The sequence below is a fragment of the Dyella halodurans genome (genome assembly GCF_026283925.1).
Classification (GTDB): Bacteria; Pseudomonadota; Gammaproteobacteria; order Xanthomonadales; family Rhodanobacteraceae; genus Dyella; species Dyella halodurans.
Genome location: NZ_JAPDPF010000004.1, coordinates 229,564 through 287,234, shown reverse-complemented (window position 1 = coordinate 287,234; position 57,671 = coordinate 229,564). Strand labels below are relative to the sequence as shown.

At 63.4% G+C, this 57,671-nt stretch carries 26 protein-coding genes (1 of these 26 running past the window's edge); 15 read left to right on the top strand and 11 right to left on the bottom strand.

Going from position 1 to position 57,671, the window contains the following annotated elements:
- Nucleotides 1-148: 148 nt before the first annotated feature.
- From OUZ49_RS10245 to OUZ49_RS10220, 6 genes are all read right to left on the bottom strand, one after another.
- Nucleotides 149-2,482 (bottom strand): Orn/Lys/Arg family decarboxylase, encoded by a 2,334-nt coding sequence (locus tag OUZ49_RS10245; RefSeq protein ID WP_266150287.1) that lies wholly within the window; start codon nucleotides 2,480-2,482, stop codon nucleotides 149-151.
- A 117-nt stretch (nucleotides 2,483-2,599) separates the two neighbouring features.
- Nucleotides 2,600-4,915, bottom strand: coding sequence for an Orn/Lys/Arg family decarboxylase (locus OUZ49_RS10240; RefSeq protein WP_266150286.1), 2,316 nt, complete (start codon nucleotides 4,913-4,915; stop codon nucleotides 2,600-2,602).
- A 111-nt stretch (nucleotides 4,916-5,026) separates the two neighbouring features.
- Nucleotides 5,027-6,427, bottom strand: coding sequence for a DcaP family trimeric outer membrane transporter (locus tag OUZ49_RS10235; protein ID WP_266150285.1), 1,401 nt, complete (start codon nucleotides 6,425-6,427; stop codon nucleotides 5,027-5,029).
- Between the two features lie 147 nt (nucleotides 6,428-6,574).
- The gene (locus OUZ49_RS10230) at nucleotides 6,575-7,525 is read right to left on the bottom strand and encodes an amino acid ABC transporter substrate-binding protein (protein ID WP_266150284.1); all 951 of its coding nucleotides are present in this window, start codon (nucleotides 7,523-7,525) and stop codon (nucleotides 6,575-6,577) included.
- Nucleotides 7,526-7,556: 31 nt separating this feature from the next.
- A complete protein-coding gene (potE, locus tag OUZ49_RS10225) occupies nucleotides 7,557-8,888 on the bottom strand; it encodes a putrescine-ornithine antiporter (protein WP_266150283.1) in 1,332 nt (443 codons plus the stop codon).
- 391 nt (nucleotides 8,889-9,279) lie between these two features.
- Nucleotides 9,280-11,031 (bottom strand): SulP family inorganic anion transporter, encoded by a 1,752-nt coding sequence (locus OUZ49_RS10220; protein WP_266150282.1) that lies wholly within the window; start codon nucleotides 11,029-11,031, stop codon nucleotides 9,280-9,282.
- A 469-nt stretch (nucleotides 11,032-11,500) separates the two neighbouring features.
- Between OUZ49_RS10220 and OUZ49_RS10215 the strand changes: the two genes are divergently transcribed.
- From OUZ49_RS10215 to tkt, 10 genes are all read left to right on the top strand, one after another.
- A complete protein-coding gene (locus OUZ49_RS10215; protein ID WP_266150281.1) occupies nucleotides 11,501-12,952 on the top strand; it encodes an efflux RND transporter periplasmic adaptor subunit in 1,452 nt (483 codons plus the stop codon).
- A complete protein-coding gene (locus OUZ49_RS10210) occupies nucleotides 12,949-16,134 on the top strand; it encodes an efflux RND transporter permease subunit (RefSeq protein ID WP_266150280.1) in 3,186 nt (1,061 codons plus the stop codon). The genes OUZ49_RS10215 and OUZ49_RS10210 overlap by 4 nt, the downstream gene beginning before the upstream one ends.
- A gap of 1 nt (nucleotide 16,135) precedes the next feature.
- Entirely contained in the window at nucleotides 16,136-17,596 is a 1,461-nt protein-coding gene (locus OUZ49_RS10205) for an efflux transporter outer membrane subunit (RefSeq protein WP_266150279.1), read from the top strand.
- 486 nt (nucleotides 17,597-18,082) lie between these two features.
- Nucleotides 18,083-26,737: a glycoside hydrolase family 94 protein gene (locus tag OUZ49_RS10200; RefSeq protein WP_380004355.1), complete on the top strand. Its 8,655-nt coding sequence runs from the start codon at nucleotides 18,083-18,085 to the stop codon at nucleotides 26,735-26,737.
- A gap of 119 nt (nucleotides 26,738-26,856) precedes the next feature.
- On the top strand, nucleotides 26,857-28,242 hold the full coding sequence (gene zwf / locus OUZ49_RS10195; RefSeq protein ID WP_266150277.1) for a glucose-6-phosphate dehydrogenase: 1,386 nt from the start codon (nucleotides 26,857-26,859) through the stop codon (nucleotides 28,240-28,242).
- Nucleotides 28,236-28,931 carry an HAD family hydrolase gene (locus OUZ49_RS10190; protein WP_266150276.1) on the top strand — a complete coding sequence of 232 codons (696 nt, stop codon included), beginning with the start codon at nucleotides 28,236-28,238 and terminating at the stop codon, nucleotides 28,929-28,931. The genes zwf and OUZ49_RS10190 overlap by 7 nt, the downstream gene beginning before the upstream one ends.
- Nucleotides 28,932-28,933: 2 nt before the next feature.
- The gene (gene tal, locus OUZ49_RS10185; protein WP_266150275.1) at nucleotides 28,934-30,022 is read left to right on the top strand and encodes a transaldolase; all 1,089 of its coding nucleotides are present in this window, start codon (nucleotides 28,934-28,936) and stop codon (nucleotides 30,020-30,022) included.
- Nucleotides 30,019-31,707 carry a glucose-6-phosphate isomerase gene (pgi, locus tag OUZ49_RS10180; protein ID WP_266150273.1) on the top strand — a complete coding sequence of 563 codons (1,689 nt, stop codon included), beginning with the start codon at nucleotides 30,019-30,021 and terminating at the stop codon, nucleotides 31,705-31,707. The genes tal and pgi overlap by 4 nt, the downstream gene beginning before the upstream one ends.
- Complete coding sequence (gene pgm, locus OUZ49_RS10175; protein ID WP_266150272.1) at nucleotides 31,704-33,356, top strand: phosphoglucomutase (alpha-D-glucose-1,6-bisphosphate-dependent); 1,653 nt, start codon at nucleotides 31,704-31,706, stop codon at nucleotides 33,354-33,356. Before pgi ends, pgm begins: the two co-directional genes overlap by 4 nt.
- Before the next feature lie 33 nt (nucleotides 33,357-33,389).
- Nucleotides 33,390-35,438 (top strand): transketolase, encoded by a 2,049-nt coding sequence (gene tkt, locus OUZ49_RS10170; RefSeq protein ID WP_266150271.1) that lies wholly within the window; start codon nucleotides 33,390-33,392, stop codon nucleotides 35,436-35,438.
- Nucleotides 35,439-35,466: 28 nt separating this feature from the next.
- Here the strand turns inward: tkt and gnd are convergent, their stop codons facing one another.
- Genes gnd through OUZ49_RS10155 form a run of 3 tightly spaced genes read right to left on the bottom strand, consistent with a single transcriptional unit; the run spans nucleotide 35,467 to nucleotide 39,309 of the window.
- The gene (gene gnd, locus OUZ49_RS10165) at nucleotides 35,467-36,414 is read right to left on the bottom strand and encodes a phosphogluconate dehydrogenase (NAD(+)-dependent, decarboxylating) (RefSeq protein ID WP_380004653.1); all 948 of its coding nucleotides are present in this window, start codon (nucleotides 36,412-36,414) and stop codon (nucleotides 35,467-35,469) included.
- Between the two features lie 28 nt (nucleotides 36,415-36,442).
- Entirely contained in the window at nucleotides 36,443-37,966 is a 1,524-nt protein-coding gene (locus OUZ49_RS10160; protein ID WP_266150269.1) for a mercuric reductase, read from the bottom strand.
- Complete coding sequence (locus OUZ49_RS10155) at nucleotides 37,966-39,309, bottom strand: glucoamylase family protein (RefSeq protein ID WP_266150268.1); 1,344 nt, start codon at nucleotides 39,307-39,309, stop codon at nucleotides 37,966-37,968. The genes OUZ49_RS10160 and OUZ49_RS10155 overlap by 1 nt, the downstream gene beginning before the upstream one ends.
- A 333-nt stretch (nucleotides 39,310-39,642) precedes the next feature.
- Between OUZ49_RS10155 and OUZ49_RS10150 the strand changes: the two genes are divergently transcribed.
- From OUZ49_RS10150 to OUZ49_RS10135, 4 genes are all read left to right on the top strand, one after another.
- A complete protein-coding gene (locus OUZ49_RS10150) occupies nucleotides 39,643-43,560 on the top strand; it encodes a GH36-type glycosyl hydrolase domain-containing protein (protein WP_266150266.1) in 3,918 nt (1,305 codons plus the stop codon).
- Nucleotides 43,561-43,964: 404 nt separating this feature from the next.
- Nucleotides 43,965-45,530, top strand: a complete 1,566-nt coding sequence (locus OUZ49_RS10145) for a DHA2 family efflux MFS transporter permease subunit (RefSeq protein ID WP_266150265.1) — start codon at nucleotides 43,965-43,967, stop codon at nucleotides 45,528-45,530.
- Nucleotides 45,531-45,612: 82 nt separating this feature from the next.
- Nucleotides 45,613-47,097: an efflux transporter outer membrane subunit gene (locus tag OUZ49_RS10140; protein ID WP_266150264.1), complete on the top strand. Its 1,485-nt coding sequence runs from the start codon at nucleotides 45,613-45,615 to the stop codon at nucleotides 47,095-47,097.
- Nucleotides 47,098-47,104: 7 nt separating this feature from the next.
- A complete protein-coding gene (locus tag OUZ49_RS10135; RefSeq protein WP_380004650.1) occupies nucleotides 47,105-48,292 on the top strand; it encodes an efflux RND transporter periplasmic adaptor subunit in 1,188 nt (395 codons plus the stop codon).
- Between the two features lie 64 nt (nucleotides 48,293-48,356).
- Here the strand turns inward: OUZ49_RS10135 and OUZ49_RS10130 are convergent, their stop codons facing one another.
- Nucleotides 48,357-49,841, bottom strand: coding sequence for a CoA-acylating methylmalonate-semialdehyde dehydrogenase (locus OUZ49_RS10130; RefSeq protein ID WP_266150262.1), 1,485 nt, complete (start codon nucleotides 49,839-49,841; stop codon nucleotides 48,357-48,359).
- Nucleotides 49,842-50,008: 167 nt separating this feature from the next.
- The gene (locus OUZ49_RS10125) at nucleotides 50,009-50,392 is read right to left on the bottom strand and encodes a nuclear transport factor 2 family protein (protein WP_266150261.1); all 384 of its coding nucleotides are present in this window, start codon (nucleotides 50,390-50,392) and stop codon (nucleotides 50,009-50,011) included.
- 673 nt (nucleotides 50,393-51,065) lie between these two features.
- Between OUZ49_RS10125 and OUZ49_RS10120 the strand changes: the two genes are divergently transcribed.
- Nucleotides 51,066-57,671: the start of a putative Ig domain-containing protein gene (locus OUZ49_RS10120; RefSeq protein ID WP_266150260.1), read on the top strand. It continues 7,536 nt past the right edge of the window; 6,606 of the gene's 14,142 nt are visible here — the first part of the coding sequence; it begins with the start codon at nucleotides 51,066-51,068; its stop codon lies off the right edge, out of view.

Genomic DNA, 57,671 nt, shown 5'->3' with positions numbered 1-57,671 from the left:
ACTCCGTGCAGATTCCCGCTCATGCATCTGCTGGCAGCGGATCGAGCGTCACGCCTCCGGTAACGCCATGAGCCCCAACTTCCTGCGCGAGGCAACCTCGCCCGATGTCTCGATCAAGTTACGTCCGTGATGGCGGGTACGGCGGTGTTCACTTCTTCTTGGGCGTCTTGGCTACCTTGGCGGGCGCCGTCTTCTCCACAATGACACGCACCCACATATCGCCCTGGGCATCGGCGTGGACGTTTTGGACTTCGCGGCCAAAACCGGGGAAACGCCTGCCGTACTCCTCCACCGATGTCAGGAATTTCAGGATCGGCCCGCCCTTGGCGTCGACGCGCTCGCCAGGCATCAGCACGGGAATGCCCGGTGGATACGGCACGATCATCAAGGCGGCCAGGCGGCCCGGCAGGTCACCAATGCGGATCTCTTCGGTGTCGCCATGGATGAGTTTCTGGTAAGCCTCGGACGGCGTCAGCACCTGTTCGGAAAGCACTTCGCCAGCCTCGTTGGCCATCGCCTGCAGATCGAGATCCGTCATGACCTTGTGCATCTCGTCGCACAGCTGCGGCAGCGTGACCCCGTGGTAGCGCTCGGGATGCGCCTGCACGAGGTCGGGCAAGGCTTCTTCCAGGCTGGCGTCGCGATCGTAAAGTCGCTTGAAGGCGAGCAGGGTCTCGAGCAGGGTGCCCCATTTGCCCTGCGTGGTGCCTACCGAGAACAGCACCAGCACGGTGTAGTCACCGGTGCGGGCAATCGCCTGCCTACGCGCATCCAGGAACTTGCTGAGAATCGCCCCTGGAATGCCACGCTTGGCGAGCTTGCCCTGCGCATCGGTGCCAGGGCAGACGATGGTGACCTTGGTCGGATCCAGCATGCAGAAATCATTCGCCACGACATCATCCGGCAGGCCGTGCCAGGACTCGCCAACGCGCAGCGTCCAGCATTTGGGATCGTTCGCCAGGGCATCCACCGGTGCGGATGAGAACTCCACGTTCTTGCCGCCGACCTTGACCGTGTCGGGCTGGAACAACGAAAAGAACCATTCGTTATCCTTCTTCAGGCGCTTGGCCACCGACGCCACAGCCTGGCGGAACTCCACGGCATAGCCGATGGTTTCGCGCAGCAGGGCGCTGCCGGAAGGCTCGTCCATCATCGCCGTGGCGATATCCAGCGATGCGATCAAGGGATAGAACGGCGACGTCGTCCCGTGCATCATGAACGCTTCCTTGAGTGGCGACCACGCCAGCTCGCCACGCTTGCTATTGCTTACGTGAATATAGGAAGCCATGGAAAACGCAGGCAGCATCTTGTGCGTCGACTGCACCGCCAGCACGGTCGGGCGGTTCTTCATGTCTTTCGGGATGCCCATCGCATAGCGATGCTTGTAGATAGGGTGAAACTTGCCGTAGGCATACCATGCCTCGTCGAAGTGGACGCGAGGCACGCTTTCCGCCAGCCATTCCGCCACCTTGTCCACGTTGTACATGATGCCGTCGTAGGTCGGGTTGGTGACCACGGCGTAGACCGGCTCCTTGGAATTCGCACCCGCGGTCAGCGGGGATGCGGCGATCAGGGAGCGGATGTGTTCCTTGGTGAAGCGCTTGGGTGGAATCAGGCCGATCATGCCGAGGCCATTGCGGCTCGGCTGAAAATACACCGGTCGCGCTCCGGACAGCGTCATCGCGTGATTGAGCGACTTGTGGCAGTTACGGTCGGCGATGACCATGTCGTTCGCGCCGATCGACGCCTGCACGACGATGCGGTTGGATGCCGATGATCCGGCAAGCACGTAGAGCGTCCAGTCGGCGCCGAAGATGCGGGCGGCCATGCGCTGCGAATCCGCCGGTGGACCTTCGATGTCGAGCCAGGAGCCAAGCTCGGCATTGGAGATGCCGATATCCGCGCGCATGATGTTTTCGCCAAAAAAGTGATGGAACTCGGCGCCCGCGGGATGCTTGAGGTAGGCGGCGCCGCCCATGTGACCGGGCGCATCCCACTGGTAGGTGCCTTCTTCGGTCAGCTTCTTCAACGCCTTGAAGTAAGGCGGAAGCAGGTCTGAGTGGTAATTGTCGATGGCGAACTGTATGCGGCGCGCGAGAAAGTCCGGCGTCTCGCCGACCAGGTTCACGTATTCACGCACCTCGCGGATCACGCTCAACGGGATGTCCTGGATCGTCGAGCCGCGGCTGAGCAGGAAGATCGGAATCCTGAGTGATTTCTCTCGCACCGCGCGGATGATCTTCAGCACCGCGCTTTCGCTCATTTCCGCGGTCTCGCCGAGATCCCAGTCGACGGCAACGCAGGAGTAGGTGGCTGAGCCTTGCGCAATGGCAAGTCCATCCTCGCAGGTCAGTGCGCGCAATACCTCGATGCCACGGGCCTGGATGGCCTTGCCGATGCGTTCCAGCGCAAGCCGGAAGGCGGAGCCTTCATCCGGCGGATCGCTCGTGATGTAAAGCAACCAGGGATTGTTCATCGACATGATGTCTATCCTCGATAGCGGAAGATCCGTCGCGAAGCGGCGATGGGTAAGCCTCGCGGGCGGCGGCCGTTTGGCCACCGCGCGACCGATGCGTTGCCTTGCCGGGCATGCACGCCATCAAGGCGTTTTCAGGCATTGCACGTAATACTCGCCATCCTCTGCTTCGACGCCGTGGGTGTCGTGGCCAAACCCGGGGAAGCGCTTGTCCCAGCCCTGCAGGGATTTCAGATAGCCGATGTGTGGCCCATTCGCCGCGCCGGCCGACTCACCCGGCATGACCATCGGAATGCCCGGAGGATAGGGCACGATGCTGGTGGCGAGTATGCGTCCCGCAAGATCAGGCAGCGCCACCCTTTCCACTTGCCCGCGTATCAGCAACTGGTACGCATCGGCCGGGGACATCTTGATCGCGGGCAGCTGCGAATAGGCTTTCTGCAGGTGGGCGGTCTGGCCGCCCTTCTTCAGCTCGGTGAACATCTGATCGCCGAGGCCGCGCAGGCCCAGCCCTTCGTAGCGATCCGGATGACTCTTGACCAGGGAGGGCATGATCCGCGACAGCGGGGCGTCCCGGTCATAATCGCGCTTGAAGTCCAGCATGGCCGTCAGCAAGGTGCTCCACTTGGCCTTGGTGATGCCGATGGAGAACAGGAACAGCACGGCGAAGTCGCTGGTCTTCTCCACTTCGATGCCGCGCGCATCCAGGTAGGCCGTGAGCAGCGAGGCCGGGAAACCGGTCTTGGCCAGCGAGCCGTCGTCGTCGACGCCGGGTGTCAGGACCGACACCTTGATCGGGTCGAGCATGCAATAGCCGTCTTCGAGCTTGTCGAAGCCATGCCAGGTATCACCCGGGTGCATCACCCAGCAGTCCGGATCCGTGGCCAGCAGTTCCTGCGGTGCGTCTTCGAAGGCGACGCGCTTGCCGCTCTTCGGGTCCTTGACCTTGTCCGGATTCCAGGTGCGGAAGAACCACTCTTTCTTCTTCTCGAAGTCGCGGCGCAGGCGGCCCACCACCTGGCGGAAGGTGACCGCCTCATCGATGCTCTCGCGGGTCAATGCGATACCGCTGATGCCATCCATCATGGTCGCGGCGATCTCGTTGGAGGCGATGATCGGATAGAACGGCGAGGTGGAGCCGTGCATCATGAACGACTCATTGAAGCGCTCATGCGGCATCGGGTTGCGGCCGTCGCGGATATGGATGTACGAAGCCTGCGAGAACGCCGCCAGCAACTTGTGGGTCGAGTGGGTGGTGAACACCGTGGGACCCTTGGGATCGTGTTCCGACGCCTCGCCGTGCATGGCCAAGCGCCCGGCGTACAAGGGATTGAAGCGGCCATAGCCGTACCAGGCCTCGTCCCAATGCACGCGATCCAGCCAGCTGCCCACCTCTTGCTGCACGCGCTTGACGTTGTAGCAGAGGCCGTCATAAGTGGAGTTGGTCACCACCATGAAGACCGGGTTCTTGTCCTTGAGACCCTTGGCCAGAGGATTTGCCGCTATTTCCTTGCGCAGGGTGGCCTGGACGAAGCGTTCGGGATAGATCGGCCCGATCAGGCCGTAGCGATTGCGCGACGGCACCAGGTATTGCGGAATGCCACCCGTCAAGGTCAGTCCGTGCTCGATCGACTTGTGGCAGTTGCGGTCGCATAGCACCACCTGGTCGCGCCCGACGCAGGCCATGAAGATGATGCGATTGGAGGTGGACGAGCCGTTGGTCACGGTGTAGCTGCGATGCGAGCCGAAGATGCGCGAAATGTATTTCTCGCTATCGCCAATCGGGCCGTTATGGTCGAGCAGGGAGCCGAGCTCGCCGACGCTGATGGAAAGGTCGGTGCGAAAGACATGCTCGCCGTAGAAATCGTAGAAGGCGCGGCCAGCCGGATGCTTAAGGAAGGCGGTGCCGCCGGTATGGCCGGGCGTATGCCACGAATATTCGTGCACCTGGTTGAACGCCTGCAGGGCGGACGTCAGCGGGCCGAACATGTTGCTGAAGTAGACATGCATGGCGGCCTGGACGCGCCCGCCCACGAAGGTGGCGACGTCCTCGAGCAGCCAGACCAGTTCGTTGATGGCCTCGACCAGTTCGACATTCAGCGTCTTGGCCTTGTCGCGCTCGGTCAACAAAAAGATCGGCACGTTCTCGTTGCGCGAGCGGATCAACTTGATCAGGCTGGTGGCCGCCTGGTTGTCGAGCGACTTGCCACTGTCATCCGGCAACGACCAATCGATCATCATCGCGTGGATGGCCGCGTCCGAGACGATAGTTGCGCGTGCATCCTCCAGGGCCGAGGCCATCACCGTTTCGATATTGCGATCGGCGAATTCCTCCGCCAGGGTGCGGCAGGCCCGGCCGCCCGCGCTGTCGAGGTTTCCCGCTTGGGCGTGGGCCAGAAGCACGCGGAATTTCTGGCGCTGGTTGCGACGTTCAAGCATGGCTTCACACCTCGAAGTTGTTGTTCACGGGACGTGCCGTGGCGGGGACGAAATGGTTGTCATCGACGTGCGCATGGCTGGCGGAGGTGGGCCGTTCGGCGTCGTCCGCAATTACGGGTTCAGGTCGTAGCGCAGCGTCGTCTGGATGCGCTGGCCCTGGCCGCGCGCGTCGGTAAGGTCGATGTTCTGGCCCCACAGGTATTCGATACCGACCATGGCGCGTTCACTGAACTGCCAGGCCAGGTTGAGCGACCCGAACTTCGTACTCTTGGGCAGGGTCTGGTCGATCAACAGGTTGGATTGCGGGCTGATGCGCAGGTAGCCGTAGGACAGGCTGCTGCTGAGATCGCTGCTCCAGCCGTGGGTGTAGCCGGCGCCCCAGCCGCGGGCCCGGATCCCCCGCAGGTCGCCCTGGGTATTGAAGGCGGCATCCAGGCCCAGGCCCGAGATGTCCTGCAGGAAGTTGGCATACCCCCGCCCATTGCTGACCCAGCCCTGCACGCTGTCACGCTCGAACAGCTTGGTGGTGCCGGTGAGCTGCGTGGCATAGCCGTTGGTGCCGCGGGTGCGCGCTGTCGCGCTCTCTACCCGCAGGTCACGCCACAGGTTGGCCCACTGGATATGCCAGCTAGGCGCTTCCCAACGTAGCCCGAACACGAAGTCCGGCCGCCGCGAATACGTGTTGAAGCCCTCGACCGTGGTGATATCGGCGTTCGGTTTCTCCATCGACAGCGGCAAGGTCAGCAAGCTGTCGCCGCTCTTGTAGAGGATCGGCGAGAAGCGGATCTGCGGACCGTATTTGAAGGTGAAGGAGTTCGGTCCTTCATAGTCGAGGGTGTTGGGAAACACGTCGATATCAGTAAAGGCCGAAATGTTGTAGCCGGCCAGCAGGGTGAAGCGCTCGTTATCCAGCTCGCCATAGAAGTACTGCAGGTTGTACGGCATGTCGCCAGTACCGCTGCCGAAGAAATTGTTCTTGTAGACGATCTTCAAGGTGCCGTAATCGGTGTCGCGGCGGAAATCCATGCGGAACACGCTTTGCTTCGCGCTCATGTTGGAGCGCCAGCCGGTGGCGTAGAACGCCGCCCCGCGCACGGGAATGGAGGACGGCACGAACAGGTCTTGCGCACCCATGTAGGTGTTGTCTGCCATGGCATCGACCTGCGCGACCAGGTCGACCTTGAGCAGGTTGCCGGTGTCGCCGAGGCGGACATAGCCATCGGGCAGCGGCTCGGACACACCGGCCGGCGCCGACGGCGGGTGATACTGGGTGGCCTTGGCGGCCTCGAGCTCGGACGTCGGCGTGACCACGGGTGGCTTCGCCGGTTGGCTGGGCGCTTGCGCGGTTGCCTGCGGTTTCGCCGCTTCCTTCGCTTCCAGCTCATCCAGGCGCTGCTGCATTTTTTGCATGACTTGCTGCTGCGCCTGCATCTGCTGACGCATCTGCGCAATCTCGGCCTTCAGGTCCGCGGATGAATCCGTGGATTGCGCCAGCGCTGCTGGCGCTGCCATGCATGTCAACAACGTGAAGGCTAGCGACACGAGCCAGGGGCGTGTCGGCAAACTCGGGACCGAGAGATCACGCGATCGCTTGTGCATCACCAAATCCTCGCCAATCTGAATGGTCCGGATCGCGTGTTCACGCGGATCCGGGGAGCGTCAGTCCGGCAGCGCCGTGTCGTGGAACCAGTCGCGCATCGCCGCATCCGGTGCACCGAAAAACTGTGCATAGATGGTGTCGATCTTTCCCGAGCGGTACAGCCTGCTTAGCGTGGTATCCACCAGCAGGCGGAAATCGTCGTCATTGCGGCTCAGGACGAAGGAAAGGGCTTCGCGATCGAAGATTCGATTCAGCACCATCACCTGGCTACCGGAAGGATCACGCTGGGCCAGGTCGAGCAGTACGGTGCGATCGGCGACGAAGCCATCGGCTCTCCCGTTGATCACTTGACCAATGCCGGTGGCGAGGTCGGGTACGACGGTGATGAAAGCATGGACGTTGAGCTCGGCCCTGCGTTCGGTCAATAAACGCTCCGCCGACGAGCCCCCGATCACGGCGAAACGCCTTTCCTCGAGCACCTGCAGTCGCGGCGACCCGCGCCATACCGGTCGCGTGGTCGCTCCCAGACCTTCCAGCAGGTCGCGGAACGCGGCGGGCGAATCGCGGCGAACCAGGATGCCGATGCCGCTATTCAGTACAGGTATTGAATAGCTGACGTCCGCGCGACGCGCCAGCGTCGCCTCGGACGGTCCGCAGACCAGATCGACGCGCCCCTCTTTCACCGCGCTGTAACGCTCGTTGGCGTCGACGGCGACAAAGTCTACGGGGAGGTTCGACAGGCCCAGCTTTGACTGCACGTCTGCTGCGACCAGGCGACAGAGGGCAATGGCGTAGCCGTCGACCTTGCCGGAGTCGTCCTTGAAGGAAACCGGCCTGGCATTCGCGTAGTAGCCGAGCGTGATCTTTCCCGCTGCGCGGATGCGATCCAGCGTGCTCGCTGCCGATGCCTGCGTTTGGGCAAATAGCATCGATGGCGCCATCACGGCAGCGATCAGCAGGATCAACGGCCAGGTAAATTTTTTGCTTGCCATCAAACGGGCGATCTGCATGTGCCTCTCCTCAGTTTCGCCTGCCAGTGCGTCAGGCAGTTCGCGCTTCGTCGACCACCAACGGCGGCGGGAATCGCGGTGCCAGGAAGCCATAGATCACAAACGTGAGCGCCATAGCGATCGTGCCGCCAAGCACGGCCTCCTTGCCGGACGCGTAGATGGCATAAGTGCTGTAAAGCATCGCAACGGCGACGACAAACGCATTCATCCGATAAGTGTGTTCGCCAACCCCGGCCTTTTTCATCATGATCATCAGGGCCGACAGGGAGATGATGTACGGCACCACATTGGTGACGACGGCGAGGTTGACCAGCACCGCAAACTGCTTGCTCAGGCTTGGGGACGCCGTTGATAACGCCAACGCACTCTGCACGATGCCCATGACGACCATGCCGATCACCGGTGCGGTGAGGCGGTTGGTCTTCGCGAAGAACTTCGGGAACATCCGCCCTTCGGCAGCTGTCTTGGCCGTCTGCGCGATGGTGAACTGCCATCCGAGCAGGGAGCCCAGGCAGGCAAGAATGGCCAGTGCCCGGATGACCGCACCGATGGTGGGGTTGAACATTTCCGAATAGGCGAGCGCGAACGGCGCGGTCGACTCGGCCAGTTGCGCATTCGGCACGATGCCCTGGATGACCGTGGTTGACAGTACGTAGACGGCGGCAGCGCCAAGCGTCCCAAGCATGCATGCGAGCGGAACATCGCGCTTCGGGTTCTCGACGGCGTCTGAGTTTTGTGCTGCAGACTCCATGCCAAGAAATGCCCATAGCGTGAGCGAAATGCTGGAGTCGATGCCCTCGAAAAGGCTTAGCCCTTTGGGATTCCAGGCAGCTGAAAAGGTGGCGCCCTTGAACCAGAACCAGCCAATGATGGACAAGCCGGCGACGGGAATGATCACGCCCCACACCGTGACGGAACCGATGCGACCGGTAATGCTTGGTCCACCGAAGTTCGCGATGGTGGTGAGCCAGAGCACTCCTATGACGCTGATGCAGGTCGCGATGGGCGTCACCGACATGCCGGGGAAAAACACCGCGAGATAGCCAACAGCGGAAATCGCGATCGCCACGTTGCCGATCGCCAGGGAAAGGAAGTAAAGAAAGAAGGTCAGGAAATAGCCGCCTTTTCCATAGGCGTCTTCGGCATACGCGGCCATGCCGCCAATACGCTGATTGAACAGGCCTGCCTGGGCAAACCCGTAGGCAATCGCCATCGATCCGAGCGCCGTGACTCCCCACGACAGCAGTGAAATGGCGCCGACTTGGGCCATATTGGCTGGCAGCATAATGATGCCGGAGCCCATCATGTTCACAGCGACCAAAAGGGTCAGCTGCATCATGGTCATTTTCTTGGTGCCGGGCATCTGATTCCTCCCCCATCCTTCGATGTCAAGGAGTTTCGTATCCGGCAGCTGGACACTCGATCCCTAGCCGGTCCGTTTCTGTCGCACCTGCGAAAGCAATAGCTGAGTCCCCATACGGTGTGAGACTTTGCGCGCGCACGGATCAAGGACGTGTGAATCGACGTAAGCATCAAGCAAGCGTAGAAACGTGTGCACGACGCTGTTTCGCGAGGTTATTTCTTGCCAGTGACGCATTCATCCCAGATGCACGGGGCAATCAGCGACGTCACTTAGTTGAAGCAAACTAAAGCAACAGCTGCACGCCGTATGGCATGCGCGGCGTCAGCTTGCACGTGAGGAAGAAGTTCACACCACTCAGTAAATTTACTGTCACAGCGCAGCAGCGCATCGTTCAGTGTGCGTCGCGGGAACTGCTCGGGGCCGCGCCCTGCGCGCCTTGTACTTGCCACGCGGCGACGGCTTGATCCAGGTTGTGGAACAGGCGTTCTTTGCCCAGGGTTGCGCCCAGCGGCGATCGCTGCACCATGGCCAGCACGCCCGGGTTAAGCCCGACCAGCCAGAGCGCGATGCCCCGCTCCGAGAGTTTCCTTTCCGCCTCGACCATCATCTTCAGCGCGGTGTACTCGAGATCGAATACGGCGCGCAGATGCAGTACGACCACGCGGGCATCCGCTTCGCTGATCAGCTGCTGGATCCTTTGGCCAAGGAGCCCTGCGTTGGCAAAGAAAATGCGCCCTTCGGGCCTGAGCAGCAGCAGGCCGGGAAACGTCTCGTCGCCGGAATGTTCCGCGGAAACAGGGCGGAAGACCGTCGTGCTAGGTTTGCGCCCCAGCACATAAACGGGCGGGTTGGAGACCTGGTGCGCGAGTGCTGCGAGCGAGACGACGATGGCCACCAGGATGCCTTGCAACGTGCCGAGCAATACCACACCTGCGCAGGCAACGAGGGCCCATATGAACTCCGTGCGCCGCACGGTGATGATGGCGCGAAATTCGGCGGGCTTGATCAGCCCGAGCGAGTACACGATGACCACCGCCGCGAGCGTCGCTTCCGGCATCTGACCGATAAAAGGGGCCAGCAGCAGCATGGTGCCGAGCGTCATGGAGGCCGTGACCAGTGCGGCCAGTTGGCTACGCGCGCCGACAAGCCGGTTCACCGCCGTCTGGGTGGTGCCACCGCCAGCCGGCATGGAGCCAAACAAGGCGCCGCCGATGTTGGCGAGGCCGGTCGCCACCAATTCCCGATTAGGTTGTGGCGTAGGCTCCCCGCGTTTAACAAAGGCCCGTCCAGAGGCGATCGTCTCGGTGAAGCTCATGAGTGCGATGCCCGCCGCAGCGGGCCAGAGCGACTGGATGAGTGACAGGTCCGGCCTGGTCAGCGAGGGAAGGCCGGTGGGCACGTGGCCGACAATCTCAACGCCATGCGACTGCAAGCCAAACAAGGCCACCGCACCGATTCCGCAAGCCACGGCAATCAACGGCGTGGGTGCGCGGGGCGCAAAGTGTTCCATCGTCACCAGGATGACGATGGTGGCGAGTCCGACCGTCAAGGTCGCCAGCGACGCGTGAGGAAAACCGCTGGCAATTGCCAGTACATTGTGCAAAAAGCCGCCCTTGGGAAAATGAATGCCGAGCAGCTTCGGCAACTGGTCGAGCACGATAACGACCGCAATACCTGCCTTGAAGCCGGTCAGCACAGGATCGGAGATGAAGTTCGCCACAAAGCCCAGGCGCAGGAGCGCGGCGAGCGTGAGCATGGCCCCAACGAGCAAGGTCAAGGTCGCCGAGGCTCTCAGCAACTCCGCCTCGCCGGCTCCCGGCGCCACCCGGGCAAGAGCCGTCCCCGCAAGGATCGCGAGCGTGGCCGTGGTGCTGACGCTGAGTGGCCGTGAGGATCCGAACAGCGCGTAGATCACCATCGGCAAGAATGACGTATAGAGCCCGACTTGCACGGGCAGTCCCGCTACCGTGGCGTACGCCAGGGCCTTCGGGAGGACGACGGCCGCAACGGTCATCCCCGCGATAACGTCGGGCTTGATCCAATCGCTGCGATAGTCGCGAATCCAGTCCAGCACCGGAAGGTGGCGACCCACGGTACGCGTCGATGAATCGTCTCGCATGGTGGTGAGTATACGGCCGCCCATTTCGGGGCGCTCGGGGACAGGGAGACACGTGCTGTCGGACAGTAAATTTACGATTCTCAAGGTCACTCGAATGGTGTGATATAGGCAGCGAACCTGTCGGGTCGGGAGCTTCGTTGCGATGGCTGCCCGATGTCGGTCGGCAAGCCATGCATGACGAGAAAGTCGGGTTGACCAGTAATAGAACGCACGCGGAGCTACGTAAAACTACGGTCCGTTCGTGACGAGCTGGACGCGCGGGGCACGGCGCTTCTCGGATTCATCGTGGTCATCAGCCCTTTGACCGACGCCAAAGGGAAGCCAGAAGGCGTGCTGGGGCACGTCGGCCATTCTTGCCGGTGAAAAGGTCTGAATGATGCACAGACTACCTGCCTATGTTGCCGTGACGCTCCTGTCTGCATGGTTATGCGCATGCAGCGGAAGCAAGCCTGAAGCCGCTGCCGCCCCACCCACCGAAGTGGGCGTCCTTATCGTGTCGCTACGCGACGTCCCGGTGCTGTATGAATTCGTGGGGCAGACCGAAAGTTCCCAGCAAGTGGAGATACGCGCGCGCGTCAATGGTTTTCTGGAGGAGCGTATCTATACGGAAGGCACCATGGTGCATGCCGGCGACGTGATGTTCCGCATGGATAGCAAGCCATTCGAAGCGGCGCTGGATGCCGCGCAAGCCGAACTCAGCCAACAGCGTGCGCGCCTCGATACGGCGCAGGCCAACCTCAATCGGGTCCGTCCACTGGCCGCCAAGAACGCGTTGAGCCAGAAGGATCTTGATGATGCGACCGGCCAGCAACAGGCAGCCGCTGCAGCGGTCGAGCAGGCGCGGGCCGATGTGATCAGCGCACAGCTCAATCTCGGCTACACCACCATCACCTCGCCCGTGACGGGACTGTCGAGCTTTGCCAAGAAGCAGAATGGCTCGTATATCGATGCCACCAACAGCTTGCTCACCTATGTGGCGAAGCTGGACCCCATGTGGGTGAATTTCTCCCTTTCCGAAAACGAAGTCTTGCGTTTACGCGATCAAACCGGTTCGGGTGCGCTCAAGCTGCCAGCGCGCGGCTTGCTGGAAGTGCAAATCGTGCTTGCTGACGGCAGCGTCTTTCCGGAGCGTGGTCATATCTCGTTCTCCGACGCCGCGCTCAACACGGAAACGGGAACGTATCTCGTGCGCGCGGTGTTTGAAAATCGCGAGGGTATCCTGCGACCAGGGCAGTTCGTGCGCGTGAAGGTTGCGGGTGCGGAGCGAACCAAGGCGATTTCCGTCCCGCAAGAAGCCGTGCAACAGGGCGAGCAGGGGTCGTTCGTATGGACGGTGACGGCTGACGGCAAGGCGCAGCCGCGGCTGGTGGAAACCGGCGAATGGAACGGCACTGACTGGATTGTCAACTCAGGCCTGCATGCCGGGGACCAGGTCATCGTGGATAACTTTATCCGGCTCGGGCCTGGCGCGGCGGTGAAGGCCCACCCCGCGAAACTCCCTGCCGCAGCGACGCCGACAGCGGTCGCAAAGCAGGGTGGTCCCAGCGCCGCCAGCACGACGCCTGCTCATGCCGGCGCCCCATCCCCGCAGGCGCACGCCGCGGCGAAGGCCGAGGTGCTCTTTGATATCGGTAGCGCACAAATCTCGGAACACGCGGCGTCGCAGCTTGCGCCCATTGCAGCACAGCTGCATGGCGCTTCGTCGGGCCGTGCCGTGATCTCGGGTTACGCCGACGCGTCTGGTTCGCCCGAGGCCAATCTCAAGCTGGCCGCCGCTCGCGCGAAGGCCGTGCGTTCGGCCTTGCTCGTGGCCGGCGTTGCGGAAGACCGGATCGAGCTGCGCCCACCGGCGGATATCACCGCGGGAACCAAGGATGAAGCGCGCCGCGTCGAGGTTACGGTGGTTCCCGAAGCAAAACCGGCCGCATCGAGAGAAGCGCAATGAATTTCTCGCACTTCTTCATTGACCGGCCGATTTTTGCATCGGTCGTGTCCATCATCCTCGTCGTTGCCGGCCTGGTGGCGATGATCAATCTGCCGATCGCGCAGTTTCCTGATATCGCGCCGCCCACGATCACGGTGACGGCCACCTATCCGGGTGCCAGCTCGGAGATCGTCGCGCAAAACGTCGCCGCACCGCTGGAGCAACAGATCAACGGCGCGGACAACATGATCTACATGAACTCGACGAGTTCATCGACGGGCAACCTGACCATCACCGGGTTCTTCAATATCGGCACGGACCCGTCGCTGGCCCAGGTCGATGTGCAGAACCGCGTGAACCTGGCGCTGCCGTTCTTGCCTGATGCTGTTACGGCCCAGGGTGTGTCGGTGCAGAAGCGCTCGTCGGCCTTCATGATGGTGATTGCGATCTATGCGCCCGACAACGCCTTCGATCAGCCCTATGTGGCCAACTACGCCAACGTCTATGTGCTCGATGCCCTGAAGCGGATTCCCGGCGCCAACCAGGCGGCGATCTTTGGTTCCGCCGACTACGCCATGCGTATTTGGCTGAAACCCGACCGCATGGCGAAGCTCGGCATCACCGTGGGTGATGTCCAGCAAGCGATTGCTTCGCAGAACCAGCAGTTTTCCGCGGGACGTATTGGCCAGGCGCCGACGCCGGGGCCGGTCCTGCAGACGTTTCCGATTGCCACCAAAGGCCGCATGACCCAGCCCTCGGAGTTCGAGGACATCATCCTGCGTGGGGGGACCGGCGATGCCGCCGCGCTGGTTCGCCTGAAGGACGTGGCTACGGCTGAATTGGGTTCGAAAGATTACACCTTGCGCGGACGATTCAACGGCAAGACAGCGACGCTGATTGCCGTCTATCAACAGTCGGGCGCCAATGCGCTCGATGTGTCAAAGAAGGTGCGCGCCACGCTCGAAGAACTCAAGAAGAGCTTTCCGCCGGGGCTCGATTACGAAGTCGCGCTCGACACCACGGAATTCGTGAAGGACTCGATTGGCGAGGTGGTGCACACGCTGGGAGAGGCGGTGCTCCTCGTCATCATCGTTGTCTACCTGTTCCTGCAGAGCTTCCGCGCCACCCTGGTGCCGATTTTGGCGGTCCCGGTATCGATCATCGGCACCTTTATCGGCATGAGCGCACTTGGTTTCTCGATCAATATGCTGACCTTGTTCGGCATGGTTCTGGCGATCGGCATCGTGGTGGACGACGCGATCGTGGTCATCGAAAACGTCGAACGCAATATGACCGAGTTCAAGCTGGAGCCCAAGGCGGCGGCCAAGAAGGCGATGGATGAGGTCAGCGGTCCCGTCATTGCCATCGTACTGGTCCTGCTCGCGGTGTTTATCCCGGTGGCGTTTCTCTCCGGCATCACCGGGCAACTCTACAAGCAGTTCGCGGTGACGATCGCCGTGTCCGTGCTGCTGTCGGGCGTGGTGGCGCTGACCTTGTCACCGGCACTCGCCGCGATCCTGCTCAAACCCGGTAGCCACAAGAAAAATCGCTTCTTTACCTGGTTCAATACCCAGTTCGACCGCTTCACGGAAGGCTATGGTCGCGCCGTGCAGTTGGCGATCAAGCGCGTGGTCGCTTCCTTGCTGATCATCGCAGGCATGATCGCGATCATGGTGGGGCTGTTCAGGCACATTCCCACGTCATTTCTTCCGACCGAAGACCAGGGCTATATATTTGCCGCCGTGATGCTCCCTGATGCGGCCAGTCTGGATCGGACCAGCGACTTGTCGAAACGCGCCGAGGACTGGTTTGCCAAGCAGCCTGGCGTGGCGTCGATCGCCGCGCCAGTCGGCTACAGCCTGATCGATTCCCAGTACAAGGCCAACGCGGGCACCTTGTTCGTGACGCTGAAGAGCTTTGCAGAGCGTGGCGAAGGGCAGGGAGCGGCCGACCTCATCAAGGACTCGCACAAGGCCTTCGCTGCTTTCACCGAGGGCGCGGTGGTGGCCGTGAACCCGCCATCCATTCCCGGTCTCGGTACCACCGGCGGCTTCGAGTTCTGGTTGCAGAGTACCGGCAGTGGTAGTTACCAGATGCTCGAGGCGACCACCCGCGCGTTTATCGCCAAGGCGAAACAGCGACCGGAGCTGCGCGGGGTGAATTCACTGATCAACACCCGCTCGCGCCAGTTGTTGGTGGAGGTCGATCGTGAGCGCACCGAATCGCAGGGGGTTGCCGTACAGGACGTCTACTCGGTCCTGCAGACGATGTTTGGATCGCTGTATGTGAGCCAGTTTCCCAAGAGCAGTCGACTGTTCCAGGTGATCATGCAGGCGGAGCCGCAATATCGCATGCGGCCGGAGGATCTCCAGCAGCTCTATGTCAGGAACAAGAACCACGACATGGTCCCGATCAAGTCCATGACGACCAGTCGATATGTGGCGGGCGCTGATATCGTTACGCGTTTCAATAACTTTCCCGCCGCCAAGATCACCGGCGACGCGGCCCCGGGTTACAGCTCCGGCCAGGCCATTGCGGCCATGGAAGACACGGCGCGAGAGGTGCTTGGCGCCGGCTACAGCTACGGCTGGAGCGGCCAGGCGTTCGAAGAAAAAACCGCAGGATCGACAGCGGCTGCCGTGTTCGCCTTCGCGCTCGGTATGGTGTTCCTCATTCTTGCAGCGCAGTACGAAAAGTGGTCGCTGCCACTCGGTGTGCTGATGGCCGTGCCGTTCGCGCTGTTTGGCGCTCTCGTCGGCATCTTGTTGCGCGGCATGGAAAACGACGTGTATTTCCAGATCGGCCTGACCGTGCTGATTGCACTGGCAGCGAAGAACGCAATCCTGATTTTCGAGTTTGCCGTCGAGATGCGCGAGAAGGAGGGGCTGAACGCCTACGACGCGTCGCTGCACGCGGCCAAGCTGCGCCTGCGCCCGATCATCATGACGTCGTTGGCCTTCATTCTAGGCTGCGTGCCGTTGGCGATCGCCAGTGGTGCCTCCGCCGCCAGCCGCCGCTCCCTGGGCACCGGTGTCGTGTTTGGCATGCTGGGCGCCACGGTGATCGCGCTGCTGTTCATTCCGATGTTCTTCTGGGGCCTGGAAACGCTGTCGGCCGGCAAGAAGCCCGCCAAGTCAGCGCCGTCCGGGACGGAACCCTCCAAGCCCGACGATGATCATCCGTCGGTCGGTCAGGAGGGATGAGATGCGACGCGCCTGGCTATGCTGGACCTGGGTCGCATGCAGCGTGACCTTTTATGGCTGTGCCGTCGGGCCCGATTATCACCGGCCGACCATCGATACGCCTGCCAATTTTCGCTATGCGGATGTCCAGGCCCTGCAGGCGAGCACGGCGGACTGGTGGTCCCAGTTCAATGACCCCGTGCTGAACGCGCTGATTCAGCAGGCGATTGAACAGAACAAGGATCTGCTGGTCGCTACGGCGCGGATAGACGAGTATTACGGCCGCCTGATGACCACCCGGTCGGCGCTCTATCCGCAGCTCTCCGCCGGCCTTTCCGGTGGCCGCGAGCGGCAACCGGCCACGCCCCTGACGCGGGAGTATGAGACGACGCAGGTGCAGGCGAGCGTGATGGCCTCGTGGGAGATCGATTTGTTTGGCCGCTTGCGCCGCCTGCGCGAGTCCGCCCGCGCCGACTTGCTAGGTACCGAGTACGCGCGCGACGCGACGCTGATCTCACTGGAGGCCAGTGTCGCGACGGCCTATATCAGCCTGCGCGATCTTGATCAGCGCCTGGTGATTTCACGCGCCACGCTCGAAACCCGTGCCGAGGCGCTGAAGTTGTACAAGGAGCGCTTCGAGGGGGGTGTGGTATCACAGGTCCAGGTGAGCCAGGCGGACTCCGAATATGCGGTTGCCCTGGCATCGGAGCACGACTTCGAGCAGCAGATTGCCCAGCAGGAAAACGCGTTGTCGCTCCTGCTCGGTCAGAACCCGGGGCCGATCCCGCGCGGCAAGCCCATCAATCAGATCGCCGTGCCGAGCATTCCAGCGGGCCTGCCTTCGTCGCTGCTGGACCAGCGCCCCGATATTCGCCAGGCGGAGCAGGCCCTGGTTTCGGCGAACGCGCAGATCGGTGCTGCGCGAGCACAGTATTTTCCGACCATCAGCCTGACAGGCTTGTTTGGTGCGGCGAGTACCGCGCTATCTTCGTTATGGAGCGGGCCAGCGAAATTGTGGTCATATGCGGGCGCGGCGTCGGTGCCGATCTTTACCGCCGGGGCCATTGCGGGTACGGTCAAGCAGGCGGAGGCACGCCAGCAGGAAGCGCTGTTCACCTATCAGTCAACCATACAGAGCGCGTTCGCCGATGTTGAAGATGCGCTCGTGGGCGAACAACAAACAAGAGAACAGTTGGCAGCCGTCGATCGGCAGGTCAGGGCACTGGGCCAGTATGCGTCGCTGTCACGTGCGCTGAACGAAGGTGGCTACACCAGCTATCTGGAGGTCGTCGATGCCGAGCGCAGCCTGTTCAATGCCGAGTTGTCGCAGTCGAGTCTGCAAGGACTGCGCCTTATCCAGGTCGTGAACGTCTACAAGGCGCTCGGCTACGGCTGGCCGGTGGGCAATGCGCCCGTGGCATCGAATGCGGCGCCCCATGCTGGGGTGCCGGCAACTGGTGTGCCATCGCCGCAGGCGCAGTGAATACTCGCCTCCCTCCACGGCAATTCGGCACTCGAGCAAGCGCATGACGCCAAGCGGTGGCGCTCCGGGAAGCGCCACTATCTGCCGCATGACGAGTGTCTGTAGCCGATCCTATGACTTGCCAAGGTCATGCCGGCGTGAACAACGGTTGCTTCGGCGAGCGTTGTCGACGCTGAACGGGACGCTGCGCATGTTCTGCTTGCCCGTCGCACGCAGCGCGGGACTCGGAGCTCGGATGGAACATTGAGTCATTCAGTTCGGTCTCGATGTGATGCTGACTTTGCATGCGTGCGCGCCAGCATGATGCGGACGTCGTCTCGCGCAGCACGCGGAACGTGCATGACGGCGAGCAGACTTCGGCGAAGTTGGCTTTCACGCAACCGTCCCCGAGACTGGGTTACAACGGCTTGGCGTTCCCAGTGACGGGTTAGCGCATGCCAGCATCGGCATCTTCTTGCGGCCACTTAGCGCACCGATAGATCCCCGATGGGACTGCGAACTTTGAAGATCAGCAACCCACTCGCCTCCGTCAAGATTCATCCGCCTTGGGTCGCACTACGCCGACCATCCACGTCTCGCGAAAGCATCGAGCAGCAACCGGCGCTTCGATCGGAGCTATTCAGCGCCGATCAAATGGATATGTACGGAGCCGTGCTGGCGGGTCGGCATCGAACCATTGCCGAGTCGAAGGCAAATTCCCTGCTGGCGCGTCTGGCCGACAACAAGCTGGTGCTGGCGCGCGCCTGCGAAAAGCTGACCCACAACATTCGGTCCGGCCGTCGAATCACGCCCGCAGGCGAGTGGTTGCTCGACAACTACTATCTGATCGAGGAGCAGGTGCGCATTGCGCAGAGGCATCTGCCCAGGAGCTATAGCCGCGAGCTTCCCAGTCTCTTGAGCGGAGCGTCGGCAGGATTGCCCCGCGTTTACGACATCGCGCTGGAGACGATCTCGCACGGCGATGGCCGGGTCGGTATCGAGAGCCTCGCGCTCTTCATCGCTTCCTATCAGACCGTGTCGCCGCTGACCTTGGGCGAACTCTGGGCCATCCCGATCATGCTGCGCCTGGCCCTGATCGAGAACCTGCGCCGCGTGGCTGCGCGCGTCATGGTCGAATGGAATGACCGAAACCTGGCAGCCCAGTGGGCCGACCGGATGACCGAGATCACCGAGCGGGATCCGAAAAGCGTCGTGCTGGCCGTTGCCGACATGGCGCGTTCGGATCCATCGATGTCGAGTTCGTTTGTCGCCGAGCTAACCCGGCGACTGCAAGGGCAGGGGCCGGCGTTGGCACTGCCGCTGAACTGGATCGAGCAACGGCTCGCCGAATCGGGCCTGAGCATCGAGCACCTTGTGCAAATGGAGGCCCAGCAACAGGCGGCTGACCAGGTTTCCATCGGCAACAGCATTGGCAGCCTGCGCATGCTGTCGGCCACGGATTGGCGCGAATTCGTGGAAAGCACCAGCGTCGTCGAGCACACGCTGCGCCTGGATCCCTCTGGCGTATATCCAAACATGGATTTCGCCACGCGCGATCACTACCGTCACGTGGTGGAGCGCCTGGCCCGGAAGAACAAGCTTGCGGAAGGCGAAGTGGCGCAAGCCGCTTTGGCCCTGTCACTTGATAGCGCCACACAGGCGGGGCGGTCGTCCATCGAGGCGCATCTTGGTTGGTATCTGGTCGACCGGGGCCTACCCAGCCTGGAGCGGCGCATCGGCTCGGGTCGAAGCTCATTTATCGCCCGGCAACGGTTTTTCTTGCGGCCGCCGCTCAAGCTCTATCTGGGCTTGATCTTGCTGGTTACGCTGCTGCTCGCGTGGCCCTTGGTATCGACCCTGCAACATGCCGGCATGCGCACCTGGTTGTGCGCGCTCATGGCCGTTCCGCTTGGGCTGGCTGCCAGCCAGTTATCCATTGCGCTGGTGAACTGGCTGGTGACGGTCGCCGTCAAACCGCAAATGCTGCCGCGCATGGACTATGCGTCGGGACTGCCCGCGCACGCGCGCACCCTGGTCGTGGTTCCCTCGTTGCTGTCGAATTTGCAGGACGTGGATGACCTCATCGATGGCTTGGAAGTGCGTTTTCTGGCCAATCGCGACCGCTTCCTGCATTTCGCGCTGCTATCCGATTTTGCCGATGCGCAGGAGGAAGTGCAGGAGCGGGACGCCTCGTTGCTGGCCTTGGCGCGGCAGCGTATCGAGGCGCTCAATGCGACTTACGCGGAAGAGGAACGCGACCGGTTCTTCCTGTTGCATCGGCCTCGCCGCTGGGAGCCGGCCGACAAGCTATGGATGGGATATGAACGCAAGCGCGGAAAGCTCGCCGAACTCAATGCGCTGTTGCGCGGCGGCAACGCCGAACGATTCCTGCTGATCGTCGGTCGCCGCGACTTGCTTGGCGACATGAAGTACGTCATTACGCTGGACACCGATACCCAGCTGCCGCGGGACTCGGCGCACCAGTTCGTCGGTGCCATGGACCATCCACTCAACCGGCCGGTGATGGATGCTGGCCGCCGTCGCGTCGTCTCCGGTTACGGCATCCTGCAACCGCGGGTCGGTCTTAGCCTCGCCAGCGCTGCGCGCTCTGCGTATACGGGTCTGTTCAGCAGTGGCGCCGGCATCGACCCGTATACGCGGGCGGTTTCCGACGTCTACCAGGATCTCTTCCGCGAAGGGTCCTTCATAGGCAAGGGCATCTATGACGTGGATGCGTTTGAAGCGACCATGGGCGGGCGCTTTCCGGACAACAGTATTCTCAGCCACGACTTGCTGGAGGGCTGCTATGCGCGCTCGGGCCTGATCAGCGACGTGGAACTCTATGAGGAGTATCCATCGCGCTACAGCGCCGACGTAAGTCGTCGTCATCGCTGGATTCGCGGTGACTGGCAACTATTGCCGTGGCTGATGCCGCGCACGCCTACGCAGGACGGGCGGCGCGAATGGAATCCACTGTCGACACTCTCCCGCTGGAAGATCCTCGACAACCTGCGTCGAAGCCTGGTGCCGGCTTCGCTGTTGACGCTGTTCCTGTTCGGCTGGTTAGGGCTGCCCGGGCGGCCGTGGTGGACGGCTGCGATTCTCGCGGTGGTACTGGTGCCGCCACTGTTCGCCTCGCTGCTCGAGCTGGTGCGCAAGTCGCGTGACATGCGCTTTGCCCAGCACCTGCGCGTCGCTCTTCAGTCCAGCGCGCAGCACTTCCTGCATGCGCTGGTCTTGCTGGCCTGGCTGCCGCACGAGGCGTTATACAGCCTCGACGCGGTCCTGCGCACGCTGTGGCGCATGGGTGTCAGTCGACGTCGCATGCTCCAATGGAGCGTCTCCAGGGATACCGAGCGAACCAGCGCCGGGAGCCTGGCCGGGTTCTGCCGCCTGATGTGGGTCGCGCCGACCCTGTCGCTTGCCGTGACTGCGGCGCTGATCCGCTGGCAACCGGCCATGCTTGCGGTTGCCAGTCCCTTCCTGCTGCTTTGGTTCGTCTCACCGGCGCTGGCATGGTGGATCAGCCGACCCATCGCACGCGTGGCGTTTACCCTCTCGGCAGGCGAGCTGCGATTCCTGCGCAGGCTGTCGCGCAAGACGTGGGCATTCTTCGAGACCCATGTCGGCCCCGAGGACAACTGGCTTCCGCCGGACAATATGCAAGAGCAGCCGGTCGCGGTGGTGGCGCACCGCACGTCGCCGACCAATATGGGGCTGTCGCTGCTGGCGAATCTGGCGGCCTACGATTTTGGCTATGTGAGCCTGACCCGGCTGCTTGACCGCACAGAGCAGGCGCTGCGCACGATGCAGTCGATGGAGCGCTATCGAGGGCATTTCTACAACTGGTACGACACGCAAACCCTCAAGCCGTTGCCGCCCACCTACGTCTCTTCGGTGGACAGTGGAAACCTGGCGGGGCACCTGCTGACGTTGCGCGCGGGCCTGCTGGCCCTGGCCGATGACGCGCTGTTCGATATGCGCCTGCACGAAGGGCTCAAGGACACGCTCGACGTCTTGCGCAAGGCAGTGCAGGCCGCGGGCGGGGCGGCGGACACGCTCGATGGCTTGCGCTTCGCTCTGCGCGCTGCCATGGAAGCGCCGCCGCTGAGCATGGACGAGGCCCATGCGGTCGCCCGGCAATGGTTGGCCGAGAGTGAGGCCATCGCGGCGACCTTACGTGCGCGCGGCAACGCCGAGGTCGATTTCTGGACCGAGGCCTTGCTTAGGCAGTGCCGGGACATCGATGACCATGCGCGCCAGCTGAAATGGCTGCCGGCGATCGACCCAGTGGAAGGGCAAGCTCGCTTGCCGAGCTTGCGCCAGGCGTCCCTGATCGATCCGGACAGCGATAACGAGGTGCAGGGGCATGCGATCACGCTGTTGGCCGCGATCGATCGGCTCGCCAAGCAGGCCGGCGACATGGCGGTGATGGAGTTTGATTTTCTGTACGACGGCCAGCGCGATCTGCTCTCCATTGGCTACAACGTGGACGAGCGCCGGCTTGATACCAGCTTCTACGATTTGCTGGCGTCGGAGGCGCGACTGGCGAGTTTCGTGGCGATCGCGCAAGAGCAGCTGCCGCAGGAAGGATGGTTCACCCTGGGAAGGCTGCTGACGACGGCAGCGGGCCTGCCGGTGCTGCTGTCCTGGACGGGCTCGATGTTCGAATACCTGATGCCGATGCTGGTGATGCCGAGCTATGGCGGCACCTTGCTCGACCAGACCTGCCGCGTCGCGGTGGCAAGACAGATCGAATATGGCGGCCAACTGGGCTTGCCATGGGGCGTTTCCGAATCCGGCTACAACACGCTCGACGCCCAGTTCAATTATCAATACCGGGCCTTTGGCGTGCCTGGTCTCGGCCTGAAGCGGGGCCTGGGTGACGAAATGGTCGTCGCGCCGTATGCGACGGTGCTGGCGCTGATGGTGGCGCCCGCGGCGGCGAGTGCCAACCTGCGCAGGCTGGTAGGCGATGGCATGGAAGGGCGCTTCGGGCTGTACGAAGCGGTTGACTACACGCCGGCGCGCCTTCCACGCGGGCAGGATGCGGCGGTCATCCGCTCCTTCATGGCGCATCACCAGGGCATGAGTCTATTGGCCCTGGACTACTTGCTGCAGCAGCGGCCGATGCAGAAGCGCTTCGAGTCCGACCCCTCGCTGCAAGCGACCCTGCTGCTATTGCAGGAACGCGTGCCCAGGGCGGCAGTGGAGTTTGTGCATGCCACGGAATTCCCCTCGGTCGTCGCGACTGCGCCAACGCCCGAACCGACCTTGCGCGTGTTTACCGATCCGGACCGTGCACGCCCGGCGCTGCAGCTGCTCTCCAATGGCCGCTATCACGTGATGGTGAGCAGCGCGGGCGGCGGCTACAGCCGCTGCCGCGAACTGGCCGTCACCCGCTGGCAGGAAGACATCAGCTGCGACAATTCGGGCATGTTCTGCTATCTGCGCGATGTGGCCAGCGGCGAGTTCTGGTCCGGCTCGCACCAGCCGGCGTTGCGGGATGTCGAGCACTACGAGGCGATCTTCTCCGATGCGCGCGCTGAATTCCGCGTGCGCGAAAACGACTTCGACGCGCATACCGAGATCGTGGTCTCACCCGAGGACGACATCGAGCTGCGCCGCATCCGCATCACCAATCGCGGTCGCACGTGGCGGACCATCGAGGTCACCACCTATGCCGAGGTGGTGCTCGCGCCGGCCATTTCCGACGCCATGCACCCCGCCTTCAGCAACCTGTTCGTGCAGACCGAACTGGTGCCGGCCTTGCAGGCCATCATCTGCACGCGGCGCCCGCGCTCCAGCCAGGAGATCGTGCCGTGGATGTGCCACCTGATCGCCGTGCACGACGCCGACATCGACGAAATCTCCTACGAGACGGATCGCGCCCGCTTCATCGGGCGTGGATGCAGCGTGGCCCGTCCCCAGGTGATGAGTGGCCAGGGCGACGACTACCGTCGCCTGTCCAACAGCGAGGGCTCGGTGCTCGATCCGATCGTGGCCATTCGTTGCCGCATCTCGCTGGAACCGGGTCGTTCGGCCGTGGTGGACATGGTGACCGGGGTGGGCCAGTCGCGCGATGCCTGCCTTGCGCTGATCGCGAAATATCGCGATCGCCATCTGGCCGACCGCGTGTTCGACCTGGCCTGGACCCATAGCCAGGTGTTGCTGCGCCAACTCAACGCGAGCCTGGGCGATGCGCAGCTCTACGAACAAATGGCCACTTCCATCGTCTATGCCAACCCCGCACTGCGGGCCGAGGCGGGCATCCTGCGCGCCAACCGCCGCGGCCAGTCGGCTCTGTGGGGACAGTCGATCTCGGGCGACCTGCCGATTGCGCTCGTGCATATCGCCGACCTGTCCAATATCGAGCTGGTACGGCAGATGGTGCAGGCCCACGCTTATTGGCGGCTGAAGGGCTTGACGGTGGATCTGGTGGTCTGGAACGAGGACCACGCGGGTTACCGCCAGCAGCTGCAGGACATGATCATGGGCTTGATCACCTCGGGCGTGGAAGCGAGCCTGATCGATCGTCCGGGCGGCATCTTCGTGCGTTCGGTGCAGCAGATATCCAACGAAGATCGCATCCTGGTGCAGGCGGCCGCACGCCTGGTGCTGTTCGACAATGCGGGCAGCCTGGCCGAGCAGGTGGGGCGTCGGCGCCTGCGCACGCGCCCGGCGCTACTGAGGCCCACCACGAACTACGGCGATGTACCGGAGCCTGCGGTCGCGCCATCGTCGACAGCGGAAGCGTTGTTGCTGGCCAATCCCTATGGCGGCTTCAGCGCGGATGGCAGCGAGTACGTGATCGACCTGGACGCGGGCAAGCCCACGCCGGCGCCCTGGTCCAACGTACTGGCCAATCCGCAGTTCGGCTGCGTGGTGTCCGAAAGCGGCGGGAGCTATACCTGGGCCGAGAACGCGCACGAATTCCGTCTCACTCCCTGGGCGAACGATCCAGTCACCGATGCCAGTGGCGAGGCGATCTACCTGCGCGACGAACAAACCGGTCAGTTCTGGTCGCCCACGCCCTTGCCGCGACGCGGCAGCGGGCCATACCGCACCCGTCACGGCTTCGGCTATTCGGTGTTCGAGCATGACGAGCGCGGCATCCAGACCGAGCTGTGGACGTATGTCGATCTGGAATTCCCGGTCAAGTTCAACGTGCTGAAGATCCGCAACAAGTCCGGCCGGCCACGGCGGCTTTCCGCCACCGGCTACGTCGAATGGGTGCTGGGCGATCTGCGCTCGCGCACCGCGATGCACGTGGTGACCGAAACGGATCCGGTCACCGGCGCGATCTTCGCCCGTAATGCCTACAACATGGAATTTCCGGGCCGGGTGGCGTTCTTTGATCTGCACCATCATGCACGCACGCTCACCGGCGACCGGACCGAATTTCTTGGCCGCAACGGCAATCGCCACGCACCCGCGGCGATGGCGCACGCGCGACTCTCGGGCCAGGTAGGCGCGGGGCTGGACCCGTGCGCGGCCCTGCAGCTCGCATTCGAGCTGGACGACGGCGACGAGTACGAGATCATTTTTCGCCTGGGCGTGGCCGGCGATGCGAAGGCCGCGAGCGACATGGTGCAGCGACTGCGCGGGCAGGGCACGGCGACCGCGGCGCTCGACGCGGTGCGCATGCATTGGCGCTGGACCCTGGGCAAGGTCCAGGTGCAGACGCCCGATCCGGCGGTGAATGTACTCGCCAACGGCTGGTTGATGTACCAGACCATGGCGTGCCGCTTCTTCGCGCGCAGTGGCTACTACCAGTCCGGTGGTGCATTTGGTTTTCGCGATCAGTTGCAGGATTCGATGGCGATGATCTACGCCAGTCCGCATCGGGTGCGGCAGCACCTGTTGCTATGCGCGGCCCACCAGTTCGTCGAGGGCGATGTCCAGCATTGGTGGCATCCGCCGCTCGACCGGGGTGTGCGCACGCAATGTTCCGACGATTATCTGTGGCTACCGCTGGTGACCAGTCGCTATGTAGTTACGACGGGCGACGTTGGCGTGCTCGATGAAAGTGCCGGCTACCTGGAAGGTCGGCTGGTCAATCCGGATGAGGAGTCGTACTACGACCTGCCGGCTCGCTCGGAGTTGCATGAGCCCTTGTACGAGCATTGCGTGCGGGCGATCCGCCACGCCTCGCGACGCGGTGTCCACGGACTGCCTCTGATCGGCGCCGGGGACTGGAATGACGGCATGAATAAGGTCGGCGAGCATGGTCGCGGCGAGAGTGTCTGGCTTGGCTTCTTCCTCTACGACGTACTGCTGCGCTTCGCACCGATATCGCGGCGCCGGGGCGACGAGCCATTTGCGACTTATTGCGAGGCGGAAGCGGCCAAGCTGCAGGCCAATCTCGAAGCGCATGCCTGGGATGGCGCATGGTATCGGCGCGCCTATTTCGACGACGGCACGCCGCTGGGCTCGTCTGGCAACGACGAGTGCCGGATCGATTCGATTGCACAAAGCTGGTCGGTGCTGTCGGGCGCAGCAGGCGAGGCACGCACCAGGCAGGCCATGCAATCGCTGGATCAGCACCTGGTGCGTCGTGACGTGGGGCTGATCCAGCTGCTTGATCCGCCGTTCGATCGATCGGCGCTCGATCCGGGCTATATCAAGGGTTATGTGCCCGGCGTGCGCGAAAACGGCGGACAGTACACGCATGCAGCCATCTGGGCGACGATGGCCTTTGCCAAGCTGGGTGACGGCGCTCGCGCGTGGGAGTTGTTGCGGATGATCAATCCCGTGAGTCATGGCATGACCGACGAGGCGATCGACACCTACAAAGTGGAACCCTATGTGGTCTCGGCCGACGTCTACGCCGTGGCCCCGCACGTGGGGCGTGGCGGGTGGAGCTGGTATACCGGATCGGCTGGCTGGATGTATCGCCTGATCGTCGAATCGTTGCTGGGACTGCGCCTGGAGGGCGAGCGCCTATGCATCACGCCGGTGCTGCCGCCCGACTGGGCCTCGTTCAAGCTCGACTATCGGCATCACGAGACGGACTACCACATTACCGTTACCCGCACGGACGATCTCATTGATGGCATCAAGCTCAACCTGGACCGCAAGCCGCAGGCGGATCAATGCATCTTGCTGTTCGATGATGGCCGGGATCACTACGTGGAAGTGCGCCTCCCTGGCGCCGTCTAGGCGCCTCGCAAGCACATCACGTCGCGGCCATGTCGTCCTTGCGCGCTCTTAACGTTATCTAAGCCAAGCTCGATGTTCCGCCTGCCAGATGGTGTGGCAACGATACAGGCATCGTTTTGATGAACGCCATTCGTTCGGACGCCTTCGTCTTCTTTGGTGCGACAGGCGATCTGGCCCACAAGATGATTTTTCCGGCACTGCAGGCGCTTACGCGTGCCGGTGAGCTCGACATGCCGGTGATCGGCGTGGCCTATGCAAACTGGTCCCTGGATCAGCTGCGCGAGCGGGCACGCGACAGCCTCAAGGCGCACGGCGGCATCGACGAGGAGGCTTTCAGGCGCCTTTGTGCGCGACTGCAGTACATCGATGGTGACTATAACGACCCGGCAACCTACGACCGCCTGAAGCAGACCTTGGGCGACGCCAGTCACCCTCTCCACTACATGGCGATCCCGCCCAGCATGTTTGGCACGGTGGTTCAGGGCCTGGCGAGGTCCGGCTGCGCCAAGGGTGCGCGCATCATCATCGAAAAGCCGTTCGGGCACGACCTGGCATCCGCGAGGGCCCTGAATCTAACCTTGCACGAAGTCTTTGCCGAGCGCGATATCTTTCGCATCGACCACTATCTGGGCAAGGAGGCCGTGCAGAACCTGCTGTACTTCCGCTTCGCCAACACTTTTCTCGAACCCGTATGGAATCGCACCTATATCGAGAGCGTGCAGATCACCATGGCGGAGAACTTCGGCGTCCAGGGCCGAGGCAAATTCTATGAAGAAGCGGGCGCCATCCGCGACGTGGTACAGAACCACCTGCTCCAGGTGACCACCTTGCTGACGATGGAGTCGCCGGTCGGACGAGACCCGGTGGCCATGAGCGCCGAGAAATTGCGCCTGTTCCGCGCGATGCGACCATTGCGCTCCGAAGAAGTCGTGCGGGGCCAGTTTCGCGGTTACCGCGACGAGAAGGGCGTGGCAGTCGACTCCCAGGTCGAAACGTTCGCAGCGCTGTGCTTGCATATCGACAACTGGCGCTGGGCCGGTGTGCCTTTTTATATTCGCACGGGCAAGTGCCTGCCGATCACCTGTTCGGAAGTGTTCGTCACGCTCAAGCATCCACCTTTGGCGGTGTTCGACGACGTGATGCCAACGCAGGCCAATCATTTCCGCTTCCGCGTCAGCCCCGAAGTCATCATTTCCCTCGGCGCCCAGGTCAAGCAGTCGGGTGAGGCGATGTGCGGCGAGTCAGTGGAACTGGTGGCGCGTCATCAAACGCAACACGACGAGCTGCCTTACCAGCGCCTGCTCGGGGGTGCCATTCACGGTGACATCGCCCAGTTCACCAGCGATGAGTCTGTCGAGACCGCCTGGTCGGTCGTCGATCCGGTACTCAACGACACGGTGCCATTGCTCGAATACGACGCAGGCTGTTGGGGTCCGGCTGCGGCAGACAGGCTCATTCCGGGCGGCTGGCATAACCCCAAGCCGGAGGAGAGCAAGCCGTGCTGAAGACCGGGCCGGTGGTGTTTCTTCTCGATGTCGACAACACCTTGTTCGATAACGATCGCTTCGCCGCTGATGTGACGGGCACACTCGATGCGCTGTTTGGCGAGGATGAGCGCAAGCGCTATTGGTCGATCTATGAAGCGCTGCGGGACCGGCTCGGTTACGCCGATTATCTTGGCGCGCTCCAGCAATTTCGACTCGGCTGCGAGGGCAACCCAGCGCTGTTGCGGCTTTCCGCCTACCTGTTGGACTACCCGTTTGCCGATGGCTTGTATCCAGGCGCACTGGAAACGGTGAGTCATCTTGGCACGTTGGGCACCACGGTGATTCTTTCGGATGGCGACATCGTGTTCCAGCCGCACAAGATCCACCAGACGGGCCTGTGGCGGGCGGTTGGCGGACGCGTGCTCATCTATGTGCACAAGGAGCATATGAGTGAGTCCATCCAGCAGAGTTTCCCCGCTTCCCACTATGTGATGGTCGACGACAAGCCCAGGCTGCTGACAGCGATGAAGCGCCTGCTCGGCGACCGGCTCACCACCGTCTTCGTGCGGCAAGGCCACTACGCGGCCCAGGCCGAGTCTGCCGCGGCCGATCCCGTGCCCGACATGACGGTCACTCATATCGGCGAGCTTGCCCGCCTGGCCTTGCCCGACTTTCGTGCCGATTCTGCCTATGCTTCACCGGAGTAGCCATGAAGCCCACCCAGCAACTACATCAACTCGGCCAGAGCCTGTGGCTGGATAACATCACGCGGGACATTCTCGACAACGGCACCCTGCGCCGTTACATCGAGGAGTTGTCGGTCACCGGCCTCACCTCGAACCCGACCATCTTCGATGGCGCCATCGGCAGCGGTCATGCCTACGACGCCGGTATCCATGAAAAGGCGCGCGCAGGCCTGTCGGGCGAGGCGCTGTTCATGGAGCTTGCGCTGGAGGATCTGCGTCGCGCCGCCGACTTGTTCCAGCCGGTGTTTACGGCCAGCGACCAGCGTGACGGCTGGGTCTCGATGGAAGTGTCGCCCTTGCTCGCCAGTGACACCGCCGGCAGCATCCAGGCCGCCAGGGACATCCACCGCCAAGCCGCGCGGGCGAATCTGTTCGTGAAGATCCCCGGTACGCCTGAAGGCCTTCCGGCGATCGAAGAGGCGATCTTCGCCGGCATACCCATCAACGTCACCTTGTTGTTCTCGCGCGGCCAATATCTGGCCGCCGCGGAGGCCTACTTGCGCGGCATCGAGCGACGGGTTCAGGCCAAGCTTGATCCGCGCGTCGGTTCGGTCGCTTCGGTCTTCGTCAGCCGGTGGGATGTGGCGATCAAGGACAAGGTGCCTGCCGAATTGCGCAACAAGCTGGGCATCGCGGTGGCTCAGGAGACGTACCAGGCCTATCGCGCCATGCTCGCGTCGCCGCGCTGGCGTGCACTGGCCGATGCCGGTGCGCGGGTGCAGCGGCTGCTGTGGGCGAGCACGGGCACCAAGGATCCATCCGCGTCGGACACGCTTTACGTGGAAGCCCTGGCCGCACCCGACACCGTCGACACGATGCCGGAGAAGACCCTGCTTGCATTTGGCCAGCATGGCTCGCTGAAAGGCGTGATGGCTGAAGACGGTGGCGATGCGGCCGACATGCTGGCGGCCTTTACCAAGGCCGGCATCGATCTGGATGCGCTGGCCAGCCAGCTTCAAAAGGAAGGTGCAAAGTCGTTCGTGGCGTCCTGGCAGCAGCTGTTGCAGCGCATAGCGGACAAGACGGCGGAACTCGTGCGGGCCGCATCATGAACGCCCAGCCCGGTGGCCCCGCGTCCCCGAATCTCACGCGGCTGTCTTCATGGCATGCGCTCGAACAGCATGCGGCGCAGATGGGCAAGGCACAGCTGCGCGAACTGTTTGCCGCCGATGCGACGCGCGGCGAGCGCATGCACGCCGAGGCGGTGGGCCTGTATGTCGATTACTCCAAGCAGCGCGTCACCGATGACACGCTGCGGCTGCTTGGCGAGCTGGCCGAGGCCTGCGGCCTGGCGGAGCATCGCGCCGCCATGTTCAGGGGCGACCGCATCAACACCACCGAGAATCGCCCGGTGCTGCATATCGCCCTGCGCGCTCCCGCCGATGCAAGCATCGAAGTGGACGGCAGCAACGTGGTTCCCAAGGTCCACGCGGTGCTGGATCGCATGGCCACGTTCAGCCAGGCGGTGCGCAGCGGCCACTGGAAAGGACACACCGGCAAGCGCATCCGCAACGTCATCAGCATAGGCATTGGCGGCTCGGATCTTGGTCCGGTGATGGCTTACGAGGCGCTTCGCCACTATAGCCAGCGCGACATGAGTTTTCGCTTCGTGTCGAATGTCGACGGCACCGACTTTGTCGAAGCGACGCGGGACCTCGATCCCGCCGAAACGCTGTTCATCGTCTGCTCCAAGACCTTCACCACCCAGGAAACCCTGACCAATGCGCATGCGGCGCGCCGCTGGTGCCTCGATGGCCTGGGCGGTGCCGACGCCGAAAAGGGCGGCGCCATCGCGAAGCACTTTGTCGCGGTGTCGACCAATGCCAAGGGCGTAGCCGAGTTCGGCATCGATACCGAGCATATGTACGGCTTCTGGGACTGGGTCGGTGGGCGCTACTCGATGGACTCGGCCATTGGCCTGTCCAGCATGCTGGCGATTGGCGACGAGCAGTTTCGCGCCATGCTGGCCGGCTTCCACGCCATGGACGAGCATTTCCTGAATGCGCCGCTGGCACAAAACCTGCCGGTGATCATGGGGCTGCTGGCGGTGTGGAACACCAACTTCCTCGACGCGTCGACGGTGGCCGTGCTGCCCTACGAGCAGTACCTCAAGCGTTTTCCGGCTTACCTGCAGCAGTTGACCATGGAGAGCAACGGTAAGCATGTGACGCTGGATGGGGTGCGGGTTGATTACAACACCGGGCCGATCTACTGGGGCGAGCCGGGCACCAACGGCCAGCATTCGTTCTACCAGCTGATTCACCAGGGCACGCGGCTGATACCGTGCGATTTCATTGGTTTCCACCAGCCGCTCAATCCCTTGCTGGACACGCACGGCCAGGACCAGCATGACCTGCTGATCGCGAACCTGATTGCGCAGGGCGAGGCGCTCGCCTTCGGCAAGACCGCCGCCGAAGTGCGCGCCGAAGGCACCGCGCCGGCCCTGGTGCCGCAACGGCGTTTTGAGGGAAACCGTCCCAGCACCACGATTTTCGCGCAGCGGCTCGACCCTTATGCGCTGGGTAGCCTGGTGGCCCTCTACGAGCACAGCGTGTTCGTGCAAGGCGTGATCTGGGGCATCGATTCCTTCGATCAGTGGGGCGTGGAGCTGGGCAAGGCCCTGGCCAGGCGCACGGCTGCGCAAATCGCCGCTTCGGGCGAGGCGGAACTGGATCACGACAGTTCCACCAATGCCTTGATCCGGCTGTACCGGCAAAGGCGGACGGCGCAGCCGTGAGCACGAGCATCAGTCCACTGGCCGGCAAGCCCGCGCCACGGTCCCTGCTGGTCGACGTGGCGAAACTGGTCGCGGCTTATGCCGATCTGCAACCCGATCCGGCCGCGCCGACCCAGCGCGTGCAGTTCGGCACCTCCGGGCATCGCGGCAGTTCGTTCGAGCGCAGCTTCAATGAGTGGCATGTGCTGGCCATCAGCCAGGCGATCTGCGAGTACCGCAAGCGCAAGGGCATCGATGGCCCGCTCTTCATGGGCATCGACACCCACGCATTGTCGCCACCGGCGCAGGACAGCGCGCTGGAGGTGCTGGCCGCCAATGGCGTCGAGACGATGCTCGCGGTGGGTGGCGAGTACACGCCGACGCCGGTGATCTCACATGCCATCCTGCGCTACAACCGCGGACGCTCGACCGGACAAGCTGACGGCATCGTCGTCACGCCGTCGCATAATCCGCCCGATAACGGCGGCTTCAAATACAACCCGCCCAATGGCGGCCCCGCCGACACCGACATCACCGGCTGGATCCAGGATCGTGCCAATGTGCTGCTGGAAGGCGGCCTCAAGGAGGTTCGCCGGATGCCGCACGGTCGCGCGCGCCACGCGGGCACCACGCATGAGTACGATTTCCTCGACGCGTATGTCGGCGACCTGGGCAGCGTGGTCGATTTCGAGGCGATCCGTGCCGCCGGTATTCACCTTGGCGTCGATCCGCTCGGTGGGGCGGGCGTGCACTACTGGAAGCCGATCGCGGAGCGCTACAAGATCGACCTCACCGTGGTCAGCGAAGAAGTGGATGCGCAGTTCGCCTTCATGACGGTCGACTGGGACGGCAGGATCCGCATGGATCCTTCCTCGTCGTACGCCATGCAACGGCTGATCGGGCTGAAGAGCCAGTACGACGTCGCCTTCGCCTGCGATACCGATCACGATCGCCACGGCGTCGTGACGCGAAGTAGCGGCCTGCTGGTGGCCAATCACTATCTTTCCGTGTTGATCGACTACCTGTTCCAGCATCGCCCGACCTGGGGTGGTGGCGCTGCGGTGGGCAAGACGGTGGTAAGTACCGCGCTGATCGATCGCGTGGCCAGGCGCCTGCAGCGCAAGCTCTACGAGGTGCCGGTGGGATTCAAGTGGTTCGTCGACGGCCTGCTCGGCGGCTCGCTCGGTTTCGGCGGGGAGGAAAGCGCGGGCGCGTCGTTTCTTCGCCGCGACGGCTCGGTCTGGACCACCGACAAGGACGGCATCGCCGCCGCGCTGCTGTCGGCGGAAATCACCGCGCGTGCTGGCCGCGATCCCGGCGAGCTTTACGCTGATCTGGCCAATGAACTGGGCCAGCCTTGCGCCGACCGCGTGGAAGCGGCCGCAACGCAGGCCGAGAAGGCCGCGCTGGCAAAACTTTCGCCCAGGCAGGTGCAGGGCAAGCAGCTGGCGGGCGAGCCGATCGAGCAGGTGCTGGACCGCGCGCCAGGCAATGACGCCGCGATCGGCGGCATCAAGGTGACGTCGGCGAGTGGTTGGTTTGCCGCGCGCCCTTCCGGCACCGAAGACATCTACAAGATCTATGCGGAGAGCTTCAGGGATGAAGCCCATCTGCAATCCATCCTGCAGGAAGCGCAGCAGATCGTGGATGCTGCGCTGAAGAGCTCCTGACAACCGCGACATCGTGCGCTTTACAGGTGTCCCATGGCCAACGATCTCGACCAACGTTGCATCAATACGCTTCGCTTCCTGTCCGTCGACATGGTGCAAAAGGCCAATAGCGGCCATCCCGGACTGCCGCTTGGCGCGGCGCCGATGGCCTATGTGCTGTGGATGCACTGGCTCAAGTTCAACCCGCATGACCCGCAGTGGTTCGATCGCGACCGCTTCGTGCTGTCTGCCGGGCATGGCTCGGCCCTGCTGTACAGCCTGCTGCACATGACCGGTTACGCGCTGTCAATGGACGACCTCAAGCAGTTTCGCCAATGGGGCAGCAAGACGCCGGGACATCCGGAGCGAGGCGAAACACCAGGCGTTGAAACCACCACGGGGCCGTTGGGGCAGGGGGTGTCCAATGCGGTGGGCATGGCCATCGCAGAAGCTCAGCTGGCCGCGCGCTACAACCACGCGGGGCATGCCGTGATCGACCATTACACCTATGCGATCGTCAGCGATGGCGACCTCATGGAAGGCGTGTCGCAGGAAGCGGCGTCCATGGCCGGGCACCTCAAGCTGGGCAAGCTCGTATGCCTGTACGACGACAACCGGGTCACCCTCGCGGCAGGCACCGACATGACTTTTTCCGAGGATCGCGCGCGTCGTTTCGAAGCGTATGGATGGCACACCGTCAGGGTGGCCGATGGCAACGACCTGGTCGCCATCGACGAGGCGTTGCGGGTGGCGCGCGAGGAAATCGACCGACCATCGCTGATTCTCGTGCGCACCCATCTTGGCTATGGCTCGCCGGAGCAGGACACGGTCAAGGCGCATGGATCGCCGCTCGGGGTGGAGAGCGTGCGCAAGACCAAGCAGAAGCTCGATTGGCCCACCGAGCCGGACTTCCTGGTGCCCGACGATGTGCTCGCGCACTTCCGTGCCGCGGTGGATCTCGGGAAACGCCAGCAGGCCGATTGGGATGCGCGGCTGAGTGCCTACGCCAAGGCGTTTCCCGAACGTCACGCCGAGCTGCAGGGGGCGATACGTGGAGAGCTGCCCGCAGGTTGGGACGCGGACATCCCGAGTTTTCCGGCCGATGCCAAGGGCATCGCTACGCGCGATGCCGCCGGCAAGGCCATGAATGCGATCGCCCCGAAGCTCCCGGCGCTGACCGGCGGTTCGGCCGATCTCGATTCATCGACCAAGACCGCGCTGAAGGGCCTGGGCGATTTCAATCCGGACGCCAGCAAGGGCGAGGACCTGCAAGGTTCCGATCCGGCAGGCTGGAGCCGGCAGGGAAGAAACCTGCATTTTGGCCTGCGCGAACATGCCATGGGCGCCATCGTCAACGGCATCGCCGCGCATGGTGGCCTGCTTCCCTATAGCGCCACGTTCCTGATGTTTTCCGACTATATGCGCCCGCCCATGCGGCTGGCGGCGCTGATGGGCCTGCACGTCATCCACGTGTTCTCCCACGACAGCATTGGCCTGGGCGAAGACGGTCCCACCCATCAGCCGGTAGAGCACCTGGCCAGCCTGCGCGCCATGCCGAACCTGGTGCTGATTCGCCCCGCCGATGCCAACGAAGCGGCGGTGGCCTGGCGGGTTGCCGTGGAAACCCGCGGCGGCCCCGTGACCCTCGTGCTCACGCGGCAGGACGTGCCTACGCTCGATCGCACTCGCTATGCCTCGGCCGACGGGTTGCGCCAAGGCGCTTATGTGCTCGCCGATGCGAAAGATGGCAAGCCGGAACTGATTCTTATCGCCAGCGGCTCGGAAGTGAGCCTTATCGTCAAGGCCGCCGAGCGGCTGGAGGCGGATGGCATCGCCGTGCGCTGCGTGTCCATGCCCAGCTGGGAGCTGTTCGATGCACTCCCGCAAGCCAGGCGCGATGCGGTGCTGCCACCGTCCGTCACTGCGCGATTGGCGGTCGAGCTTGGCGTATCGCAAGGTTGGGAGCGCTATATCGGTGCCCACGGCGACATGATCAGCGTCGAGCGCTTCGGAGCGTCTGCACCGATCAACGTGGTGTTGCCCAAATACGGTTTCACCGAGGACGCGGTCTACGCACGCGCAAAAGCCTTGCTCGGCAGGTGACCCAGCGTACCCGGTGAACGTGCTGCGCTTATTCCTTCTTGATCGGATGGCCGCCAAATTCATTGCGCATGGCCGATAGCAGCTTGTCGGCGAACGAATCCTTGTCGCGCGAGCGCAACCTCTCGATCAACGACTGGGTGATGACCGGGGCGGGCACGTTGAGCTCGATGGCCTCGTCCACCGTCCAGCGACCTTCGCCGGAGTCGACCACATAAGGCGCAATACCGCTCAATTGCGGATTCTTCTGCAAGGCATCGGCGGTGAGATCCAGCAGCCACGAGCGAATCACGCTGCCGTAGCGCCAGAGTTCGGCAATGGCGTGCAGATCCAGGGCAAACTCCTTTTTTTGCTGGAGTATCGCGAAGCCTTCCGCGTAGGCCTGCATCATGCCGTACTCGATGCCGTTGTGGACCATCTTCACATAGTGTCCGGAGCCAACCGGGCCGACGCGACTCCAGCCCTTGTCCTTGCCCGGCGCGAGCGTCTCGAAGATCGACCGGAGGCGCTCAACCACGGCTTCGTCGCCGCCGACCATCATGCTATAGCCCTCGGCCAGGCCCCAGACGCCGCCACTGGTGCCGCAATCGACATAGGCGATGTCCTTGCCGGCGAATTGGCGGGCGCGGCGCAAGGTATCCTTGTAATAGGAATTGCCGCCATCGATCACGGTGTCGCCCGCATTCAATAACGGCAGCAAGGCATTGAGGGTGCTATCGGTGATCTCGCCGGCCGGCACCATCAGCCACAGCACGCGTGGTGCGGCCAACGCGGTGACCAGCGCCGGCAGCGAATCGCGCGACTGGGCGCCCTTGGTCTCCAGCTCGCTGCGCGCCTGCGCGTTCAGATCGAAGCCCACCACCTGGTGGCCGCCCTGCATCAAGCGTTGGGCCATATTGGCGCCCATGCGCCCGAGGCCAATCATGCCAATGTTCATACGATGTCCTCGACTGAGATCTCGACGTGCTGGTTGATGAATAGTCCGGGAAGGGCGCCGCGCCGTTTCGTCATCGCGTCAGCGATCCCCGGAACCGTGCTTGTATGCGCGGGGAGAAGCGTGTCCGGTAATAGGCCTCGGCGGCCTTTTGAATCGCCTCGGCCTGGGTCGGATAGGCGTGGATCACCTTGGCTAGCGTGCGCAGGCGGATGCCGGCCATGATCGCCAGGGTGATCTCGTTGATCATGTCGCCGGCATGGCGAGCGACGATGGTGGCGCCAAGTATCTTGTCGGTGCGTTCGAGTACATGGATCTTCACGAAGCCGCGCTCCTCGCTGTCGGTCACGCCACGATCGACCTCATGCATCGGTACGGTGAAAGTCTTGATGGGGATGCCCAGCCGATTGGCTTCTCTTACATACAGGCCGACGTGGGCAATCTCCGGATCGGTATAGGTACACCAGGGCAGCACCAAGGCGCTCATGCGCTCATGCCCACGAAACAGCGCGTTCTGCACCACAATGCGCGCCGAGGCCTCCGCCGTATGGGTATAGCGGTGGGCCAGGCAAACGTCGCCGGCGGCATAGATGTTCGGTTGGCTGGTACACAGGAAATCGTCCACGCGCACGCCGTGCTTGGGGTCGTAGTCGACGCCGGCGGCTTCCAGGCCCAGCCCCTGCACATTGGGGGCGTAGCCAACGCCGGCGCCGATCACATCGACCACGATGGTGTTGCGGTAGTCGTCGCTGACCAGGTCCACCAGTTTCTCGCCGCCGACGATCCGCACCGCAGCGACCGTCGTATTGAGCCGAACCTCGATGCCGTCGCGCGCAAGCGCATCCGACAGGATCTGCGCTGCATCCCGCTCTTCGTTGCCCAGGAACAGCGGCATGTCCTGCACGATCGTCGTTTTCGAGCCGAGGCGGCAGAACGCCTGGGCGAGTTCGCAGCCGATCGGGCTGCCACCGATGATCAGCAGGCGCCGTGGCAACTCGGTGATATCGAACACCGTGCGGCTGTTCAGCGGCTGGGCTTCGGCAAGACCCGGAATATCGGGGATGCCCACGCGCGCGCCGGTGGCAATCACGGCCTTGCCGAAGCGAATGACCTGGCCGTCGACCTTGATCGCGTCAGCGGCGACGAAACTACCCTCGCCGAAGAACACGTCGATGCCTTGGTCGACCAGTTGCTGGGCGGAGTCGTTGCCACTCATATGGGCGCGAATGCGGCGCACGCGTTCCATCACCGCGGCAAAGTCGTACTCGATGCCCTTGGGAACCTGCGCGCCAAAGCGCTGCGCATCGCGCATGTCGCCATACACCTGGGCCGTGCGAATCATCGCTTTCGAGGGCACGCTGCCGGTATTGAGGCAAGCACCACCAATGCGCTCGCGCTCGATCAGGGCCACCTTGGCACCGAGTGCCGTTGCCGTCTTGGCGGCGACCAGGCCGGCCGGTCCGCCGCCGATCACCGCCAGCTGATAGCGCGCGGCCGGCTGCGGATTGACCCAGGACGGCGGTCGCACGTTGGCGGCGCGGTCGCGTTCGTAAATATCCTCGCTCGGAACTACCGATGCGTCGAATGACTTGGCCATCAGCGCGTCCCCGCTTCACTGGCGGCTGGTTTGTCCAGCCAGCCTCCGGCAAAACCCGCATTGCGCAGCCCCTGGGTGAGATAGGGACAATTGCGCATCAGCGCCCACAGCCAGCCGCTGCGGTAGTTCTCGATCATCATCACCATGACGCCCTGATCGAGGCCGTAATACCCAGCCGACACCCAGGGACGCCCCTCGCCATCGGCGAGCGTCGGGTTGAAACTGCTGGCCAGGCGTCCGTCGGAAATGATTTGCGGATAGCGCGCGAGCATGTATTGCATCGCCTCGACCGCGATGTCGGGCGCGAACGGCAATGACGCGACCACCGTAGGGCAGGACAGCGTGCCGTCATCGGGTCCATAGGGCACGCCTCGCGCCGCGTAGCCGAACACGCGGTGTGTGCCACGCGCCGCGCCACTGTTTTCCTCGGTGGGGCCGTCGCATGCAGTCAAGCCCCAGCAGTTTTCGCCATAGCCAGCAAATTCATAGGGATTGCGTTGCGCATATTCGCGTTGGATGTAGGTGGCGCGTCGCGTGTTTTCAAAATAATCGGAGCGCTTTTCCTGCATGAACTTGTCGCGGATGCCGCGAAAATCGATCCACGCATGCGAGTAGTGATGCACGAACAGCGGGCCGGCGTAGAGAAAATCAAAGTCGTACAGATTTTCCCACTGGTAGGTCGCCGTCCACGACTGGTAGCACTCCCCGGTAATCGGGTGGGTTGGGGAACCCATGGCCAGCGCGTACAGCACGATAGCCTCGCTGTAACCCTCCCAGCCGTAATGAAGAAATCCGCATTCGGGCTTCCATCCCTGCCGGATGGTGTCGCCGCCATCCTGCGCCCAGTGCCAATCGATGCGACGATAAAGGGCGTCGGCGAGCTCGCGCAGCTCGCTCTCCTGCGGCGTTGTCGCGGTGAAATAGCGTTGCGCCGTGAGCATGCCGGCGATCAAGAGCGCGGTATCGATCATCGATAGCTCGGATCGCCACACTCGCGCGCCGGTGCGCATGTCGAGGAAGTGGAAATAAAAGCCCTGGTAGCCCGTGGCCGATGGGCCGCCGCTCTGGTCGCTGGCGGAAAAAAAGCGCAACGCGGCAAGGCAGTACTGCACGGCCTCGTCGCGTCCTATCCAGCCCCGCTCGACGGCCACCGGGTAACACGAGAGCGCCAGACCGACCACCGAAATGCTGACGGGTGAGCCATCGCGCGACGTATCGGCCACCAGTCCGTTGGACGGGTTCGTATTGCTCGGGAAGTACTCGAAGGCGGCACGCTGCAGACGTTCAAGCCAGGCGTCGTCCACCAGCGCGGTAGATGTTTTGATCGGCAGTATTTTTGGCATCGAGTTCGGCCGGCCTCGGGCTGCTTCTCGCGGGCTATGGCAAGCCGGAAGTTCTTGCGTGGAGCGCGAAAAAATCTGGTTCCAGGTGCGCTCCAGGCGCCATCACGGGAGCGCGAATCGCCATCAGCATGCCCGGCAAGCGCGATGATGACGCGACGAGGTGCATGTGTTGCGTGTAGAAGAGGTAACGAATGCTTGTTGCCTGTGCGGAGATCGCAAGCACACGCGGCATGCCCGTTGATTTCACGAAGCATTAGCCGGCGTTGTCGGTATGCTCGCGAACCAGGGTCACTCGCGCGCCGATATCGGCCGCCACCCAGCGTCGGCCATTGCATGTCCGCCCATCCGTCATCACGCCTCGATAGCGCATTGCAGGTTCAGCTGTTGTCGAACGGCAACCTCACCGTGGCCGTGGGTGCTGCCGGCTCCGGCTTCAGCCAATGGCGCGATGTCGCGGTGACGCGCTGGCGCGAGGATCCGGTTGGCGACGGATGGGGAAGCTACGTACTGTTGCGCGATGAGGAAAGTGGCGACGCGTGGTCCGCCAGTCTTCAACCATACAATGCCGGAGCCGAACCCTATACGACCGAACGGTCGGGCAGTCATGTGCGCATTGCCCATCAACACGATGCGCTGCAAAGTTCGCTGGAGATCGTCGTCGATCCCGATGGGGATCTCGAATGGCGCCGTGTCACGCTGACCAATGCAGGTGATCGTCCGCGTGCGATCAGCGTCACTTCCTACATGGAACTGGTCTTGGGTCCGGCTGGTGCCGATGCGGCACACCCGGCCTTTTCCAAGATGTTCGTCCAGACCGAATGGCTGCCGCGGGAGCAGCTGCTGCTTGCCACACGGCGTCGACGTTCTCCGGGCGAACAGGAGATCTGGGCGGGGCATCTGGCGCAGGTCGCCACGACGAAGGATCCGGCCTGCGACTACGAGACCGATCGCATGCGCTTTCTTGGTCGTGGGCGCACGCTGCGTGACGCCCTGGCCATGCAACCCGGGCAGGCGCTATCGCGCACGCATGGCTGTGTGCTCGACCCGATTTTCAGCTTGCGCCGTTCGGTGAGGCTGGCTCCTGGCGACACCGTCACGGTGACCTTCCTGACCGCGGTCGCCCACTCGCGAGACGCCGTGCTGGACCTGCTGTCATCGGCGAAACAGGGGCAGGCAGGCGACGATCTGCTCGCCCGAGCCGAGGCCCGCCGTGATGCAGGGCTTGGACGCCTCGGCGCCGATCCTGCGCAAGCGGCCCGCTATGACCACCTCGTCGGTGCCGTGTTGTATGCATGCAATCCGTGGAGGGCGCCGCCGAGCGTGCTGGAGCTTGCCCAGGGTGGGGCGCCGTTACTGTGGAGCGTTGGCATCTCCGGCGACCGGCCCATTGTGCTTCTGCACATCGCGGGCGAATCGGCGCGTGCTGGTGTGGCCGAATGCCTGTTGGCTCAACGTTACTGGCAGTCCTGCCGATTGGGCGTGGATGTCGTCCTGCTCCACGCGGGTCACGCCGAACGAGACGCATGCTTCGCCGAGCTCGTGCAGCAGGCGCAGGCGCAGAACGCGCTGCTTTCCGCCACGGCCGGTGCCGCGCCGGCCCAGGCATTTGCCTTGGCCGCCCAAGATCTACCCGAAGCCCTGCGCACCGGCCTGATGACTGCCGCGCGCATCGTGCTTGACGCGTCGCAAGGACTGCCGGAACCGGCGTCACGTGTGATCACCAGCGTGCCGGGCGGCGATCGAGCCCATCAACATGGGAAACCTGCTCGGAGCGGCGATGATGTTCGCGCATCCTTGCCCGTCGAAGGGGGCGAGTTCAGCAATGGTACCGGTGCCTTCGTCGCCTCGGGTCGGAGCTACGCCATCACGCTTGACGATGAGCGTTGCACGCCCTTGCCATGGGTCAACGTCATCGCCAATGCGGGTTTTGGTTTTCTGGTGTCGGCGGAGGGTGGCGGTTACAGCTGGTCGGACAACAGCCAGCAGAACACCTTGACGCCGTGGCCTAACGACCCGGTCAGCGACACGCCACACGACATTCTCTATCTGCGCGATGAAGACAGCGGCGAGCTATGGAGCGCCACGGCGGCGCCGATTCGCGTGCCGAGGCAACGCTATGTCGTGGAGCACGGCAAGGGATTCAGCCGCTTCAATCATGAGGCGCATGGCATTGGTGTGGAACTGGTCCAGTTGGTGCCGCCCGACGATCCGGTCAAGCTGTCCCAGCTAAGGCTGCACAACGGGTCGACGCGGCGTCGGCGCCTGGCGATAACCCTGTATGTCGAATGGGCGCTGGGTGCCAATGGCGCGGTTTCGGCACCGTTCGTGATCACCTCACGCGATCCGGCCACGGGCGCCTTGCTGGCCCGCAACCGCTGGCGGGCCGAGTTTGCTGACAGAGTGGCGTTTATCGATCTTGCAGGCAGGCGTTGCTCCGGTAGCGGTGATCGCCTGGCCTTTCTTGGCAGGTATGGCAGCGTTGCCCGTCCCGCCGCGCTTGTTGATGGTGCGCGACTGGAGGAGCGAATCGGCGCCGGTCTTTCTCCTTGTGGCGTGCTGCAGACGGTGGTGGAAATCGCCCCGGGCCAGCGCATCGACATCGCAGCCATGCTGGGCGAAGCCAGCTCGGATGATGCCGCATCCGCGCTGATCGAGAAGTATCGCCAGGCGGATCTGGATGCCGTGCTGAGTGACGTACGCAAGCGGTGGGATGACGTGCTCGACGCCGTGCAGGTGCAAACACCGAGTCGCGCCATGGACGTGCTTCTCAACGACTGGCTTTTGTACCAGGCGCTGGTCTGCCGCATGTGGGCACGGACGGCGTACTACCAGTCCAGTGGTGCCTACGGCTATCGCGACCAGCTGCAGGATGCCATGGCCTTGTGCATCGCTTGCCCTGAGGTCGCTCGCGAGCATCTGCTGCGGGCCGCGGGCCGGCAGTTCGTGCAGGGCGATGTGCAGCACTGGTGGCTGCCGCCGGCGGGGCAGGGCATCCGTACGCGCATCAGCGACGATCGCCTGTGGCTGCCCCATGTGGCGGCGCACTACGTCGCCACCACCAACGATACCGCCGTACTGGACGAGGTGCTGCCTTTCCTGGAGGGGCCGGCGATCAAGCCGGGCGACGCCGATGCCTTTTTCCAGCCCGGCACTTCGACTGAACAGGCGAGTCTCTACGAACATGCCGCACGCGCCCTCGATTCAAGCCTGACCCAGGGCGCCCATGGACTGCCCCTGATGGGTCATGGCGACTGGAACGACGGCATGAACCTGGTGGGCGCCGAAGGTCGAGGCGAGAGCATCTGGTTGGCGTGGTTCCTGCTCGCCACGATGGCGGCGTTCGAGCCCCTGGCGCTTGCGCGCGGCGACGAGGATCGTGTCGCTGCATGGCACCGCTACGCCAGTGGCCTGCGCGGGGTGCTCGACAGCAACGCCGCGTGGGACGGCGACTGGTATCGGCGCGGCTATTACGACAGCGGCGTGCCGCTGGGCTCGCATGAAAGCGATGAATGCAAGATCGACGTGATCGCCCAGTCGTGGAGCGTGATCGCCGGCGTGGCGCAGGTCGAACATGCCGCCAAGGCGATGGACGCGGTCGATCGGTATCTGGTGATGCACCAGGAAAAAATCGCCCTGCTGCTGGCGCCGCCGTTCGACCGCACACGCGAGAACCCTGGCTATATCAAGGGCTATCCACCGGGTATCCGCGAGAACGGCGGGCAATATACCCATGGCGCGACCTGGTCGATCTTCGCCTACGCGAAGCTGGGGCAAGGGGAGCGCGCCATGGCGATGTTCGACATGCTCAACCCGATCCACCACAGCGATACGCCCCAGGCAGTTGATCGCTACAAGGTCGAACCCTACGTGTCCTGTGCGGATGTCTATTCCGTCGATCCCTACATAGGGCGCGGTGGCTGGACCTGGTATAGCGGCTCGGCTGGTTGGCTGTATCGCGCAGGCGTGGACGCCATCCTCGGCTTGCGGCGACGGGGAGATCACCTGCTGCTGGATCCGTGCATACCAGCGTCCTGGCCAGGCTTCCGCATGACGTATCGGTACCGCGGGCCCACCTCACGAATCACCCGCTATGAGATCGCGGTAGAGAATCCCGATGGCGTCTGTCGCGGTGTTGCGTCGGTCGCACTTGATGCTGCCGTCTTGCCCGCCGCCGATACGCTCATTCCCCTGGTCGATGACGGGGAAGTTCATGCGGTGCGCGTGGTACTCGGTGGCGACAAGGCCTCGTAAGCTCAGGGTGATGTCGATTCCATACACCCATGGCGAAAAGCGTCGACGACGTCGCTGTCAGCGACCAGCGCGATGCCGCCTTTGAAGCAGGCAATGCGGACACTGGACGGTGCTCCGCATACGCTGCAATTCGCAGTGCCCGCCGTAACTCATCGACACCTTCGTCTTATGGACTTGCTGGCCCCAAAGGATTCAAATCCGCTCGATAGGATTGTCAGTGCTCGACCAGCGCGATATCGATCGTCAACAGCGCTGCTTGTGCCGGCGACCAAAGCAAAGACGGGTGACCATCTCTCAAGCGGCTGTCGGGCAAACGGTTCGCTGATCTTTCACTGATTTATCTGCGCTAGATAGGTGACCCGCGAAGCACTGCGTTGGCATCTGCATCGCCGCACCGGATGCCCATGAACCCATCCGATCCCGCCGCCGTACCGTCCGCCAATCCAGCTCCGCTGACGGGCATGCGGTTTGCTCTTGGCGCCTTCGCCGTGGCGCTCGCCACCTTCATGAACGTGCTCGACGCGTCCATCGCCAACGTCGCCATTCCGACCCTGTCCGGCGATCTTGGCGTGTCGGTGGACGAAGGCACCTGGGTGATCACCGTATTCTCCGCCGCCAACGCGGTGTCGATCCCGCTCACGGGCTGGCTGACCCAGCGCCTTGGCCAGGTCAAGCTCTTCACCGGAGCGATCCTGCTGTTCGTGATTGCGTCCGCCCTGTGTGGCATGGCACCAAGCCTGCCGGTGTTGCTGGCGGCGCGCGTGCTTCAGGGCGTGGCGGCCGGCCCACTGATACCGTTGTCGCAAGCCTTGCTGCTCACCACGTTTCCCAAGGACAAGAGCGGCAGCGCGCTGTCGTTGTGGGCCATGACAGCGACGGTCGGTCCTATCGTCGGCCCAGCCTTGGGCGGGTGGATCACCGACAGGTATAGCTGGTCCTGGATCTTCTATATCAATGTACCGGTGGGTCTGTTCGCGGCCGCCGTGGTGTGGACGGTCTATCGTAGCCGTGAAACGGCAACGCGTCGTCTCCCGATCGACACGGTCGGCCTGCTTTCCTTGATTGTGTGGGTCGCCGCACTGCAGGTCATGCTCGACAAGGGCAAGGACCTGGATTGGTTCAACTCCCCCGTCATCTGCCTGCTCGGCGTGATCGCACTGATCGGCCTCGCGTTCTTCGTGGTGTGGGAGCTGACCGAAGAGAAGCCGATCGTCGACCTGCGGCTGTTCGCCGGACGCAACTTCCTCGGCGGCACGATTGCCATCTCCGTGGCCTACGCGATTTTCTTCGCGAACCTGGTGCTGCTGCCGCAGTGGATCCAGGTGTACCTCGGTTATCGGGCCGTCGATGCGGGCCTGGTGACCGCCCCGCTAGGCATATTCGCCGTGATCCTCGCGCCGATGATGGGCAAGTTGATGATGAAGCTGGACGCACGCGTCCTGGCGACGTTGGCCTTCGTGGGCTTTGCCATCGTCTTTTTCATGCGCTCGCTGTACACCACCAATATCGATCGATACACCTTGATCCTGCCGACCCTGCTGCAGGGCATTCCCACGGCCCTGTTCTTCGTTCCCTTGACGGCGATCATCCTATCGGGCCTCCCGCCCGACAAGATCCCATCCGCCGCGGGCTTGTCCAACTTCGTGCGCGTATTCGCGGGCGCGGTTGGAACATCCCTGCTGTCGAACAGCTGGAACAACCGCACGATCATGCATCACGCGCGACTGATCGAGCAGGTGAACGGCTATAACCCGAACCTCACGGATGCGATTGCACAGACGCAGTCGACGCTGGAGATCGGTGCGTCCAATGCGTTCGCCTTCGTCGAGCGCGGATTGGGCGCGCAGGCGGCCATGCTCGGCATCAATGATGTCTTTTGGGTATCCGCCATCATCTTTGTGCTGATCATTCCGCTGATCTGGGTCACGCATCCCAGCAAGGACGTGGACGTCGGGGCGGGAGCAGCATGATGAAAGACATCCACGCGAGCCCGAAGCGTAGGGACCTCTGAGCGCGTTTCGACCGGTCCACCCACTGAGCGAGGCCAAAACCATGCGTGCTCTTCCCGCGGCAGCGTCGATCGGATTGACACTGGCCATGGCCGGCTGCGCCACCAGTGGTGGCCTGCATCCGGACGGCACCCCGATCAGCCCCGACTCGCTCGCGACCTCGCGCACCCTCGCCAACGCAAAGCTATCGCCCGCCGCATGGCCCGAAGCCGACTGGTGGACCTCGCTGGGTGACAGTCAGCTCAATGCGCTGATTACCGAAGCCTTGCATGACAACCCGAGTCTCGACGAAGCCGACGCACGTGCGCGCCAGGCGCAAGCCGAGGCATCGGAGGCCGATGCCGAGCGCAAACCGGAAGTGAACGCCGGGGCAGGCATTTACGAAGTCCGCGTGCCGACCACGCTGCCACCGATTGGCAAGGGCCATACCCGCACCGCGAAGAATGTCTACGCCCGTTTCAGCTGGGATCTCGATCTATGGGGTGGCAAGCGGGCTGCCTGGGAGGCCGCTCTCGGGCAACAGCGCGCCGAGGAGGTCGATGCCCAGGCGGCGCGGATCGAACTTTCCGCCAATGTGGCTCGCGCATACGTGCAGCTGGGCTACGCCTACGCCCGTCAGGATGTGGCAACGGCCGAGCTCGGCCGGGCCACCGATGTGCTCAAGCTGACGCAAAAACGCCTTGGCGCGGGTATCGATAGTCAGGTGCAGCTGAAGCAGAGCGATGCAGAAGTCGCCGGTGCCCAGGAGCGCAAGGCACAGGCGGATCGCGCGATCGATGCGGCGCAATCGGCGCTGTCCGTGCTGTTGGGCAAGGGCCCCGATCGCGGCCTGGCGATCGCCCGCCCAAAGCTGATGTCGCCGGACGTACTGCATGTGCCAGCGAATCTGCCGGTCGAGCTGCTGGGACATCGCGCCGACCTCGTTGCCGCCCGCTGGCGTGTGGAAGCTGCCGGCAAGCAGATCGCCGCGGCCAAGACGGAGTTCCTTCCGAACGTCAATATCAGCGCCATGGCGGGTCTGGTCATGCTCGGCGGAGGCAATCTGTTCACGGCCGAGTCCCGCTTCTACCAGGTGGGGCCGGCGATCAGCCTGCCGATCTTCGATGGCGGCCGCCGCCGCGCGAACTTGAACAGCACGGATGCGCTATTCGACCTGGCCGTGGCGCATTACAACAACACGCTCGTGCGCGCCGTCAACGAAGTCTGCGACTTCAACGATGCACTCAGCTCGCTGCAGATCCAGATCGACGCGCAGCAGCGCGCGACGTCCGCCGCGGGTGATGCGTGGGCGCTGGCCGAGAAACGCTACAAGGCCGGCATTGGAAGCTATCTGGAAGCGCTCATCGTGCGCCAGCAGTTGCTGATCGATCAGGAGCGCATGGCGGCGCTGCAGGCGGAGCAGATCGACTATTCGGTGCAAATCATCCAGGCGCTCGGCGGCGGCTTCCGCCCGGGACAGAACGTGCCTGACCCGCCGGCCGTCGCTGCCGATGCGAAATCCCCGGCTCTTATCCATCATCGGTCTTGAGGCAGCCATCATGTCTACTCAAATCCCTGCGGATTCCAGCGCCGCCGCGCCGCCTAAGAAGGGGCGGAAATTCATGCTGAGCGTCCTGGGGGCATGCGTCCTGGTGGGCGTCATCGTCTTTGCGGTCTGGTACGTGCTGCTGAGTCGTTGGTACGAAAGCACCGACGACGCTTACGTCAATGGCAATGTCGTACAGATCACGCCGCAGATCATCGGCACCGTGGTCAGCATCGGTGCCGACGATGGCGATTTCGTCAAGCAGGGGGAGGTGCTGGTCACGCTGGACAAGGCGGATGCGGATGTCGCCCTGGAAAACGCGGCGGCGAACCTTGCCAACACGGTGCGCAAGGTGCGTGGCCTGTACAGCACGGTGTCGGGCGCGCAGGCCGATGTGCTGGTGCGGCAGACGGCACTGCAGAAAGCCAAGGAGGATTACGATCGGCGTGTCGACCTGGTCAGCTCGGGCGCGATCTCGGCGGAAGAACTCTCACACGCCAAAGATACGCTGACCTCCGCCGAAAGCTCGCTTACGACGGCCGAGCAGCAATTGCAGACCAACAAGGTGCTCGTGGACGACACCGTCGTCATGTCGCATCCGGACGTCAAGGCCGCTGCCGCGCAGTATCGTGCCGCCTACCTCAGCGAGGTACGCACGACCCTGTTGGCGCCGGTCACCGGCTACGTCGCCAAGCGCATCGTGCAGGTCGGCCAGCGCGTGCAACCTGGCGCCTCCCTGATGGCGGTCGTGCCGCTGCACGACGTATGGATCGATGCCAACTTCAAGGAAACCCAGCTCGCTCACATGCGTATCGGCCAGCCGGTGGAGGTGACTTCCGACATCTATGGTCACGCGGTGAAGTATGACGGCAAGGTGCTGGAGCTGGGTGTGGGGACCGGTGGCGCCTTCTCGCTGCTGCCCGCGCAAAATGCCACCGGCAACTGGATCAAGATCGTGCAGCGCATGCCGGTGCGCGTGGTGTTCACCAATCCAAGGCAGCTGGACCAGGATCCGCTGCGCATCGGCATGTCATTGGACGTGAAAGTGGACCTGCATGACGAGAGCGGCCCAAGGCTGGCGCATGAGGTACCCAAGAAGCCCGCCTTCAGTACGGACGTTTATCAGCAGCAGCTGTCACACGCCGACGAACAGGTGGCGCAGATTATTCAAACGAACATGGCCGTCAGAGCGAAGTAGATCCGCTGTCGAGGAAGCTATGCCGTGCGGCCTAGCGGGCCGTGGGCATCGCGAACTCGGGGCCTCAGGCGGGGTTGTCGGGCCAGCGCTGCATGACGCTCTTGTAGCGCGTGTAAAAGCGCACGGATTCCTGGCCATAGGCGTGCTGATCGCCGAACAGTGATCGCTTCCAGCCCCCGAACGAATGCCAGGCCGCCGGCACCGGACTGGGCAGGTTGATGCCAACCATGCCTACCTGGATCTGCCGGGTGAAGGCGCGGGCCGCAGCCCCGTCTGAAGTGAAAAGCGATGAGCAGTTGCCCAGTTCATGCGCGTTGACGAGTGCTATGGCACTGGCCAGGTCAGGCACACGGACCACCGACAGGACAGGCCCGAAAATCTCTTCCCGATAGATGCTCATATCGGGTTTCACCTGATCAAACAGCGAGCCGCCGAGAAAGAAGCCCGCCTCGTGACCAGGCACGGTATGACCGCGGCCATCGACGACGAGTCTGGCACCGGCCGCCACGCCTGCCTCGATATAGCCCAACACCTTGCTGCGATGCGCCGCGGTGACCAGTGGGCCCATGTCCATATCGGGTTCCATGCCACCGCCGATCCGCAGCGAGCGTACGCGGGGCGTCAGGCGCTCGATGAGTTCATCGGCAATACGGCCTACCGCCACCGCGACCGAGGTCGCCATGCAGCGCTGGCCAGCCGAGCCATACGATGAGGTGACCAGGGCGTCGACGGCCTGATCGAGATTGGCGTCGGGCATGACGACGAGATGGTTCTTCGCACTGCCCAAGGCTTGCACGCGCTTTCCGCGCCGCGCGCTTTCGCGGTAGATATATTCGGCAACCGGCGTCGAACCGACGACCGAGATCGCAGCTACATCGGCGTGTTCGATCAGCGCATCGACGGCGATCTTGTCGCCTTGCACGACATTGAAGACGCCTTTGGGAAAACCCGCTTGCAGGAACAGTTCAGCCAGTCGAATCGACGCCGATGGCGTGCGCTCCGATGGCTTGAGCACGAAGGTGTTGCCACACGCAGCGGCCATCACGAACATCCAGCACGGCACCACCATGGGGAAATTGAACGGCGTGATGCCTGCGGCCACGCCGACCGGCTGACGCAGGTTCCAGCTGTCCATGCCGACGACGCTCTGATCGGTGAAATCGGTCTTGAGCAGGTTGGGAATGCCGCACGCGAATTCGACGATTTCGATGCCGCGCACTACTTCGCCCTTCGCGTCCGCAAGTAGCTTGCCGTTGTCGCTTGTGATGAGCGTGGCGAGTTCGTCCAGATGCGCTTCAAGCAGTTCCTTGTACTTGAACATCAGGCGCGCGCGCGTCAGGGGCGCGGTTTCGCTCCAGTCCGGAAACGCAGCCTTCGCAGCAGCCACCGCGGCGTCGACTTCACTGGCGCTGGCGAACGGCGCGCGGGCAGCTATGCGGCCTTGTGCCGGATTGAATACGTCACCGAACCTTCCACTCGTCCCGGCGACGCGTCGGCTGTCGATGAAATGACTCAGTTCACGCACGGCGTCACGATGGGCTTCGTTCATACGTCCTCCGCAGGGAGGCTGGCGCTGCGCGCGCCGCGCGTTTTTTCATCCCGCGCCTCGCCATCCCATGGACGCTACGCTCGTCACTGCTTGATGTCGAGCGACGTTATGTGAACTGAGCGCCTTCGTTGAATGTCATCCACCACGAGAAAGCGCATTGCCATGGATCATGTGTCTCGCTCGACCCATTGCGCACGCCAGGCAGGCGCCTCGAACGGATCGGCAAAGTACTGGGTCTCGTGCGCCACCTTGCCATGGCGAAATTCCATGATGCTGACCGTGTAGGCGTGACCACGTTCGTACGTAATGACGTACTCGCTCACCCAGAGATTGCCCTCGCCGGTGATGCGCCGGATCGCAAACCCCGATGGTTTTCCCGGGTGGTGGCCACGTAGCGCTTGCAGGTTGCGCCGGCCGTGAATGACCTCGCCGGACTGCGGGTACTCGCATACTGCGTCGTCGTGATAGATGTCGTGCTCGGCTTCCAGATCACCGGAAGCGGATGCAGCCCAATGTCGATCGAGCGCCATGCGGATGTTCTGCACTTCCATCGTCGGCCTCCACCTGAATCCGCGTGCTTGCGACACCCACGCCTCGCAGGCATCCAGCACGCGGGTCGAGCGGCGCGCAGCAGGCTGGGCCGCTCGGACGAAGAGTCAGGTTGCGCTTAGGCAGGCTGGCATACAAGTGCTCGCGCCCGTCCATCGCGCATCTTGCAATGCCACTCAGTCATGCCGACTTACCGCGCCTGCCGGCGTGTCGAGCAAGGCGGCAAAGTTCTCGGCGACCGCGTCGACGTGGCTTGTCCGTCGCGCTGGAGAGCGGGGGCAGGTCAGGGCGATCTTCGTTCATCGCCATCGGTGCGCGGAGGGGGAGGGATTGGGGCAGGGCGGTACAAGGATCGAATTTGTGACACCAGCTCTGGTGCGGCGCTGATCACGTAGCTTCCAGCGAGTTGGCCGCACCCCCTCATCATCGACCGGGGCACCAAACACGGCCGCATTTTATTACGGGAGAGCCCAACATTCGGGCGCTTGGCCTCGTCCGCCGTGGCCGTGCCGAGGTCGAGCGTACGACCAAGCCATATGGGATGACCAGAGGCAACGCCCAAATTGCGATCGAGTATCGCGCTCACCCTGGGCCCTAAACTTTTTTCTGCCCCCCTGGATAAAGGAAGAAGGCCCACTGAAGGGCCCCTTCAAATGCTTACTAGGGGAAAGGTCCATGGTCGCAGTCATCGCAGGGAATGGTTTGGGTCTGGCCAACACGTCGCTGACCCAGCTGGGCCAGACGTCAGGCGGGCAGGCGGCCCTTGGGCAGGCCCAGCTCGGGTCCTACCTGAACCTGGCGACCGGCAACCTGGTGCTGCAAAACGCCGACGAGGGCCTGATCGTCGACGGCCTGCCGCTTAACGTGCTGCGGACCTATAACAGCCTGGGCCAGCTGAGCGGCAACCAGGGCTGGCTGTTCGGCTTCAGCCGCAGCGTGGGCGGCCTCACCGGCACGCTCAACACCGCCGGCAGCACGATCACCCGCACGGCGGACGACGGCTCGAGCGTGACCTACGCCTATAACGCCACCCTGGGCCAGTACGTCAGCCAGGGCCAGAGCGGGGCGAGCGACACCCTGAGCTGGAACGCGACCACGTCCAGTTGGACCTGGACCGACGGCGCCAGCCGCGTGCAGGAAACCTATAGTGCCTCCGGCCAGCTGCAAACCCTGAGTGACCCCGAGACCGGAGCCAGCTACAGCTTCGGCTACAACACCAGCAACGCTCTGAACACGATTACGGCCAGCGACGGCGACACGCTGACCCTGGGCTACACCGGTAACGCCCTGACCAGCCTGTCGATCAGCGAGATCCCGCCGGGTGGCACCACCGCCGTGGTGCGCCAGCAGGTGCAGTTCGGCTACGACAGTCAGGGCCGCCTGCAGACGGTCACCACCACGCTCGCCTCGGATACCAACAGCACCAGCAGCGCGAGCTACACCACCACCTACGGCTACGACGGCACCAGCGACCGGGTGACCTCGGTCACCCAGAGTGACGGCACCACCGTCAGCTACACCTACGCCCAAGACAGCAACGGCACTTACCGCGTCGCCACCATCACCACCGGCAGCGGCGCCGCCGCGCAGACCCTGAGCCTGAGCTACAACCTCACCACCGACACCACCACGGTGACCGATGGCCTGGGCAACGTCACCACTTATACCTACAACGCCGCCGGCCAGCTGACCCAGGTGGCCGCACCGACCGTCAACGGCAGCAGCCCCACCACGAGCTACCAGTACGACGGCAACGGCAACCTCACCCAGGTGACCGACGCCAACGGCGGTGTCACTACCTATACCTACGATGGCAACGGCAACCGGCTGAGCGCGGAAGACCCCACCGGTCACACCATCACCTACACCTATAACGCCGACAACCAGGTCACCAGCCAGACCACCTACAGCGTGCCGGCCCAAGGCGTGGTGGGGCAGAGCGGTTATGTCGCCCCCAGCGGGGCGCAAACGACCTATTACGTGTACGACAGCAGCGACCGCCTCAACTACGTGGTCGATGCGCTGGGCAATGTCACCGAGCACGACTACGGCACCAGCAGTGGTCTGACGGTGCTCAGCAGCACCAAGCAGTACCTGGGCACCCAGTACAGCTTGACCGGCTTGAGCCCTAGCACGCCGCCGACGCTGGCCCAGCTGCAGAGCTGGGTGGCCAGCAGCCCGGTGCAGGCCACGCTTAGCCAGATGACGCGCACCGACTACAGCTACGACGTGCGGGGCCAGCTCAGTCAGGCGATCCAGTGGGATGTGCTCAACAGCAGTGGCGTCGGCACGCTCAGCAGCGATGTGGGCGCCTCGGTGACGACGTACACCTACGATGCCCAAGGCCGCCTGCTGCACAGCACGACCGAACGTGGCAGCAATCGCACGACGTTGGAGACCACCAGCTACACCTATGACGGCCTGGGCCGGCTGCTCAGCACCACCGATCCGGTGGGCAACGTCACCAGTTACGTCTACACCGACAGCGGCAACCAGCTGGTGATCACCCAGGCCAACGGCCTGACCACCACCCAGCTACGCAACAGCGCCGGGGAGCTGCTCAGCAGCACCCAGTCGGCCACCGGGCAGACCAGCCGGGTGACATCGTATCTGTACAACGCTGACGGCCAGCAAATCGCCACCATCGATCCAGCCGGCAACGTCAGCTACACCTTCTACGATACCGACGGGCGCGTAGCCGGTACGGTCGATCCCACCGGGGCGGTGACTGCCTACACCTACGATGCCGATGGTCACGTCGTTGCGACCACGCAGTACGCGACCCTGGTGAGCACGGCGAGCTGGGTCAGCGGCGGCGCGCTGACGGCGAGCTACCCCACCAGCTTGCCGATCCCCACCGCCACGGCCAACGACCGCACCACACACACGCTTTATGACGCAGCCGGACGCGTGATCGCGGCGATCGATGCGCTGGGCGATGTCAGCACCACGGCGTATGACGGTGACGGTAATGCGGTCAGCACCACGGCCTACGCGACGGCGTTGAGCGGCACGCAGCTAAGTACGCTGGGGAGTGCTCCGACATGGGGCGCATTGCAGGCCGTTCTCACCACTAGCGCCAATGACCGCACGAGTCACGCGATCTATGACGCTGATAGCCAGCTCGTGGCGAGCATAGATGCGGCCGGCTACACCACGGTAACGAGCTACGACACAGCGGGGCGGGTCATCAAGACCGTTGCTTATGCGACCGCCCTGACCGGAGCGCAAATCACTGCGCTGGGGAGTGCGCCCACGCTGGCTGCGGTACAGGCCGACCTGAGCACCCAAGCCAGCGACCAGACCACACGCACTTACTACGACGACGCGGGGCGCGTGGTCGCCCAGGTCGATGCCGATGGGTACTTGACCACCACGGCCTACGACGAAACGACGCACACCACCACCAGTACGCGCTATGCCGCGGTACTGACATCCCAGCAGTTGAGCGCCTTGACCGGTGGCGAGACCACGGCCGCCCTGGTCGCCCTGCTTGGCACGACACCGAGTAGTCAGGTCAGCAGCGATGTCTATGATGCCGATGGTCGCCTGCATCAGAGCACGGCGCCCGACGGCACCGTGACGGTTTACAACTACAACACGGTCGGTCAGCTGCTCTCCACCACGATCACGCCCACCAACGGACAGGGCGCAGCGCGTACAACCAGCGCCACGTACGATGCGTTTGGCGATACGCTCACCACGATTGACGGCGCCAACGCCACTACGCATTACGGCTACAACGTGCTCGGCCAGCGCGTGAGTGCGACCGATCCGCTGGGCAATACCACCTACAGCTACTACGACGCCGATGGACGCGTCGCGTACACCGTGCAGGGGCAGCCCAGTGGCGGCACGCTCAACGCCCTTGGTGCAGTCACCGCCTATACCTACAATGCCTTTGGTCAGGTCACCACGAGTCGCCGCTTTGCCGGCGTGCTGACGCTCACCACCAGCGGCAGCAGTAGTGGCATCACGCTCAATGTGCTGACGGCCACTGCTGCACAACTGGCCACGGCTGCCACGGCGCTGGCGAACCCCGCCCTGGATATCGCGACGACCTACAGCTACACACTGGATGGTCAGGTCGCCGGCACGATCGATGGACTGGGCTATCAAACCGCCTATCAGTACGATGCCTTCGGCGACGTGACGCAGGCCCAGCAGCAGCTGAGCCAGGCCGGCCAGGCCTTGAGCGCCGCCAACAGTACGATCACGCAGTCCAGCTATGACCTGCGTGGCGAGCGCACGGGCGAGACCGATGCGGTTGGTTCGAGCGTCGCACGCAGCACCTCGAACACCTACGACGCCTTCGGTCGAGTCACCAGCACCACCGATGGCGACGGCCATACCGTCACCTACGGCTACGACAACCTCGGTCGCCAGGTAAGTAGCAGCCAGACCGTGCAAGGCCAGACGCGCACCACGCAAACGACTTATGACGCCTTCGATCGTGTGGTCAGCCAGACCGATGCGCTGAACAACGTCACCAGCTACCAGTACGACCTGCTCAACCACAAGACCATCGTCACCACGTCCGACGGCGTGACGATGACCACGGTGAGGGATGCCTTTGGGGATGTCGTCTCCATCACGGATGGCGCCAACGACATCACCGCCTATACCTACGATGCCGACGGTCGCCTGACGCAGACGCAGGATGCGCTGGGCAATATCAGCAAGGACCAGTACGACACCGATGGTCATCTGATCCAGACCACCGACGCCACCGGTCATGTCGTCACCTACAGTTACGATGCGAGCGGCCGGGTGCTCACCCGCACCGTCGATCCGACCAGCCTGGACCCGGGTGGCCTCAACCTGGTGACCACGTATGCCTATGACGGTGCGGGTCGCGAGCTGAGCGTCACGGACCCCACGGGCTCGGTCACGACCTACAGCTACGATGCCGACGGCAACGTGCTGACCCAGGTCCAAGATGCGGGCACGGGCAAGCTCAACCTGACCACGACCCGCACCTATGACGGCGCCAGCAAGACGCTGACCGTCACGGTCGGTGCAGGCACCAGCGCGGCGCGCACCACGCAATACGTCTACGACAACCTCGAGCGCCTGAGTCAGCAAATCGTCGACCCATCGGGTCTGCACCTGACCACGACCTACGCCTACGACGCCAGCAACAATCTTCTCAGCGTCACCAACGCCAACGGCAACGTCACCCGCACCATCTACAACGAAGCGAACGAAGCGGTCATCAGCATTAACCCGGCCGGTGCGGTGACACAGCGCACCTACGATGTCGACGGCCGGGTGACCTCGGTGCACGCCTATGCCACGGCACTGACCAGCGCGCAGCTCACCGCGCTGGGTAGCGCACCCACGCTGGCCGCGGTGACGGCGGACCTGACCGCCACCAGCGCGGACCAGGTGACTTACACCAGCTACAACGCCGAAGGACAGGTGCGTTACAGCATTGATCCGATGGGCTATGTCACCGAGACACGCTACGACAGCGCCGATCGGGTGAGTGAGGTACTGGCCTATAAGACAGCGGTGACGGTATCGGCGGGCGAGGCGACGGTCCTCCAGCAATCGCAGAGCACGTCACTATCCTCGGTGGCCTCGCTGGTTAGCGGGGCGGGCAATACCGACGCCACGGCCGAAGCGACGTTGCACCTGTACGACGCCGACAGCCACGAGCGCTTCACGGTGCAGCAGAACACCGTCAACGGCCAGCTGGTGGGCCTGGTCAGCGAGCAGCGTTACGACGCGGCGGGCCGGGTCATCGCCACGATCGCCTATGGCAGCAGCTTGCCGTTGTCGAGCAGCTCGTCGCTGAGCGCGCAGCTGTCGACCAGTAGCGTGGCGCAGTCCTTGGCCAGTGCACCGAATCACACCACGTACAGCGTCTACGACAACGCGGGTCGCCTGCGCTACACCATTGACGCGACCAATCACGTCACGGAGACGCAGTACGACGCCGATGGGCGTGTGCTGAAGACGATCGCCTACGCCAACCCGATCACGCTGCCGGGCACGCAGACCGTGACCACCCTGGCCAGCGCGATCAGTGCCACCAACAGCGGCACCACGAACGCGCGTATCAGCAGCACGACCTATGATGCCGCGGGTCGCATCACCGCGACCGGCGACGCGCTGGGTACCAACGCCAATTTCCAGTACGACGCCACCGGCCTGCTGACGGCCCGAGCCGATCGCGACGGCAACTGGACCTACGACACCTACGATAAGGCGGGCCGCAAGACGCTGGAACAGAGCCCGCCGGTGACGGTGGGCAGCTACAACGGCACCACGCTGCAGACCGCCGCCAATCAATATCTGTACACGGCCTACGCCTATGACGGCGTGGGTAACGTCACCGCGATCAGCAAGGGCACCGGAGCGAGCTCCAGCAGCATCACGGTTCTCAGCACCACCAGCTACGCCTACGACGCCGCAGGTCACCAGATCAGCACGACGTATCCGGGCAGCGTCAGCACCCACGTGGTCTACAACGCGCTGGGCCAGGCGGTAGTGGATCAAGACGCCGATGGTCACTACCAGTACAAGGCGTACAACACCGATGGCGAGTTGGCCTACAGCGTGGATGCCGACGGCTATGTGACGGCCAACGCGTACGATGCCTACGGCAACCAGGTCAGCACGACCCGCTATGCCACGGCACTGAATACGACGGCCATCAGTGGCTGGAGTGCAGGACAGCCGCTGAGCGTGGCGCAGGTGCAAGCCGGCCTGGTCAGCTCGGGCAGCGACCGCACCATCACCACCACCTACGATCAGCGCAACCAGAAGACGCAAGTACAACAGCCGGCCATCGCCTATGTCTTGGCCATGGGCCCCCTGGCGGGAACGGCCATGGCGGCGGCATCGCCGACCACCACCTACACCTACGATGCCTACGGTAACGTCACCAGTGCATCGACCTTGATCCAACCGGCTAACGCCACCGGTGACGGCAACGCCACGCCGGCGATCTGGGCAACGACGTATACCTACTACGACGCGCTGAATCGGGCTGTCATGACGGTGTCGCCCACGGGGGCCTACACCAGCCCGCAGGGCTACGTCACCACGTCCAGTTACAATGCTTTTGGCGACGTAGTGACGGTAACCCAGTACGCCACGGCCGTCAGCACCAGTGCGGTCAGCGTCACCACGCCTCCAGGCCTGCCACCCGCGGGCACGGTGACGACGGGTTACGACCGTTCGACCACTTACGGCTACGACCTGATTGGCCGCAAGAACAGTCAGACGGATACGGGTGAGTACAGCTACGTCAATGGTGCGGCTGGTATAGCC

Coding starts and splice junctions, on each gene's coding strand:
- OUZ49_RS10150 (WP_266150266.1), top strand. CDS start 39,643: ATGTCCGCCCATCCGTCATCACGCCTCGATAGCGCATTGCAGGTTCAG.
- tal (WP_266150275.1), top strand. CDS start 28,934: ATGAAGCCCACCCAGCAACTACATCAACTCGGCCAGAGCCTGTGGCTG.
- OUZ49_RS10210 (WP_266150280.1), top strand. CDS start 12,949: ATGAATTTCTCGCACTTCTTCATTGACCGGCCGATTTTTGCATCGGTC.
- OUZ49_RS10130 (WP_266150262.1), bottom strand. CDS start 49,841: ATGAACGAAGCCCATCGTGACGCCGTGCGTGAACTGAGTCATTTCATC.
- OUZ49_RS10235 (WP_266150285.1), bottom strand. CDS start 6,427: ATGGCAGCGCCAGCAGCGCTGGCGCAATCCACGGATTCATCCGCGGAC.
- OUZ49_RS10205 (WP_266150279.1), top strand. CDS start 16,136: ATGCGACGCGCCTGGCTATGCTGGACCTGGGTCGCATGCAGCGTGACC.
- zwf (WP_266150277.1), top strand. CDS start 26,857: ATGAACGCCATTCGTTCGGACGCCTTCGTCTTCTTTGGTGCGACAGGC.
- tkt (WP_266150271.1), top strand. CDS start 33,390: ATGGCCAACGATCTCGACCAACGTTGCATCAATACGCTTCGCTTCCTG.
- OUZ49_RS10145 (WP_266150265.1), top strand. CDS start 43,965: ATGAACCCATCCGATCCCGCCGCCGTACCGTCCGCCAATCCAGCTCCG.
- OUZ49_RS10140 (WP_266150264.1), top strand. CDS start 45,613: ATGCGTGCTCTTCCCGCGGCAGCGTCGATCGGATTGACACTGGCCATG.
- pgi (WP_266150273.1), top strand. CDS start 30,019: ATGAACGCCCAGCCCGGTGGCCCCGCGTCCCCGAATCTCACGCGGCTG.
- OUZ49_RS10240 (WP_266150286.1), bottom strand. CDS start 4,915: ATGCTTGAACGTCGCAACCAGCGCCAGAAATTCCGCGTGCTTCTGGCC.
- OUZ49_RS10245 (WP_266150287.1), bottom strand. CDS start 2,482: ATGTCGATGAACAATCCCTGGTTGCTTTACATCACGAGCGATCCGCCG.
- OUZ49_RS10230 (WP_266150284.1), bottom strand. CDS start 7,525: ATGCAGATCGCCCGTTTGATGGCAAGCAAAAAATTTACCTGGCCGTTG.
- OUZ49_RS10125 (WP_266150261.1), bottom strand. CDS start 50,392: ATGGAAGTGCAGAACATCCGCATGGCGCTCGATCGACATTGGGCTGCA.
- OUZ49_RS10155 (WP_266150268.1), bottom strand. CDS start 39,309: ATGCCAAAAATACTGCCGATCAAAACATCTACCGCGCTGGTGGACGAC.
- OUZ49_RS10220 (WP_266150282.1), bottom strand. CDS start 11,031: ATGGGCGGCCGTATACTCACCACCATGCGAGACGATTCATCGACGCGT.
- potE (WP_266150283.1), bottom strand. CDS start 8,888: ATGCCCGGCACCAAGAAAATGACCATGATGCAGCTGACCCTTTTGGTC.
- OUZ49_RS10200 (WP_380004355.1), top strand. CDS start 18,083: ATGGGACTGCGAACTTTGAAGATCAGCAACCCACTCGCCTCCGTCAAG.
- OUZ49_RS10160 (WP_266150269.1), bottom strand. CDS start 37,966: ATGGCCAAGTCATTCGACGCATCGGTAGTTCCGAGCGAGGATATTTAC.